Origin of the sequence: Kitasatospora cinereorecta, assembly GCF_024172095.1 — a bacterium.
GTDB classification, from domain to species: domain Bacteria; phylum Actinomycetota; class Actinomycetes; order Streptomycetales; family Streptomycetaceae; genus Kitasatospora; species Kitasatospora cinereorecta.
In genome coordinates, this window is record NZ_JAMZDX010000003.1 from 394,428 (window position 1) to 449,292 (window position 54,865).

Here is a 54,865-nt window from a genome sequence, read left to right on the forward strand (position 1 = left end):
GTCGGCGGCGCCCGCGCCCCCCGCGCGGTCCTGGCGGTCGGGGCAGTCGGGGTCTTCGGCGGTGGGCGGGGTGAGCGGCAGGGTGAGGGTGAACACCGCGCCGCCCGCCGCGCCGTTGGCGGCGGTGATGGCGCCGCCGTGGATCTGCGCGTTGGCCATCGCGATGGACAGGCCCAGGCCGCTGCCCTCGGACCGGGCACGGCCCTTGTCGGCCTTGTAGAAGCGGTCGAAGACGTGCGGCAGCACGTCCTCGGGGATGCCGGGGCCGCTGTCGGAGACCTCGACCACGACGGTGTCGTCCGTCTGCCGGACCTTCACCCGCACCGGCGAGCCGCCGTGCTTGAGGGCGTTGCCGATCAGGTTGGCGAACACCACGTCGAGGCGGCGCGGGTCGACCACGGCGCGGATGCCGCGCGGGGCGTCCACCTCGACCGCGTCGTACCAGGCACGGCCGTCGATGCAGGACATGATCAGGTCGGCGATGTCCACCTCGTCGGCGACCAGCCGGGCCGTGCCGGCGTCGAAGCGGGTCACCTCCATCAGGTTCTCCACCAGGTCCGACAGTCGCCGGGTCTCGCTGACCACGATCCGCACCGCGGGCTCGATCATCGGGTCGAGCGAGTCCGCCTCGTCCTCCAGGATGTCGGTGACGGCGGTCATCGCGGTGAGCGGGGTGCGCAGCTCGTGCGACATGTCGGCGACGAACCGCCGGGACTGCGCCTCCCGCGCGGAGAGTTCGGTGACCTGCGCGGAGAGCGACTCGGCGGCCATGTTGAAGGTCCGTGCTAGGTCGGCGAGTTCGTCGCCGCCCTCGACCTCCAGCCGGGTGTCCAGCTTGCCCTCGCCGAGCTGCCGGGCGGCCTCGCCCAGCCGCTTGACCGGGCGCAGCACGGTGGCCGACGCGGCCTGCGCGAGCAGCGCCGAGCCGATCAGGGCGAGCAGGGTGGCGATCGCCAGCGACCAGGCGAGGGTGTTGAGATCGGCGCGCTCGTTCTGCAGCGACTTGAACATGTAGGCGGTCGGCCCGGTCGGCACCACCCGGGTGCCGCCGACCACGTACGGGCCGTCCAGGTTCACCCGCTGCCAGTACAGGTGGTACGGGTACGGATTGCCGGGGCCGGTCTCCCGCGGCCTGGCGACCGCGGCGCGCAGCGAGGCCGGCACCTGCGCGGTGGAGAACCGGGCCGGGTCGGACGAGGCGACGCAACCGGGCAGCGCGTCGTCGACCACCACCACGTCGTAGTTCAGACCCGAACTGGCCACCTGCACGGCCAGATTGGTGAGGTCCGGGCAGCTCGCGCCGAGCGGGAGCGCGGAGACGTTGCGGGTCAGCGAGACCCGGAAGTCGTTCAGCGCGGTGTCCTGGGCACGCTTGAGCACCGCGTCCCGGTTCAGCCAGTAGGCGATTCCGGACGCGGACACCGCGGTGACCAGCGCGACGGCGGCGAACACCGCGATCAGGCGCACCCGCAGCGAGCGCAGGCGTCGCCAGGGCCCCGACCGGAACCGGCGCGGAGTCGATAGGTCAGTCAACAAGTTCTCGCAGAGCTCGGGGAGTCAGGCACTCACGCGGGCGGATCGAGTCGGTAGCCGACCCCGCGCACGGTGCGGATCAGCGTCGGGGCCGACGGCACGTCCTCGACCTTCGCCCGCAGCCGCTGCACGCAGGCGTCGACCAGCCGGGAGTCTCCCAGGTAGTCGTGCTCCCACACCAGACGCAGCAGTTGCTGCCGGGAGAGCGCCTGGCCCGGGCGCCGGCTGAGCTCCAGCAGCAGCCGCAGCTCCGTCGGGGTCAGCTGCAGGTCCTGGCCGTCCTTGGTGACGGTCATCGCCGAGCGGTCGATCACCAGGCTGCCGTACGCGGCCGAGTCGGAGTTCTCCCGCTCGCCGCGGCGCAGCACCGCCCGGATCCGGGCGTCCAGCACCCGGGCCTGGACCGGCTTGACCACGTAGTCGTCGGCGCCGGACTCCAGCCCCACCACCACGTCGATGTCGTCCGAGCGCGCGGTCAGCAGGATGATCGGCAGCTGGTCGCTGCGCCGGATCCGACGGCAGACCTCGAATCCGTCGATGCCCGGGAGCATCACGTCCAGCACGATCAGGTCCGGACGCTGCTCCTTGAAGAGCTTCAGGCCGTCCTCGCCCGAGGCGGCGGTGGCCACACGGTGGCCCTGGCGGGTGAGGGCGAGTTCGAGACCGGTCCGGATGGCGTCGTCGTCCTCGATCAGAAGCAGGAAAGGCACGGGCTCATTCTGGCCCAAGCGGAGCAGCGAAGCACCCACCCGGGGGATCCGGATAACCATCTGGCGCCTCCCGGGAACCGGAGCCGCCGATTCTGACGTCCGCCCGGATGATCCCCTGTGGACCGAGGCCCCGGAGCTTGTGACACCGCTGTGACAGTCGGCGGACACCGCCATGACGAGCAGCGGGCAGGATTTTCCTTGTCGCCAGGACGACGCACCAGGTCACCACCGGTGCGGAGGCGGCGAACAGATCCGCTCGTACCGAACATGGGGGTGCACGATGACCGCAACGCTGATGACCCGTACCGGGGCACGGTCAGCCACCGGCTCGCTGCACGTGCGGTACGAGGCGCGGACGGACCGGACTTCCGGCGCCGTGGTCGTACGGGGGTGCGCACACAGCGTCGGAGCCCGCCGTCAGGCGGGTGGGGGCAAGGGTGGGGAGCTGTACGGAGTCGGTCGCATGGGGAGTGCGACCGAATCCGGCCCCTCCAGCACCAGCGAGGCCGAGTTCACCGCCTACGTGCAGGAGCGCCGGGCCTCCCTCTACGCGACCGCCTACCACCTGACGGGCGACCGCTACGAGGCCGAGGACCTGCTGCAGAGCGCGCTGTTCTCCACCTACCGCGCCTGGGACCGGATCACCGACAAGGCCGCGGTCGGCGGGTACCTCCGCCGCACCATGACCAACCTGCACATCTCCGCCTGGCGGCGCCGCAAGGTCAACGAGTACCCGACCGAGGAGCTGCCGGAGACGGCCGGCGACACCGACGCCATGGGCGGCACCGAGCTGCGCGCCGTGCTCTGGCAGGCGCTCGCCAAGCTCCCGGAGAACCAGCGCACCATGCTGGTGCTGCGCTACTACGAGGGCCGGACCGATCCGGAGATCGCCGACATCCTCGGCATCAGCGTCGGCACCGTGAAGAGCTCCATCTGGCGCGCACTGCGCCGGCTGCGCGACGACGACCAGCTGAACCGCACCGGCGACACCGTGCACGCCTTCGGCGAGCTGGTGGCCTGAGGCGGCAGCCGCCGAGAATATCTGAGAACTCCCGTCGGGGGACGGGTGAATGAGGCCGGGACACCGGCCGTCGGCTCGGGGGAGCGACGGCCTGGGGGGTAGTCCCGGCCACTGAGGACGGGCCCGGTGCAGGGGGGAGAAGCACCGGGTCCGTCCGCTTTTCCCGTTCGCCTTGCTGGCCCGTCCGGATCCCGTCCGGATCCCGTCCGGATCCCGTCCGGATCCCGTCCGGATCCCGTCCGGATCCCGTCCGGATCCCGTCCGGATCCCGTCCGGATCCCGTCCGGTTTCCGTCCGGTTTCCTCGGTCCGGCCTGCGCGGTGCTGGCCGAGCGGGGGCCGCGACGCCCACCATGGGTGGTCGGATGCCGCACGCCGGCCGACCGCGAAAGGCACGGGCCCCATGCGCGACGACCTGATCGGACTCTTCCCACCCGGCACCCGGCTCGACGGGGACGGCACCCTGCTGATCGGCGGCTGCCCGGTGACCGACCTGGCCGAGCGGTACGGCACCCCCGCCCTGCTGGTCGACGAGGGCGCGCTGCGGGCCCGGGCCCGCGCGTACGCCGACGGGCTGGCCGCCCGGTGGCCGAACTCGCGGGTCGTCTTCGCCTCCAAGGCGTTCCCCTGCACCGCGGTCTACCGGCTGATGGCCGAGGAGGGCCTCGGCGCGGACGTGGCCGGCGGCGGCGAGCTGGCCCTCGCCCTGGCCGCCGGCACCGACCCGGCCGCCCTGGTGGTGCACGGCAACGCCAGGACCACGGCCGAGCTTCGGGCGGCCGTCGAGGCCGGGGCCGGACTGATCGTCGTCGACGGCTTCGACGACATCGACCGGCTGGAGCGGATCCTCGCCGACGACCGCTGCGTCCCGGCCAGCGGGGAGCAGGGCGTACTGGTCCGGGTCACCCCGGACATCCGGCCCGCCACCCACGCGGCCGTCTCCACCGGCCAGGCCGACTCCAAGTTCGGCCTGCTGCCGGCGCCGGCGAAGGAGGCGATCGCCCGGCTGCGCGGAAGCGACCGGCTGCGCCTGGACGGCGTGCACGTCCACATCGGCTCGCAGATCCTCGACACCGAACCGTTCCGCCGGGCCGTCGAGGCGGTCGCCGCCCTCGGCGACTTCGCCGTCTACGACCTCGGCGGAGGCCTCGGCGCCCGCTACAGCTACGACGACCACCCGCCGAGCGTCGCCGCCTACCTGGACGCCCTCATCGGCGCCGCGCGCGGCGTCCTGCCCGCCACCGCCCGGATCCTGATCGAGCCGGGCCGGTCGATGGTGGCCGAGGCCGGCGTCTCCCTCTACCGGGCGGTCACCGTCAAGCGCGGCGCCGGCGCGACCTTCGTCGCGGTCGACGGCGGCATGGGCGACAACCTGGAGGTCTCCCTCTACCGGCAGCGCTTCGAGGCCACCGTGGCCACCCGGGTCGGCGGCGGCGAGACCTGCCGTCTGGTCGGCCGGCACTGCGAGTCCGGCGACGAACTCGTCACCGGCGTCCCGCTGCGCGACCCGCGCCCCGGCGACCTGATCGCCGTCCCGGCCACCGGCGCCTACACGTACGCGCTCAGCAACAACTACAACGGCGCGCTCCGGCCACCGGTGGTGTTCTGCCGCGACGGACGGCACCGGGCGGTGGTGCGCCGGGAGACGTACGCGGACCTGCTGCGCCGCGATCTGTGAGCGGCCGCGGACCGCGAGCGGGTGACCGCGCGGGCGGCGGGGGCGGGTACTGGTACGGCTCGGGGGCGGGGTGGGTACAGGTACGGCCAGGGGGCGGGTCAGGCGCGCAGCGCGAGCGACTCCTGGCGGGCGACGGCGTGGACACGGCGCTCGGCCTCCAGCCCGTCGCAGGCGTACGCGCCGAGCTCGACCTGGCGGGCCACGATGCCGCGTTCGGCCCGCATCAGGCGCCAGCCGCGCCGCACCAGGTACGGCAGGGACTTGCGGCCCTCGCGGACGTCCCGGCCGAAGCGGCGCCAGGCGGTGGTCAGCGGCCCGTTGCGCAGGCACAGCGCGTCGCCCAGCAAGCCCTCGGCCCGGCACTGCTCGACTATCTCCGCGGCGAAGATGCCCTCGGCGATGAAGGCGGGCGCCTCGCCGAGCTCCAGCGCGTGGGTGCCGATCCGGCCGTTGTCCGGGATCGAGTACACGGGCACCTCGGCCCGGCCGGTATCGGCCAGCTGCCGGATCGCGGCCAGCGCCTCCTCGCGGTGCCAGGAGAGCGGGGAGTCCCAGTCGGTGCCGCCGTCCGCGAACTGCGGCAGCGTCGGGTCGTCGCCGTCCTTGTAGAAGTCGTCGAGCTGGAGCACCGGCAGGCCGCTGCGCTCGGCCAGTGAGGACTTCCCCGATCCCGACGGTCCCGAGAGCAGGATCACGCGGGCACGGGAGGTCGCACGACGATTCAGCGGGGAGTCACTCACGAGACACCAGTCTGACGCATCGGAACCCCCAGCCGAAACCCGCCGGTCAGCGGACGCCGGCCAGCCCGAGTCTCAGCGCCGGCAGGTACTGGCTGTGAACCTGCAGGTAGACCGGTGTTTCCCCGGCCGACGGGTGGTAGACGACGGCCGACCGGTCCTGGTCGTACCAGGCTTTCGGCTCCGGGTCGTGACGTTCGCCACCGACCGCGAACCGCAGGCACGGGTACGCCCGGGAGCCGAACGCGGCGGTCGGTCGGCCCGGCGTGAGCAGCACGCTGCCGTCGGTGTACCGGGCGGGCCAGCCGGGCCGCTCAGACCGGGCGGAGCACGGTATCCGGGCCGGCAGGCCCGTCTGCAGGCGGCGCCTTGCCCGGCGGGCGCGCACCGCCCGGAACGGTCCGTCCCCCACCAGTACCGCCACGTCGGCCAGGATCTCCCACACGGCCCCTCCCACGGTTGTCGTCGAGGGCTCCAGGATGGCCGCCGGCACCCCGTCCGCGCGTCCACCGATCGGCTGGACCCGCGACGACGAAAGTCGGACCCCGAGGCGTCCGAGCGGGCCCGGTACCCCGGACGATCGGCAGACCCGGTGGCAGCCGGTCGACGGACCCGACGGCGGCCGCTCGATCGGTCCGGGGGCAGACAGTCGACGGGCCCGCACCAGGGGGGGGAGAGTGCGGGCCCGTCACGGCCGTCCGGGCCCCCGGGGGGGGTTGGGGCACGGGGGACGGCCGGTCTGTGTGGAGTTGTCCCGGTCGGCGCCGCTCCGGGTCGACCGCGGAGGCTCAGATGCCCATCGGGTGCCAGACCGTCTTGGTCTCCAGGAACGAGAGCAGACGCTCGGTTCCGGGCGCATCGGTCCAGTCCAGTGCGGACTGGTCCTCGGCGGGCCGGAGCACTCGCTTCAATGTATCCGCGGCGGACGCCTCCAGGGCCGCCGCCGCGCCGGGACCCTCGACGGCGATCGCACCGGCCAGGTCGAGCGCGTTGATGTCCTGGTGCGAGGCCAGCGTCGGGGCGATGTCGGCGGTCCGGCCGGAGATAATGTTGACCACGCCGCCCGGCACGTCGGAGGTGGCCAGTACCTCGCCGAGCGAGAGCGCCGGCAGCGGCGCGTCGGCGGCCGCGGCCACCACGACGGTGTTGCCGGTGGCGATCGCCGGGGCGATCACCGACACCAGGCCGAGGAAGGAGAAGCCGGTGCCGCGCTGCGGCGCCACCACGCCGACCACACCGGTCGGCTCCGGGGTGGACAGGTTGAAGTACGGCCCGGCGACCGGGTTGGCGCCGCCCGCGATCTGGGCCACCTTGTCGGTCCAGCCCGCGTACCAGACCCAGCGGTCGATGGCGGCGTCCACCAGGGCGGCCGCCTTCTTGGCGCTCAGGCCCTCGGCCGTCGCCACCTCGGCGGTGAACTGCTCGCGGCGGCCCTGCAGCATCTCGGCGACCCGGTAGAGCACCTGGCCGCGGTTGTACGCGGTGGTGCCGGCCCAGCCCTTGACCGCCGCGCGAGCGGCGAGCACCGCGTCGCGGGTGTCCTTGCGGGTGCCGAGCGGGGCGTTGGCGAGCCACTGACCCTTGGAGTCCGTCACCTCGTACACCCGCCCGCTCTCGGACCGCGGGAACTTCCCGCCGACGTACAGCTTGTAGGTCTTGAGGACCTCAAGACGCGCGATGACATCAGACATCGAGGTAGGCCTCCAGACCGTGGCGGCCACCCTCGCGGCCGTAGCCCGACTCCTTGTAACCGCCGAACGGCGAGGTCGGGTCGAACTTGTTGAAGGTGTTCGCCCAGACGACGCCGGCCTTGAGCCGGTTCGCCATCCAGAGGATCCGCGAGCCCTTCTCGGTCCAGATGCCGGCCGACAGGCCGTACGGGGTGTTGTTGGCCTTCTCGACCGCCTCGGCGGGGGTGCGGAAGGTCAGCACCGACAGGACCGGCCCGAAGATCTCCTCCTGGGCGATCCGGTGGGCCTGGGACACGCCGGTGAACAGGGTCGGCCGGAACCAGAAGCCGTTGCCCGGCAGCTCGCACGCCGGCGACCAGCGCTCGGCGCCCTCGGCCTCGCCGGCCGCGGTCAGCGCGGTGATCCGGGCCAGCTGCTCGGCCGAGTTGATCGCGCCGATGTCGGTGTTCTTGTCCAGCGGGTCGCCGACCCGCAGGGTGCCCATCCGGCGCTTGAGCGCGTCCAGCAGCTCGTCCTGGATCGACTCCTGGACCAGCAGCCGGCTGCCCGCGCAGCACACGTGGCCCTGGTTGAAGAAGATGCCGTTGACGATGCCCTCGACCGCCTGGTCGATCGGCGCGTCGTCGAAGACGATGTTGGCGGCCTTGCCGCCGAGCTCCAGCGAGAGCTTCTTGCGGGTGCCGGCCAGCTGCTTGGCGATCGCCCGGCCGACCGGGGTGGAGCCGGTGAAGGCCACCTTGTTGACGTCCGGGTGCGCGGTCAGCGCCGCGCCGGTCCGCCCGTCACCGGTGACGATGTTGACCACGCCCTTGGGCAGGCCCGCCTGGCGGCAGATCTCGGCGAAGCGCAGCGCGGTCAGCGGGGTGGTCTCGGCCGGCTTCAGCACCACCGTGTTGCCGGTGGCCAGCGCCGGGGCGATCTTCCACGCCAGCATCAGCAGCGGGAAGTTCCACGGGATGACCTGGCCGGCCACGCCGAGCGGCTTCGGGTTGGCCCCGTAACCGGCGTAGTCCAGCTTGTCGGCCCAGCCCGCGTAGTAGAAGAAGTGCGCGGCGACCAGCGGCAGGTCGACGTCACGGGTCTCGCGGATCGGCTTGCCGTTGTCGATCGACTCCAGCACGGCCAGCTCGCGGGAGCGCTCCTGGACGATCCGGGCGATCCGGAACAGGTACTTGGCGCGCTCGCTGCCCGGCAGCGCCGACCAGTCGGCGAAGGCCTTGCGGGCGGCGGTGACCGCGCGGTCCACATCCTCGTCGGTGCCCTGCGCGAACTCCGCCAGCACCTGCTCGGTGGCCGGGTTGACGGTCTTCAGCGCCTCGCTGCCGGAGGAGTCGACGAACTCGCCGCCGATGAAGTGACCGTACGAGCTCGCGATGTCGCCGGCCGCGGCGGGCGACTCGGGAGCGGGGGCGTACTCGAAGAGGCCGGACTTCTTCACCGGCTCCTCGACGTTCTTGTTCTTGGCCATGTTCCTCAGTCCACCGTCACGTAGTCGGGACCGGAGTACCGTCCGGTGGTCAGCTTCTGGCGCTGCATCAGCAGGTCGTTGAGCAGGCTGGAGGCACCGAAGCGGAACCAGTGCGGGGTCAGCCAGTCGTCGCCCAGGGTCTCGTTCACCATCACCAGGTACTTCATCGCGTCCTTGGTGGTGCGGATGCCGCCGGCCGGCTTCACGCCCACCTGGACTCCAGTCTGCGCCTTGAAGTCGCGGACGGCCTCGAGCATCAGCAGGGTCACCGGGGGAGTCGCGTTGACCGCGACCTTGCCGGTGGAGGTCTTGATGAAGTCGGCGCCGGCCAGCATCGCCAGCCAGGAGGCGCGGCGCACGTTGTCGTACGTCTGCAGCTCGCCGGTCTCGAAGATCACCTTCAGGTGGGCGGCGGTGCCGTCGGGACGCCTGCACGCCTCCTTGACGGCGACGATCTCGTTGAAGACGTCCAGGTAGCGGCCGGAGAGGAAGGCCCCCCGGTCGATCACCATGTCGATCTCGTCGGCGCCGGCGGCGACCGCGTCGGCGGTGTCGGCCAGCTTCACCGGGAGGGCGGCCCGGCCGGCCGGGAAGGCGGTGGCGACCGAGGCGACCTGGATCGCCGTGCCGCGCAGCGCGTCCTTGGCGGTGGCGACCATGTCCGGATAGACGCAGATCGCGGCCACCCGCGGGGTGCCCGGGTCGGACGGGTCGGGGGTGCGGCCCTTGGCGCAGAGCGCCCGGACCTTGCCGACCGTGTCCGCGCCTTCGAGCGTGGTCAGGTCGATCATCGAGATGGCCAGGTCGATGGCGTACGCCTTGGCCGTGGTCTTGATCGAACGGGTGCCGAGCGTGGCGGCGCGGGCCTCCAGGCCGACCTGGTCGACGCCGGGCAGGCCGTGCAGGAAGCGGCGGAGCGAGGCCTCGGACGCCGCAACGTCCGCGAGACCGCTGCCCGCAGCACCGGGGGCATTGGCTGCAAGAGTGGACATAGTCACCAGAGCAGCATATCTACGCGCGTAGGAGGGCGGTAGGGGAGGGCGGTTTCGATGCGGGACCGAGATATCCGGGCGCAACCTGAGGTTGACAGTCGGAGGGTGTCAACCTACGGTTGACACATGGCGAACTCCGCGGGCAAGAACCCGCAGATCCGGCTCGACGACCTCATCGACGGCATCAAGAACACCCACCCCGAGGCGCTCGACCAGCTCACCAACGCGGTCCTCGTCGCCGAACACCTCGGCGACGTCGCGGACCACCTCATCGGCCACTTCGTCGACCAGGCCCGCCGCTCCGGCGCCTCCTGGACCGACATCGGCCGCAGCATGGGCGTCACCCGGCAGGCCGCCCAGAAGCGCTTCGTCCCCAAGGACCCGGCCGGCGGCGGCAACGACCTCGACCCCAGCCAGGGCTTCAACCGCTTCACCACCCGCGCCCGCCAGGTCGTCGTCGCCTCCCAGGAGGAGGCCCGGGCCGGTGGCCACCCCGAGATCCGCACCGAACACCTCGTCCTCGGCCTGCTCGCCGAACCGGAGGCGCTCGCCGCCGCCACCCTCGTCGGCCAGGGCGTCAGCCTCGACGCCGTCCGCGCCGCCGCCACCGAGCGGCTCCCCGAGCCCCAGGACGACCTCCCCGCCCTCATCCCCTTCGACGCCGGCGCCAAGAAGGTCCTCGAACTCACCTTCCGCGAGGCCCTCCGCCTCGGCCACAACTACGTCGGCACCGAGCACATCCTGCTCGCCCTCCTCGAACAGGAGGACGAGAACGGCGTCCTGGCCGGCCTCGGCCTCGACAAGGACACCGTCGGCCCCGCGGTCGAAACCGCCGTCGCCGCCGTCCTGGAGGCCCGCGAAGCCGGTGACGCCTGAGCGGGCTCAGCGCTCGTCGGCGTGCCTGACCAGCACCTCGTGCGCGACCCGCGACAGCTGCTCCGGACTGGGCAGCAGCGGCCGCATCTCGGCGGGGAGCGTCTGGTACGTCGTCACCGCGAGCGGCTGGGCGGTGCCACCTCCTCGTCCCGGTGCGCGGCGATCAGGACGCCCAGCGTCCGGTCGTCGCGCTCGGGGTCGCGGACCTTGTCGTTGTTGAGTGCGAGGGCCTGCCGGAGGTGGAGCTCCGTCTGGATGTGATGGATCAGGACGTTGCGCGACCAGCCGTGCTGGACTGCCTGCTGGGCGTAGAAATCCCTGGTCGGACGGTCGTCCAGGGAGTCGAGAAGGGTCCGGATGTGGCCCCACGGCAATTGGGCCACAGCTTGTGGCCTAATTTCCTCGGGCCAGACAGCAGCCATGTGCTGCATGTACCGGAGCGACCGGGGAGAGTAGCCCCGTTGGCCGGGAAAGCTGGTGCGGAGATCCAGCGAGAGTCGGTCGACGACTTTGGTGCCCCACCGCTCCTGGGCCTGCCGCTCGAGAATGATGCGGCCGATCCGCCAGTAGTGGGTGATGAGTTCGGTGTCCACCACCCGGTGCACCCGGACGTGGGCCGGCCGCTTCGATCTCGGCCAAAGCGGTACCTACTCGCCGGTAATAATTTGCGCCGCAGGCTGCGGCGCAAATTGTCACCGGCAGGTAGCTGGAGACAATGGGCGCGTGAGTGGTGAGGAGAAGCAGCCCGTAGCGAAGAAGCGGACCGGTCGGCGGCCCGGGGGTGAGGACACCCGGGGGGCCGTGTTGGCGGCGGCGCGGGCGGAGTTCGGGGCGCGCGGGTACCAGAAGGCCAGCATGCGGGCGATCGCCCGGGCGGCGGGGGTGGATGCGGCGCTGTTGCACCACTACTTCGGCAGCAAGGACCGCCTGTTCATGGCGGCGCTGGAGTTCCCGATCGATCCGCGGGTGGTGGTGGAGCGGGTGCTGGCGGGGGACCGGGCGACGGTCGGGGAGCGGGTGGCGGCGTTCGTGCTGGGGCTGTGGGAGCAGCCGGCGGTGCGGGACCGGCTGCTGGCGCTGTTGCGGACGGCGGCGGCGAGCGAGGAGGTCGCGGCGCTGGTCCGCGGCTTCATGGTGACCGAGCTGGTGGGCCGGTTGGCGGCCGAACTCGATGTCGATCAACCGGAGTTGCGGGTCGAGTTGGTGATGTCGCAGATCGTCGGCCTGGCGATGGCCCGGTACGTGATCGGGGCGGAGCCGCTGGCGTCGGCCGCGCCGGAGGAGATCCTCCCGCTGCTGGGCCGGACGGTGCAGCTCTATCTGGCGGCCCCCTGAGCGGACGTACCGTCAGGACTCGGCCCGCAGGTCTCTTGTCACAATCGGTTTGCAATGCAAAGCTGACTGCATGACAGATGCCTCGGTGCCGTCGTTCGGCACTCCTCGTGAAGTCCTGTCCGGGCTCGGCGACTTGACCCGCAAGGTCCGGGCCGCGCAGCGCGCCACCTGGTTCCCCCTGCTGCTGCTCGGGGTGCTCACGCTGGGCGGGATCCTGGTCGGCCGCCTCACCTTCAGGATCGAGACCGTCCCCTGTCCGGCGGGCGACGCCGCGGCGGGCGGCTGCACCCAGGTGGCGCAGGGCTCGCCGCTCTACTGGCTGATCGGGCTCGCCCTCGCCTACGCCGCGACGGCGTACTTCTCCATCCGCCGTTCCCGCGAGCGCGGGGTCGGCAGTCCGGTCCGTCCGTACGTCGTCACCGGGATCGTCCTGGTCGGGGTGGTGAGCGCCACCACGTTCTGGGCCGTCCGCCACGGGATGCCGAAGCCCGGCGAACCGCTCGACTTCTGGGGCCTGCACCTCGACCCCGGCTCGGAGGCGGTCGCGATCCTCCAGCGGCTCATCGGGAACGCCGTGGCCGTCGGTCTGCCGCTGTTGGTGCTGGCCTGGGTGGAGCGCAGCCGCGCCCTGCTGCTGCTCGCTGCGGTGTACCTGGCCATCGAGCTGGTGCCGCTCACCACCGGCTGGTCAGGGATCCCGTCCACCTCGCCCTGGTCGGCCGTGCCCCGCTACGGCGTCCCCGGTGTGCTCCTCCTGCTGGGTGCCCTCGGCTTCGCGCTGGCCGAGCTGCCCCGCCGGCGTACCGCGTCATGACCGATCAGCTCGACCCGCACCCCGCCATCGGCCTGGACGACGTCGTCCACCAGCGCGTCCGACTCGGCATCCTCACCGTCGCCCACCAGGCGCGCAGGGTCGAGTTCGGCTTCCTGCGCACGGCGCTGGGCCTCACGGCCGGAAATCTCAGCCAGCACCTGACCGTCCTGGAGAAGGCCGGGCTGGTGGAGATCGAGAAGGGCTACGAGGGCAAGCGCGCCCGGACCTGGCTCTCCCTGACCCCGGCGGGCCGCCGCGCCCTCCAGGAGGAGGTCGCCCAGCTGAAGCGCCTCATCCAGCAGATCGAGCAGGGCGGTCCGGCCTCCGACGTGTAGGGCCTGCCCGCAGTCGGCGTCCCCCGATCCGCCGGTGAAACGCCGCGCACGCCCCTTGACCGGCACCCGTGCGTCGCGCAAAACTCATCACATGATGAATTCCTCACCGGCGGGTCCCGGGCCCGCCGCCCCCGCCGCCACCGCGACCGCCGCACCCGCGGTCCGGGTCGAGGGGCTGACCGTCGTCCGCGGCGGCCGTACCGTCCTGCACGGGCTCGACCTGGAGGTCGCGCGCGGTTCGATCACCGGCCTGCTCGGGCCGAGCGGATGCGGCAAGAGCACGCTGCTGCGCGCGATCGTCGGCGTGCAGCGGACCGCCGGCGGCCGGGTGGAGGTGCTCGGCGAGCCGGCCGGCGGCGCGGGGCTGCGGCACCGGGTCGGGTACGTGACCCAGGCGCCGTCGGTGTACGGCGACCTCTCGGTGATCGAGAACCTGGACTACTTCGCAGCCGTGCTCGGCGCCCCCCGCACCGACCCGGCCCGGGTGATCGCCCAGGTCGGACTGGCGGGCCACGAGCGGGACACGGCGGACCGGCTGTCCGGCGGGCAGCGAGCCCGGGTGTCACTGGCGGCGGCGCTGCTCGGCACCCCCGAACTGCTGGTCCTGGACGAGCCCACGGTCGGGCTCGACCCGGTGCTGCGCCAGGACCTGTGGCGGCTCTTCCGCAGCCTCGCCGACCAGGGCGCCACCCTGCTGGTCTCCAGCCACGTGATGGACGAGGCCACCCGCTGCGACCGGCTGCTGCTGATGCGCGAGGGCCGGCTGCTGGCCGACGACACCCCGGCCGAACTGCTCCGGTCGACCGGCACCGCCGACATCGACAGCGCCTTCCTCGACCTGGTGGAGAGCACCCGATGAACCTCACCCGCACCCTGGCCACCGCCCGCCGCGTCCTCGCCCAGCTGCGCCACGACCCGCGCACGGTCGCCCTGCTGCTGGTCGTCCCCTGCGTGCTGCTGGTGCTGCTGAAGTACATGTTCGACGCACAGCCGGGCACCTTCGACCGGATCGGCCCCGAACTGCTCGGCGTCTTCCCGCTGATGGTGATGTTCCTGGTCACCTCGGTGGCGATGCTGCGCGAGCGCACCAGCGGCACCCTGGAGCGGCTGCTGACCATGCCGATCGGCAAGCTGGACCTGCTGCTCGGCTACGCGATCGCCTTCGGCGTGGTCGCCCTGGTGCAGGCGGCCCTGGCCTCGGCGCTGACCATCGGGGTGCTCGGACTCGACCTCGCCGGTCCGACCTGGGCGGTGTTCGCCGTGGCGGTGGCCGACGGGCTGCTCGGCATGGCGCTGGGCCTGCTGGTCTCGGCGTTCGCCTCGACCGAGTTCCAGGCGGTGCAGTTCCTGCCCGCCGTCCTGCTGCCCCAACTGCTGCTGTGCGGACTGTTCGGACCGCGCGAGGACATGGCGACGGTGCTGCGCTGGATCTCCGACGTCCTGCCGCTGTCCTACGCGGTGGACGCGATGAGCCGGCTCACCACCACCACCGGCGTGGCCGGCCGCACCGTGCTGGACCTCGCCGTGGTCGGGGCCTGCGCCTTCGCCGCCCTCGCCCTCGGCGCGGCCACCCTGCGCCGCCGCACCCCCTGATCCCTTGGCCGGGATTTGACCAACTCTTGGGCGAGGGAGGGCGATCGGACCATTGAGCGGCACACGGACCGCTCTCTACACTCGCCGCCGTCCGGGGCTCTCGAGCCCCGGGCGTACCCCTCGTACCCGGTGCGGCACCTCCGCGCCGGGTTTTGGGGCCAGCAAGTCCCCTGACCACCCTCAAGGAGGACTCTTGAAGGCTCCCATCGTGCGTCGGCTGCTGCTCGCGGGGGTGAGCACCCTGGCCCTCGCCGCCACCGGTGTGCTCGCCTCGCCCACCGGCCGTGCGAACGCCACGAGTTACCCGCTGCTCAGACCGACGGTGGCCGAGTACGCCCAGGTCTCCACCGGTGAGACCCCGCCGAGCCAGGCGCAGTGCGCCGCGGCCGGCCGCCGCTGCTTCGCCCCGCAGGCGGTCCGCGCCGCCTACAACCTCGGCCCGCTGTACGCCGGCGGGTTCGACGGGTCGGGCCAGACCATCGCCATCGTCGACGCCTACGGCAGCGACACCATGGCCCACGACCTGCACGTCTTCGACCAGGCCTTCGGGCTGCAGCCGATGTGCGGTGAGGAGGGCGTGACCTGCGCGCCCGGCCTGCCGACCTTCAGCGAGCTGCACGTCCAGGGCTCGCCCGACACCAAGGCCCCGCCGGAGAAGGCCAAGAGCCCCGGCCAGGAGGACAAGAGCGCCTGGGCCCTGGAGGTCGCGCTGGACGTGGAGACCGCCCACGCCATCGCGCCGAAGGCCAACATCCTGCTGGTCTCCACCCCGACCGCCGAGACCCTCGGCGTCCAGGGCTTCCCGCAGATGATGAACGCCGAGCAGTACGTGGTCGACCACCACCTGGCGACCGTGATCTCCCAGTCCTTCGCCTCCGCGGAGGGCGCGTTCGGCAGCGCCCAGTCGATCGAGAACCTCCGGCACGCGTACAAGTCGGCGGCGGCGGGCGGCGTCACCGTCCTCGGCTCGTCCGGTGACGACGGCTCCATGGGCTCCAAGAAGACCCCGGTCGGCGGCAAGGGCGGCACCACGCTGCCCGACCCGGCCGTCGAGTGGCCCGCCTCCGACCCGCTGGTCACCGGCGTCGGCGGCACCTACCTGTGCACCGACCCGAACGCCACCTCCGGCCGGACCGCCGACTCCGCCTCCCAGCCCGCCAAGTGCCAGGCCAACCCCGGTGCGGCCGAGGTCGGTTGGACGTTCTCCGGCGGCGGCTTCAGCCAGGTCTTCGACCGTCCCGCCTACCAGTCCCAGCTGCCCGCCGGCTCCACCCCGATCGGTACCAAGCGCGGCGTCCCGGACATTGCCCTGCAGGCCAGCTCCGGCACCGGCGCCCTGGTCTACGTCTCCCTGCCGCGCGACGGCCAGGGCGGACTCGACTGCGGCGGCACCCCGTGCAGCGCCGGCTGGTACGACATCGGCGGCACCTCGCTCGCCTGCCCCGAGTGGGCCGGCCTGGTCGCCATCGCCGACCAGATCAACGGCGGCGGACTCGGTCCGATCAACCCGGCGCTCTACCGGCTGGCCGCCGACCCGGCGAGCTACGCGGCCGACTTCTACGACATCACCCTCGGCAACAACACCGCCGACCCGTCGGTGCCCGGCTACCCGGCGACCACCGGCTGGGACCCGGTGACCGGCCTCGGCACCCCGAACGCGGCCAAGCTCCTGCCCGACCTGGTTGCCGCCGCCCACGCCGGCTGACCCCGACCCCTGCCGAGCCGCCCGCCACCTCCGCGTGGCGGGCGGCTTTGCGTCGGCTGCCGCCCGAACCCTGCCGTCCGATCGCTGCCGCCCGATCCGGGCCACATCGCCCGTTGGCCCGCGGGGCGGCGGGTCGGCTCGCTATGTTGTGGCCATGATGAGGCGCCTGGCGGCTTTGGCGGTGTCCGCGCTCGGGGGAGGGCTGTTCGGCTGGGCCGTCTCGCTGCTCCCCTCGCCGACCCGGCCGCACGTCTTCTGGGTGGGCAACTACGCGGCGCCGTGGCTGGCGCTGGCCTTCGCCGCGGGCTGGGCGCAGGGCGGCGGACGCCGCCGATGGGCGGTGCCGGCCGGAGTGGTCACCGACGTGGTCTGCGTGACCGCCTTCTACGGGCACTTCCTCTTCGTGGACCAGCACCCCGGCCCGCTCGGCCGGGGCAGCGCACTCGGCAGCCGGGTGGCCGAGAACCTCCCCGGCTGGCTGCTCCTCGCCGCCCCCTGGCTGGCGCTCGCGGTCGCCGCCGGCACGCTGTACGGCCTGCTCGGCCACTGGTGGGCGCGGCGCCGGGCACTGCCGGCCGGCGCCGCGCTCGCCGCCGCCTGCCTGCTGGAACCCTGGGCCTGGCGCGCCGCCGGCTACACGGCCGGACCGTGGCTGCCCTGGCTGGCCGAACTCGCCGCCGGCGCCGTCCTGTTGGCCGCCTTCGCACTGACGGCGCGCCGGAGTGGTACGGCCGACCGCGCCGATTCGGACCGCACCGGCCCCGGCCGTACCGCCGCCGCGCTGGACTGAGTCGCCGCCCGGAGGACTCCGACGGCAGGTCAGTCCCGTAGCGCCTGCGCCATGTCCACCCGGGCGGCCGCGAGGGCGGGGGCGGCGCCGCCGGCCAGTGCGGCGGCGAGGGCGGCGGCCAGGCCGACCAGGGCGGCCTCGGCCGGGAAGGCGGGCGCCCGGACCGCGCTGCCCCGGGCCAGCAGGTGCGGTACGACCAGGTCCACGGCGCCCAGCGCGAGCAGGACGGCGGCGAGTGCGGTGAGCAGTCCGACCAGCACCGAGGCCAGCAGCACCAGCAGGAAGACGTGGCCGCGGGTGGCGCCGGTGGCCCGCCGCAGGGTCAGCTCCCGGGTGCGGTCCCGGACGGTGGCGAAGCCGATGTTGAGCAGGCCGACCACCGCGACCAGCAGGGTCAGCGCCGCGACCGCGAGGAAGCCGCTGCGGGTGCTGCGCAGGCTGGCCAGCAGTCCGCCGACGGTGTCGGCACGGCGTACGTCCAGCCCGGTGGGCGGCGCGCCGAGGTCGGCGGCCGCGGCGAGCACGGCGGAGCGCAGCACGCTCTCGCCCGCGCCGTCGGCGTGGACGTGGAGTTCGGGCGACCAGTCGGCGGGCAGCACCCCGGGCTGCAGGGTGAGGGCGCCGAGCAGCGACTGGTAGACCACCGGAGCGTCCACCCCGTCGGCGATCACCCCCACCACCGGCTGCGTGTACGCCGGGAACGCCCGGCCGAGCTGGACCGAGAGCTCCGTGCCGACTCCCCCGTACTGCGCCTCGGCCGCCTGGTTGAGCACGAGTCCGCCGGGGTACGTCTGCGGGTCCGGCGCCGGCCAGCCGCCGTGCAGGACGGGCAGCCGCCGGACGGCGCCCGGCGTGCCGGAGTACAGCGTCACCACCTGCGGCTGCGCCCCGCCCTCCGCGCCGACCTGGGCGTTGTCCTGGTACATCAGCAGGTAGGAGCCGCCGGCGCGGGTGATGTTCGTGTCGAGCGCGGTCAGGACGGCCGGCAGCCCGCGGGCCACCACCGGGTGCGGGAGGCGGGTGGCGACGGTGACGGCGCGGCCGTGCTGCTGCTCGGCGTTGGCGACGAAGACGTCCTGGACCACCGAGCCGACGGTGGAGACGCCGACCACCGCGATCACGGCGACGAAGAGGCTGACCGCGCTGAGCAGGGTCCGGCCGCGGTGGGCCCGCAGATCGCGCAGGGCTTCCAGGATCAGACGCATGCCGACCGCCGTTCCCCGACCGCCGGCGCGGCCGGTTGCCGTTCCTCCACCAGGACGCCGTCCTCCAGCCGCAGCACCCGGTCCATCCGCATCGCGACCTCGCGGTCGTGGGTGACCACCACCAGGGCGGCGCCCCGGCGGGCGGTGACCCCGGTCAGGGTCGCCAGGACCCGGTCGGCGGTCGCGGTGTCCAGGGCGCCGGTCGGCTCGTCGGCCAGGACCAGCGAGGGGTCGCGGACCAGCGCGCGGGCGATCGCCACCCGTTGCTGCTCGCCGCCGGAGAGCTGGCGCGGGCGGCTGCGGGCGCGCTCGGCGAGCCCGACCGCGGCCAGCGCGTCCGCGGTCCGCGCGCGGACTTCCCGTCCGGGGACGCGCGGACCGTGGTTGAGCGGCAGGGCGACGTTCTCGGCCGCGTCCAGGTGGGCGAGCAGCGAGTAGTTCTGGAAGACGAAGCCGATCGCGCCGTTGCGCAGCGCCGACAGCGGGCGGTCGCCGAGCGTGGCGGTGTCCCGGCCGGCCACCGTGATCCGGCCCCGGTCGGGTCGTGAGAGCAGGCCGAGCACGGTCAGCAGGGTGGACTTGCCGCTGCCGGAGCGGCCGACCACGGCCACCGACTCGCCGGCCGCCACGGTCAGGTTCACCGCCCGCACCAGGTCGAGCCGGCGCCCGGAGGCCAGCTGCACACCCTTGTGCACGTCCTCCGCCACCAGGACGGCCGTCATGGCAGCCTCGCCGTCAGCGCGGGGGCGGTGGCGGCGACCCGGTCGTGCTCGGCGAGCCCGGAGGTGATCTCCACCCGGGAGCCGTCGGAGATGCCGAGCCCGACCTCGCGCACCTGCCGGGCGCCGTCCGGGGCGACCACGGTGACCTCGCCGCGCTGGGCGGAGCCGGCCACCGCCGCCTTGGGCAGCAGCAGGACGCCGGTGGCCTCGGCGCTGCGCACCGCGACGGTGCCGGTCAGGCCGTCGAAGACGCGGACGTCCGCGGGCACGGCGCAGACGACCGCGGCGCCGCCGGGGGCGCCCGCGGGCTGGGCCTGGTCGCCGCCGGCGCGGGCCGGGGCCTGGACGATCGGGCAGTCGAACGGCCCGGGGCCGGAGGTGATCAGGGCCCGGGCGGTCAGGGTGCCGCCGAGGATCCGGTAGGCGGCCTCCGGCGGCAGGACGGCGGTGGCGCCGAAGCCGGGGTAGGAGAGTTCGGCGACCGGGACGCCCGCGGCGACCTCGGCGCCGTCCGGCACCAGCCACCGGGTCAGGGTCGCCCCGACCGGTGCGGTCGCGGCCGCGGAGCCGGTGCGGAACAGCTCCTGCCCGGCGCGGACCGCGGTCCCGGCGGCCAGGTCGGCGTGCCGGACCGGGCCGCTGCCGGCCGCGCCGACGGTGAGCAGCGGCAGCGGGGCGATCGTCGCGTCCAGGGTGACGATCTGCGTGACGTCGCCGCGGACGACCTCGGTGGTGTCCCCGCCGGCGGCGGCCCGGGCCGGACGGCCCGCGGCGGCCTGCGGGCCCGCCGCGGGCGCCCAGGCGGTGGCGGCCGCACCGGCGGCCACCGCGGCGGCCGCCAGCAGCAGCCGGGTCCGGCGGGAGACGGCGTTCACTGCTCGCCCTTGCCGGGGCAGTTCACGTCCACGTTGTTCTGCATGTCGGTGGTGTCGCCGAGGCCGGCGTGGGAGAGCTCCTCGTCGAGGATCTTCTGGTCGGCCGGCAGCAGGTCGGCCTGGTAGAAGTGGGTGTCCCGGACCTTCTTGAGCTGGGACAGCGCGGCGTCGCGGTCGGTCGGCGCGACCGCCGGGTCGAGGTACCGGCGCTGCCAGGAGCAGTACCAGAAGGTGTCGGCCCGGGTGGTGCCCCAGCCGCGCTGGTACAGCTGCGGGGCGCCGTCGGGGCCCTTGGCCGTCGGGGTCGGGTCAGCGGGCCAGGACCAGCCCGGCGACAGGACGAGGCGGGCGGCCTCGGCCTTGTACTCGACCGCCGTCTGGTCCGCCGTGATGGCGTCGGGCTGCTGGGCGGGGTGGCCGGAGGAGGAGCAGGACGTGCACAGGACGGCGGCGGCGAAGAGCACCGCCGCCATCCCGTGACGCTGCCGTGCGGTGAAAGGCAAGAGGAGTCCTAGTAGGTCTCGGAGCCGGAGAAGCTGTAGTTGTCCTGGTGGCCGGCGGTCTGCAGGCGGAAGTTGTTCTGGAACTGGGTGCCGGCGCGCAGGCCGCTGGCCAGGGTCTGGGTGCCGGTCGGCGGGGCGAAGATCGTCGCGTAGCCGGCGCCGGTGTTGTAGTTGTTGATGTAGAAGGCCAGGCCCTTGCTGGGCGTGGTGGAGAAGGAGACCCGGACCGAGGTGCTGCCGCTGCTCAGGGTCCGCACGTTGCTGGAGCGGAACCAGGAGCCGCTCTCGTAGCAGGTGCCGTCGATCGGGTGGCCGGTGGCCGCGGCGAGCGCCGGGGACTGCATGGCGAGGACGGCGGTGCCGGCGACCAGGGCGACGCCGGCGAGCTTCAGGCGAGCGTTCATGTATGCCATTCCTTTTTCTCTTCAGGCCCCCCGGTTTTTCCGGGGCGTTGCCTTCTGGTGAAAAGAATGGCCGGTCCTGACGGGTCGGCACTATTGGACCTTCGGCGAATGCCGAAAGGGCAGAGCCTTTTCGGCAGTGCCGGGAGAGGGGCCGGGATCAGCCGGTTGCCTCACTCGCCCGGCAGGCCGGGCAGCGGTGCAGGAAGGCGAACCCGGCGACCGCGGCGGCCGTCCGGCTCTCCAGGTCGAGCTTCATCAGGATCCGCCCGACGTGGGCTTTCACGGTGCCCTCGGTGACGTGCAGGGTACGGGCGATCGCGTGGTTGGTGGCGCCGGTGGCGAGCTGTTCGAGGACCTGGCGCTCGCGTTCGGAGAGCCGGTCCATCCGGTCGAAACGGTGTCTGGCACTCTCGCCGCCGGCCGCCGCGGCCGGCCGCTCCGAGGTCTGCTGCATTTTCCCCCGATTCTGTGGAATGTCGCTGGATTCCCGTCCGGGCCGACCGCGGTGGCCGCCGGGCGGCCCGGGGATTTCCTGCAGGATCACTGCCAGATGTAATCGCCGGGCAGGCCGGGCACGGACGGGTGGACCATCGCGGACGCGGGTGCGGTGCGGGGTGCGTCGACAGCGGCCGGAGCGGCGGTGCGGGCGGTGGTGCGGGCGGCGGCCTGGGCTGTGGACTGGGCGGCGCCGGCGAGCGCGAGACCGGCGAGGACCGCGGCGGCGGCCCGGACGAGGCGGGAGCGAGACATGGCGTACTCCTCACTGCGCGGGGCGGGGAAGCGGAGGACCACTCGGGCCCGGTGCCGGCGGCTGCCCCGCCGACGGCCAACAGCTTCCCGGGGCCCCGCCGCCGGTGGAACCCCGGCGGATTGGACGGATCGGTCCCTGGCCTGTTCCGTCCACCGCCGCCCGGCGCGCCCGCTCACCCGCCGTCCCACAGGTACTCGGTGATCAGCGGCGCGCCGACGAGAGCGACCTCCGCGCCGGCCAGCCCGGGGAGCTCCGCCACCGTCCGCAGGCACAGCGTCCGGGCCCGCGCCTCCGCGTCGTGCAGCGAATCGGCGACCAGGTACAGCCCGACCACCGGGTCGGGGCGGGCCCCCGCGTGCACGCTGACGTGCTCCAACCGGTCCTGCGGAGCGGCCAGCGCGCGCATCCGCGGGCCCAGGTCGTCCGGGACGCCGGTGCCCGGCGCGAGGCGCAGGGTCGCGTGGATGAGATACATCCGACCACTGTGCCCAGCAGGCGAATTGACGGACCAGACGGATCCCGGGCCGCTTTGTCCCAAGGACGCTTCCGGCCACGGCGGGACGGAGAGCGCGAAACCCGCTCCCGGCACCCGACGGAGCTGCAATGCTCATGTCCGCCGTCAGGAACCGGGGCTCGGGAGGGGACGCAACGTGCTCGCCATGCTCGGCGTGGACGCCGCCGCAGAACAGGTCTACCGCGCGATGCTGGCGCACCCCGACGCCGGGGTCGCGGAACTGGCCGGCCACCTGGCCGTCCCCGAGGACGAGGTCCGGGCCGGACTCGACCGGCTGAGCGCGCTCGCCCTGGTCACCCCGTCCCACGAGCACGTCGGCCGGCTGCGCGCCGTCTCGCCCGAGGTCGGCCTGGAACTCCTGATGGCCCGCCAGCAGGCCGAACTCGCCGCCCACCAGGAGCGGATCGCCGCCTCGCGGGCCGCCGCGGCCCGGCTGATCGCCGAGTTCGCCGACCTGCGCCCGACCACCGAGCACCCGGGCGTGGAACACCTGGTCGGCATCGACCGGATCCGCGAACGGCTCGGCGCGCTCTCCCGCCAGGTCCGCGACGAGGTGATGACCTTCGCCCCCGACGGCGCGCACACCGCCGAGAGCATCAGCGCGGCCCGCCCGCTGAACGAGGCGCTGCTCGCCCGCGGGGTGCGGATGCGCACCGTCTACCTCGACAGCGTCCGCAACAGCCCGCGGACCGCCGAGTACGTCGGCTGGCTCGGCGAGCGCGGCGCCCAGGTCCGCACCGCCGCCACCCTGCCGACCCGGATCATCATCCAGGACCGCGCCATCGCCGTGATACCCGTGAACAGCGACGACAGCGCGGCCGGCGCCGTCGTCCTCAGCGGCCAGGGCACCCTCGCCGCGCTCTGCGCGCTGTTCGAGAGCGTCTGGGAGCTGGCCCGGCCGTTCGGCGCGCCCGACCACCGCGCCTGCCACGAACTCACCTCGCAGCAGGCCACCGCCGTCCGCCTGCTCGCCGACGGCCTCACCGACGAGGCGATCGCCAAACGCCTCGGCGTCTCCCCGCGCACCGCCCGCCGGCTGGCCGGCGACCTGATGGAGCGCCTCGGCGCCCGCAGCCGCTTCGAGGCCGGTGTCCGTGCCGTCCAGCAGGGCTGGCTCCCCGCGCAGCCGTGAGGCCCGTGCGGCGGACGCGGCGGATGTGACGCAGGTCAGCAGCCCCGAGGCCCCTGTGATCCCAGGGGCCGATGATGCAGAATCGTCGGCATGACCGAATCCGACGGCACGCCCGACCCCGGCACCGCCGCCCCCGAGCCGAAGTACGCCGACCGGGTGTACCGCTCCGCCCCCGGCATCATCTCCGGCGTACTGCTGCTGGCCGTGGCCGGCTGGCTGATCGTGGACGCCCTGTTCAGCGGGACCGGCCGTACCCCGTGGGTCGCCCTCGCGGCCGCCCCGGTGTTCGCCTTCCCGGTGATCGCGTACACGCTGCGCCCGGCCGTGCTCGCCAACGACCGGCGGCTGCTGATCCGCAACCCGCTGCGGACCGTCAAGGCGCCGTGGGCGACGGTCGAGGGCATGCGGGCCGGGTACTCGGTCGAGCTGTTCGCCGGCGGCAAGAAGTACCAGGTGTGGGCGCTGCCGGTGTCCCTGCGCCAGCGCAAGAAGGCCCACCGGCAGGCGGCCCGCGCGGCCGCGGCCGGCGAGCGCACCAGCAGCCGCTGGGCCGTGCCGACCACCCCGCAGAAGACCCGTCCGGGCGACCTGGACCCGACCCGGGCCTGGGCCGACCAGATCGTGGAGTCGCTGCAGGAGCAGGCCGAGCGACTCTCCCGCAGCCCGGAGGCGGCCGGCGAGGTCACCGTCAGCTGGTGCTGGTGGGTCATCGCGCCGACCCTGGCCGGCCTGGCCGCGCTGGTCACCGTGATCCTGGCGACCTGATCCTGGCGACCTGATCCGGGCCGCCGAACCCCGGGGGCCGGACCGGGGCCTCAGCGGCCGTCGTCCGGCCGCATCCGGAAGTCGTACCGGCGCGGCAGCGGCCACTCGGCCCTGACCCGCTCGCGGACCGCGTCGGTGACCGGTCCGCCGGCGGCGAGCCGGGCCTCGTGCACCGCGTACCAGAGCGTGTCCAGCGCGTCCTCGCCCTCCCGCAGGTCGGCCGGCTCGATGCCGTCCGCGAGCAGCCGCTCGGCCCGGCCGAGCAGCCCGGCAGCCAGGGCGGCCCGGGCCTCCAGCAGCCGGATCCGGCCGGCTGCGCGCTGCGCCCCGGGCAGCCGGTCGACCAGGGCGAGCGCGTCCGCGGGCTGGTCGGCGGCGAGCAGGGCGTCGAGGGTCTCGACGGTCAGCTCGGGCAGTGCGGGCAGCAGGGTGTGCGCCTCGGCGAGCAGGTCGGCGGCGTCGGCGGTGCGGCCCGCCAGGCGTTCGAGCGCGGCGAGGTTGCGCAGCGCCCAGGGGGTGCGTTCGGCCGCGAGCGACCGCTGCCAGGCGGCGCGGGCGTCCGCGGGCCGGCCGTCGGCGAGGTGGAGCAGGCCGAGCTGGAGCAGTGCGTGCCAGTCCTCGGCGCCGGCGAGTCGCTCGGCCCAGTGCGCGCCGGTGACCGGCGCGGCCGGGGGGTCGCTGATCGGGAGCTTCCCGGTCTCCAGCAGCTCCAGCCAGGGCCGCTGTTCCTCGCCGGGGGCGGGGAAGGGCAGCCCCGGCAGCTGCGGCAGGGCGCCGGCCCGCTGCTCCAGCGCGCCCCAGCCGGAGGCTTCGAACAGTGGCTCCACCGGGCAGTCGTCGGGGGTCGGCGCGGGGTCGAAGGGCAGCTCCCGGACGGTCCGGTCGATCCGGGCCACCGCCTCGGACCAGGCGCCGTCGACCGCGGCCCGGTCGGTGAGCGGGCCGTACGCCTCGGTCCAGCTCCAGGTGGTGCGGCCGGGCAGCGGCAGGTGCTCCAGCTGCGTGGCGGCCAGGCCCGCCTGGATCTCCAGATAGCGGGCGTCGGGGCCGCTGAGCCACTCCTGCCAGCGCCGCCCGCCCGTCCCGCCGCCCCAGTGGAAGACCTTGCGTCCGCGCAGCCGGGCGGTGGAGAACTGGACCAGCCCGGTGCCGTCGTCCGCCAGCGCGGCGATCCACGGCCGCTCGGTGCCGGCCGGCAGGTCGAGGAAGTAGTCGGCGGCGTACGGCACGCCGGCCGGTCGGCTGCGGTCGGTGCCGTCGACCACCGGGAACGGGACGCGGCGCAGCCGGGCCGAGTAGTCGTAGTGGAACGCCTCCGAGGCCGGGGCGAACACCCGGGTGCCGGGGGTCTCCGGGACGGCGGTGTTGGACCACCAGTACGCCGGCACGGTCTCCTCGCCGGGGTTGTGCAGTGCCACCTGGACGTGCAGCAGCGCCGAGCCGGGCGGCAGCCAGACGTCGAGGCGGAACACCAGCCGGCGCATCCGCTCCACCTCGTACATCCGCAGCACGGGTGTGCCGTCGGCCCGTTCGGTGCGGACGGTGTGCAGCGGGGCGCAGGTCAGCGGGTGGTGGCCGGTGCCGGCGGCGTTCCACTCCACGCCGCCGGCGAACCAGGCGCCGCGCAGCGCGAGGTCGGCCGGCTGGAACACCGGGTTGCGGTGCAGCAGTTCGCGGCCGGTGGGGCGGTGGCGCAGCGACTGGAGCCGGCCGCCCAGGGTGGGCAGGAAGAAGGCGGTCAGCTGCTCGTTCTCCAGCACCACCGCGGGCAGTTCGCGGTCGGTGCGGACGCGGTCGTAGCGGCCCTGCGCGGTGTACGGCAGCAGGGTGGCGGGTTGGCCCTCCCCGGGCACCCCGGTGCCGTGCAGGATCGGCAGCGGTCCGGCGGTGGGCAGGGCGGCGGCGGGCAGCCGGACGGTGGCGGTGCGCAGCGTGCTGGTCATTCCAGGACGCTAGGCACGGCCGCCGCCGCGCGGAAGGGACTTTGCTGCGGCCGCGCTTGGACGAATGGGAAGGGGTACCGCCCCCGGCGGGGGAAGCGGGTGGGTCCCGCCGGGGGCAGGTGGGCAGCCGGGATTCAGGCGCCGATGCCTGCGGCTGCGGCCAGGTCGCGCTTGATCGCGGCGAGCACCTGGGCGGCGCGGTCGCGGGTGGGCGCGAGGTCTGCGGCGGTGCCGACCGGGAGGACGACCTCCAGGTAGCACTTGAGCTTGGGCTCGGTGCCGGACGGCCGGACCACGATCCGTGCCGAGCGGACGCCGTCGCCGGCCAGGTGGTAGCGCAGGCCGTCGGTGGGCGGCAGGTCGGCCGAGCCGGCGGTCAGGTCGTCCGCCCCGGTGACCCGCAGGCCGGCCAGGACAGTCGGCGGCCGGTCGCGCAGCCGCTGCATGGCGTCGGCGATCACCGACAGGTCGTCGACCCGGACCGACAGCTGGTCGGTGGCGTGCAGGCCGTGGGCGAGCGCCAGGTCGTCCAGCAGGTCGGGCAGGGTGCGGCCGGTGCGCTTCAGGCCGGCGGCCAGTTCGGCGACCAGCAGGGCGGCGGTGATGCCGTCCTTGTCGCGGACGCCCTCGGGGTCGACGCAGTAGCCGAGCGCCTCCTCGTAGCCGTACCGCAGGCCCTCGGCCCGGGAGATCCACTTGAAGCCGGTGAGCGTCTCGGCGTAGTCCAGGCCCGCGGACTCGGCGATCCGGCCGAGCAGGGTGGAGGAGACGATGGTGGTGGCGAAGGTGCCGCCGGCGTGCTTGGCGACCAGGGCGGAGCCGAGCAGCGCGCCGACCTCGTCGCCGCGCAGCATCCGCCAGCCGCCGTCGGCCCGGACGGCCACCGCGCAGCGGTCGGCGTCCGGGTCGTTGGCGATCACCAGGTCCGGGCCGACCGAGGCGGCGGTCCGGAACGCGAGGTCCATCGCGCCGGGCTCCTCCGGGTTGGGGAAGGCCACGGTCGGGAAGTCGGGGTCGGGTTCGGCCTGCTCGGCGACCACGGTCGGGGCGGGGAAGCCGGCGTGCTTGAAGGCGGCCAGCAGGACGTCCCGGCCGACGCCGTGCAGCGGCGTGTAGACCACGTCCAGGTCGCGGGCGCCGCCCGGCTCGACCACCGAGACGGCGCGCTGCAGGTAGGCCTCGACCACGTCGTCGCCGAGCACCTCCCAGCCGCTCTCGGCGCGCGGGACGTCGGCCAGCGAGCCGATCGCGTCGATCTCGGCCGCGATGTCGGCGTCGGCGGGCGGGACGATCTGCGACCCGTCGCCGAGGTAGACCTTGTAGCCGTTGTCCTGCGGCGGGTTGTGGCTGGCGGTCACCGTGACACCGGCGGCCGCGCCCAGGTGGCGGATGGCGAAGGCCAGCACCGGGGTGGGCAGCGGGCGGGGCAGCAGCGCGGCGCGCAGGCCGGCCCCGACCACCACGGCGGCGGTGTCGCGGGCGAAGTCGTACGACTTGTGCCGGGCGTCGTAGCCGATCACGACCAGGTCGCCGAGCTCCGGGTGGCGGCGGACGTACGCGGCGAGGCCGGCGGCGGCGCGGATCACCACGGCGCGGTTCATCCGCATCGGGCCGGCGCCCAGCTCGCCGCGCAGCCCGGCGGTGCCGAACTGGAGGCGGTCGGCGAACCGCTCGGCCAGCCGGGACCAGGCGATCCGCTCCTCGGACTCGGCGTCGGGGCCCTCGGCGGCGGCCAGCAGTGCGGTCAGTTCATCGCGGGTCTGCGGGTCCGGGTCCTCGGCGAGCCAGGCCCGGACGCGGTCGAGGAGATCGGTGGTGGGTGCCTGCGGCATGGGTGCCTTGCTCCCTCGTGAGAAGTCGTCGCGAAAAAACGGGCGCCAACGGGAGGGGCCGCCGACCGGCGCGTGGGGGCGAGCCCACACCCCGGCCGACGGCCCTTCCGTCATTGATTCTGCGTCAGAGCGGGGTCAGATCCGCTCAAGGACCTTCGCGAGCAGCGTGCCCATCCGCTCGGCCGAGGCCTTGCCGGCCTCCAGGACCTCTTCGTGGTTGAGCGGCTCGCCGGTCATGCCCGCGGCCAGGTTGGTGACCAGCGAGATGCCCAGCACCTCGGCGCCGGCCTCGCGGGCGGCGATGGCCTCCAGAGTGGTCGACATGCCGACCAACTCGCCGCCGATCACCCGGGCCATGTTGACCTCGGCCGGGGTCTCGTAGTGCGGGCCGCGGAACTGCACGTACACGGCCTCGTCGAGGCTGGGGTCGATCTCCCGGCACAGCTCGCGCAGGCGCTTGGAGTACAGGTCGGTGAGGTCGACGAAGTTCGCGCCGACGATCGGGGAGTCGGCGGTCAGGTTGATGTGGTCGCTGATCAGCACCGGCTGGCCGGGCACCCAGCCCTGGCGCAGGCCGCCGCAGCCGTTGGTCAGCACGACGGTCCGGCAGCCGGCCTCGGCGGCGGTGCGCACGCCGTGCACCACGGTGGCCACGCCGTGGCCCTCGTAGTAGTGGTTGCGGCCGAGGAAGACCAGCGCGCGGCGGTCGCCCTCACCGGGGAGGCGGACCGAGCGGATCTTGCCCGCGTGGCCGGCCACGGCCGGGGCCGGGAAGCCCGGGAGGTCGGTGACCGGGAACTCGGCCAGCGTCTCGCCGAGGGCGTCGGCGGCCGGCACCCAGCCGGAGCCCATCACCAGGGCGACGTCGTGGCGCTCGGCACCGGTGATCTCGCGGACGCGATCGGCGGCGGCGCGGGCGGCGGCGTAGGGGTCGGTGGAGACGACCGACTGAGGAGAAGCGTTCACGGGACCGAGGATAGACAAGATTCGCCTACGCGCGTAGACAGATCGCCGAAGCCATGCCGGATCGTTACCCGGATTGCGTAGAACGACAGCTTTTGGGTGGTAGGTCCGCCCCTCTCCTGTCGATTCCTCTCAACAGGGGCGGCGCCGCAGGTCCAGCACGTAGTCGTCGGGCGCGCCGGCGCTCTCCGCGGCGTCCGCGATCAGCCCGAGGTAGCGCGCCGCGGGCAGCCCGCCCTCGTAGTCGTTCAGCACGTACGTCCAGACCGGGACCTCGCCGTCCAGGGTCTGTGCCCGCAGCCGCACCTTGCGGTAGATGCCGAGCTGCACGCCCTCCCAGCGGTCCAGGCCGTCCGCGTCCATCGGCGCCACGTCGTAGAGCGAGACGAACACCTCGGCCTTCTCGTCCTCCACCACCGTGGCCAGCGAGCCCTCCCAGCCCAGCTGCTCGCCGCCGAACGTCAGCCGCCAGCCGGACAGCCAGCCGGTGCCGCGCAGTGGCGAGTGCGGGGCGCGCCGACTCATCTGCCGGGCGTCGAGGTTGGTGGCGTAGGCGGCGTAGAGCGACATGGGCGCCAGCCTACGCCCCGACGCGCCGACCGCCCTGCGGGCCCCGGACGGGCCCCGGCGGTGGAATCACATCCGGCGTGCGGGACAATGGAGCACGTGACTCGGATCGTGATCATCGGTGGCGGACCCGGCGGATACGAGGCGGCCCTGGTGGCAGCCCAGCTCGGCGCGGAGGTGACCGTCGTCGACCGCGACGGTCTGGGTGGATCGGCGGTGCTGACCGACTGCGTCCCGTCCAAGACGCTGATCGCCACGGCCGAGGTGATGACCACCTTCGACTCCTCCTACGAGGAACTCGGCATCATCGTCGCCGACGACACCCCGCCGCTGGAGCAGCAGGCCCGGGTGGTCGGCGTCGACCTGGGCAAGGTCAACCGCCGCGTGAAGCGCCTGGCGATCGCCCAGTCCCACGACATCACCCAGGCGGTCACCCGCGCCGGGGTCACCGTCCTGCGCGGCAAGGGCCGGCTCGGCCCCGGCGGCCAGGGCGTGGACGGCTCCCGCGAGGTCCTGGTCGACCACGAGGACGGCAGCACCGAGTCGCTGCGCGCCGACGCCGTGCTGATCGCCACCGGCGTCCACCCCCGCGAGCTGCCCGACGCCGCCCCGGACGGCGAGCGCATCCTCACCTGGACCCAGGTGTACGACCTGGAGGAGCTGCCCCGCGACCTGATCGTGGTCGGCTCCGGCGTCACCGGCGCCGAGTTCGCCGGCGCCTACCAGGCGCTCGGCTCCAACGTCACCCTGGTCTCCTCCCGCGACCGGGTGCTGCCCGGCGAGGACCCGGACGCCGCCGAGGTGCTGGAAGAGGTCTTCCGCCGCCGCGGCATGAACGTGATGAGCCGCTCGCGCGCCGAGAGCGCCAAGCGCATCGGCGACAAGGTCGAGGTGACCCTGTCCGACGGCACGGTCATCGAGGGCACCCACTGCCTGATGGCGGTCGGCTCGATCCCCAACACCGCCGGGATGGGCCTGGAGGAGGCCGGCGTCCACCTCAACGACTGGGGCCAGATCAAGGTCGACCGGGTCTCCCGCACCACCGCCCCCGGCGTGTACGCCGCCGGCGACTGCACCGGCGTCTTCATGCTCGCCTCGGTCGCCGCCATGCAGGGCCGGATCGCGATGTACCACGCGCTCGGCGACGCGGTGCAGCCGCTCAACCTCAAGACCGTCGCCTCCAACGTCTTCACCGACCCGGAGATCGCCACCGTCGGCTACACCGCCGCCGACGTGCAGCGCGGCAAGATGGACGCGGTCGAGATCAAGCTCCCGCTGCGCGGCAACCCGCGCGCCAAGATGCAGGGCATCAGGGACGGCTTCGTGAAGCTCTTCTGCCGCCCCGGCACCGGCATCGTGGTCGGCGGCGTGGTCGTCGCCCCGCGCGCCAGCGAGCTGATCCACTCCATCTCGCTCGCCGTCGACAACAACCTGACCGTCGAGCAGGTGGCCGGCGCCTTCACCGTCTACCCCTCGCTCTCCGGCTCCACCGCCGAAGCCGCCCGCCAGCTGCACATCCGCAAGCGCGACGAGGGCGACGCCTGACCCACCGGCACCACGGATCCCACGGGGCTCACCCGGACAGCGGAGCGCGCATTGTAGGGTCGCACGCTGCTCCGAGGTGAGCATTTCCCGCTACCAGCTGCAAACGCCTGAAAGCAGACGGTCACTCAGGTTACCGTCGGTGCTGTGTTTGCAGCAGAACGTCGCCAGTTGATCCTCGAAATGGTGCGCGCCAACGGAGCCGTGTCGCTCCGTGAGCTGGCCCGCGTCGTCCAGACCTCCGAAGTCACCGTACGCAGAGACGTCCGGGCGCTGGAGGCCGAAGGGCTGCTCGACCGCCGGCACGGCGGCGCGGTGCTCCCCGGCGGCTTCAGCCGGGAACCGGGGTACCCGCAGAAGACCCATCTCGCCGCCGCCGAGAAGAGCGCCATCGCCGACCTGGCGGCAGGCCTGGTGGAGGAGGGTGACGCCGTCGTGGTCGGCGCGGGCACCACCACCCAGGAGCTGGCCCGCCGGCTCGCCCGGGTGCCCGGGCTGACCGTGGTCACCAACTCCCTCCTGGTGGCCCAGGCCCTCGCCCACGCCAACCGGGTCGAGGTGGTGATGACCGGCGGCACCCTGCGCGGCTCCAACTACGCGCTGGTGGGCAGCGGGGCCGAGCAGTCGCTGCACGGGCTGCGGGTCTCCAAGGCCTTCGTCTCCGGCAGCGGCCTGACCGCCGAGCGCGGCCTGTCCACCACCAACATGCTCTCCGCCAGCGTGGACCGGGCCCTGGTGCAGGCGGCGGGCGAGGTGATCGTGCTCGCCGACCACACCAAGCTCGGCACGGACACCATGTTCCAGACCGTGCCGACCGACGCGATCACCCGGCTGGTGACCGACGAGACCTCCGCCGCGGACGACCCGACCGCCCGGGAGCTGGACGCGCTCGCCGACTGCGGCGTACAGATCTCGGTGGCGCCGCTCGGTTCCGCCGTGGAGGCGCCCGTCCACCCGGCCCAGGGCGCCCAGGCCGCCGCTCCGCGGCGCGGCGCCCCGCCGCCGCCCGGGGGCTCCCCGCTGCCCGGCCAGCGCCGTCCCGGCGCGCCGGGGCAGCTGCCCACCCGCCTCGCGAGCATTCGGTAGGGCACACGACAGGGGCGCGTGGGGGTACCTCCAATGCCGTCAAGTTATGGCGGGTTGGGGGTATGGGCTGGTGTTTCGCCGGTTTTGGGGACAACGAGGGCAGGGCCCCGCTACGGATTTGGGTGTCGAGTCCGTTTCCGTGGAGGAGCCCTGCCGGTGTCCAAGTCTGTCATCACGCGCACGCTGTCCGCAGCTGTTGGGTGTTTCGCGCCGGGGCACCTGGGCCCGCTGACCTGGTTGCTGCCGTTCTCGGCGGTGGATGACGCGCTCGCGCGGACCGGCACGGTGCAGCGTCGGGTGCGTGACCTGCCGGCCCGGGTGGTGGTCTACCTGCTGGTCGTCCAGGGGTTGTGCGGGTCGGCACCCTTGAGTGCGGCCTACCGGATGCTGTGTGCCGCGTTGGTCGGGCCGGGGCTGCCCGACCCGACTCGGCAGGGCCTGCACGCCGCACGGGCCCGGCTGGGAACAAGACCGCTGCGACTGCTGCTCGGCGAGTTGTGCCGCCACCCCGACACGGTGCCGGGCCTGTGGCGCGGCCTTGAGGTCTGCGCGATCGACGGCACGGTCCTCGACGTCCCCGACTCCGGGGCGAACCGGGCCTGGCTGGGTAAGCACGCGCACCGCCACGGCACGGCCGGCTATCCGCAGGTGCAGGTGATCGTCCTGGTCTACTGCACCACCCGAGCCCTGATCGACGCCGTGTTCGGTCCGGTGGCCGGCCGCGAGTTCGTCCCGGCCAGGCGTCTGCTGCGCAGCCTGCACACGGGGATGCTGGTCCTGCTGGACGCGGGCTTCGACGCGGCCGGGTTCCTGTCGGACGTGGCCGCCACCGGCGCCGACTTCGTCGTCCGGCTGCCTCGCACCGCCCGTCTGGTCGCCCTGGAGCGCTACCCGGACGGCTCATGGCTCACCGTCCGGGCCGGACGCAAGGTCCGCGCGATCGCCGTCACCGTGCAGATCACCACCGGTGAAGGCACCCGCACCAGCACCTGGCTGTTCGCCACCACTCTTCTCAACTGGCGCACCCACCCCGCCGACCAGGTCGTGGCCTGCTACCACGACCGCTGGGAAGTCGAGGAAGCGTTCTGCTCGATCAAGTCCACGATGCTCGACGGGAAGGTCCTGCACTGCACCGGCCCCGCCGGCCTGGCTCAGGAACTGCACGCCCTGCTCATCGCCTACCAACTGCTGCGACTGGTCATGGCCCGCGCCGGGGCCGCAGCCGGACTGCGCTGCACCGCCATGGGCTTCACCCTCGCCCTGCGCGAAGCTGTCAACGGCATCACCGCCGCGGTACAGATCGAGGGCCCCACCGATGCCCACCTGCTGGGGGCGGTCGGCACCTATCTGCGCGACCACCCCCTACCCGAACGCCGCCTACGGATCTACAACCGCCTGGTCAAACGACCCCTGTCCAAATACGCGGCCGGAAAGATCGGGAACGGCAGGAAGCGACAGATCATCCCCGCCGGCAGAGCCACCCTGACCGCCACCATCGACCACAACAGCCCGAACTCCCACCCCTACCAGCCCCAACACCAAACTTGACGGCATTGGGGGTACCTCCCGGCCGAAGGCTGGGGGAGAACTGCGCGACCAGCCGACAGCTCGGGTAGAGCGATGGTTGGTCGCGCAGTTCCCCGCGCCCCTGGTGGTTGGCCGCCCGACCAGCCACCGCTCCACGTGAGTGGATGGCTGGTCGGGCAGTGAGCCCCTTACTGGTCCTTGATCTCGCAGAGGGCGGCGCCGCTGCTGACCGACTGGCCGACCTCGGCCTTGAGGCCGACGACGGTGCCGGCCTTGTGCGCGTTCAGCGGCTGCTCCATCTTCATCGCCTCGAGGACGACGATCAGCTCGCCCTCGGCGACGACCTGGCCCTCCTCGACGGCGACCTTGACGATGGTGCCCTGCATCGGCGAGGCGAGGGTGTCACCGGAGACGGCGGACCCGGCCTTCTTGGCGCCGACGCGACGCTTGGCGACCTTGTTGCCGCCCGTCGCGGGGGCGGCGGCGGAGACGCCGAGCGAGGAGGGCAGCGAGACCTCGATCCGCTTGCCGCCGACCTCGACCACGACGGTCTCGCGGCCCTCGGCCTCCTCGCCCTCACCGCCGGCGCCGGTGAACGCCGGGATGGTGTTGTCGAACTCGGTCTCGATCCAGCGGGTGTAGACCGTGAACGGGCCCTCGCCGCCGTGCACCTCGGGCGCGAACGCCGGGTCGGTGACGACCGTCTGGTGGAACGGGATGGCGGTGGCCATGCCCTCGACCTTGAACTCCTCCAGCGCGCGCTTGGCCCGCTGCAGGGCCTGCTTGCGGGTGGCGCCGGTGACGATGAGCTTGGCCAGCAGGGAGTCCCAGGCGGGGCCGATGACCGAGCCGCTCTCGACGCCGGCGTCCAGGCGGACGCCCGGGCCGGACGGCGGGGCGAACAGGGTCACCGTGCCGGGCGCGGGGAGGAAGCCGCGGCCCGGGTCCTCGCCGTTGATGCGGAACTCGATCGAGTGACCCCGCACCTCCGGGTCGTCGTAGCCGAGCTCCTCGCCGTCGGCGATCCGGAACATCTCGCGGACCAGGTCGAGGCCGGTGACCTCCTCGGAGACCGGGTGCTCGACCTGCAGGCGGGTGTTGACCTCCAGGAAGGAGATCAGGCCGTCCTGGGAGACCAGGAACTCGCAGGTGCCGGCGCCGACGTAGCCCGCCTCGCGCAGGATCGCCTTGGAGGCGCGGTACAGCTCGGCGTTCTGCTCGGCGGTGAGGAACGGCGCGGGGGCCTCCTCGACCAGCTTCTGGTGGCGGCGCTGCAGCGAGCAGTCGCGGGTGGAGACGACCACCACGTTGCCGTGGCTGTCGGCCAGGCACTGGGTCTCCACGTGCCGCGGCTTGTCGAGGTACTGCTCGACGAAGCACTCGCCGCGGCCGAAGGCGGCGACCGCCTCGCGGACCGCCGACTCGTACAGCTCGGGGATCTCCTCGAGCGTGCGGGCGACCTTGAGACCGCGACCGCCGCCGCCGTACGCCGCCTTGATGGCGACCGGCAGGCCGTGCTCGGTGGCGAACGCGACGACCTCGTCGGCGCCGGAGACCGGCTCCGGGGTGCCGGCGACCAGCGGGGCGCCGGCGCGCTGGGCGACGTGCCGGGCGGTGACCTTGTCGCCGAGGTCGCGGATGGCCTGCGGCGGCGGGCCGATCCAGATCAGGCCGGCGTCGAGCACGGCCTGGGCGAAGTCCGCGTTCTCGGACAGGAAGCCGTAGCCGGGGTGGACGGCGTCCGCCCCGGAGTCGGCGGCCGCCTTCAGCACCTTGGCGATGTCCAGGTAGCTGGTGGCGGGGGTGTCGCCGCCGAGCGCGTAGGCCTCGTCGGCCGCGCGGACGTGCAGCGCGTCCCGGTCCGGCTCGGCGTACACGGCGACGCTGGCGATACCGGCGTCCCTGCAGGCCCGGGCGACGCGGACGGCGATTTCTCCGCGGTTGGCGATGAGCACCTTGCGCACTGTGGCTCCCTTCTTGAACCTCGTTGAGTCTAGGGATCGGATGGTCCTACCGGCGAGTAGTCCCTGGTGGTGAGCATGCTCACACGGAGCGTGACGCGTCTGAGTGATCGCTCGGGCACGGAGCGGGACGCTCCGCTGGTGGCGACGGTACGCCCGTCGCCCCGGCCGAGGCCCGGGCGGCGCGGCGGTCCGGCACCCGGAGGCGTGGCCTTCGCCACACGGTCGGCTCAGGCGGCCACCGGGACCGGCCGGGCTGTCGTGGCGGCGCCGGTGACGTCCGCCTCGAACTCGACCACGTCCGGCCCGTACGCCTCGGCGTTGACCACCTTCAGCACCAGGGCGAAGGTGGCGCCGGTGCCGTGACGCCGGGCCAGGCTCCGGTGGTGGGCGGCCAGGTAGCGGACCGCGGCGTGGTTCGAGGTCGCGGTCTGACCCGCGATCAGGAACACCGGCCGGGTGCCCGGCGAGGCGTGCAGCCTGGCCAGCAGCACGTACGTCGGACTCTCCGGCGAGGTGTACGGGAACTCCCGCTCGCCCACCACGAGGGTGAGCGGGGCCCGCGGCTCCCCGGCGGCGGTGAAGTCCACTCCTGGCAGCCAGGACGCCACGTGGGCCGCGGCCCGCGCGTTGCTGGACGGTCCGCCGATGCAGAACTCCGCCTTGGAGCCGAGCCCCTGGCGTATCTCGTCATGGGCCGCGATCTCCGCCCGGGCGCCGCACTCGCGGACCAGGGCGGCCAGCTCCATCAGCGCGTACGCGTCCCGGCGGGCCACCGCGTCGGTGTTGCCGCCGCCCGCCTTCCGGTTGACCACCAGCAGGCACTCGGCGCCCGCGGGCATGCCGAAGAAGTCCTGCATCCGGCCGAGCCTGCGGCGGCGGCGCACGGTCTGCGCCAGCCAGCCGAGCCCGGCGCTGATTCCGGTGGCGATCAGGCCGAGCACCACGTTGAGCACGTTGTCGGTCATCTCTGCCGGGCTCCCTCTTCGGCTGATCGGCTGGGTCAGCCTATCGTCGGGTCCGGGGTGCGAGGGGTGGATCGGTTGGACAGATGTGCGGCCCCGGTTCTGTTCGGATCCGCACCCACAACCGGAACCGAACCTGCCACTTCCGCGGTCGCCGTCCGGGTATTGGTTCAGACCATTGACGGGTGGTCGCCCCCTCCCTAGCGTGCTGCGGACGGCCGCGCCGGCCGTCCGAACGCCGATCCACGGGGGAGTACGTGAAGCGCTTCGCCCTGCCCGCGACCGCCGCCGCGACCGCCGCGCTGCTGCTCACCGCCTGCACCGGCGGCGCCGACGGCTCCTCCGGCAGCGCCGCGCCGCCCGCCCCGAGCGCCCGGACCCACGGCTGCCTCACCGCCGACCAGGCCGCCAAGGGCGCCTTCGGCCTGGAGGCCGGCACCGCCGCCGGCGGCACCCTGGACGCCTACTACCGCGACTCCGACGCGGGCGGCGCCAAGGTCGGCATTGTCCTCTCCCACCAACTCGGCGGTTCGCTCTGCGACTGGACGCCGTACCTCGCCGCCTTCACCGCGGCCGGGTACGCGGTGCTCCCGTTCGGCTCCGAGGGCGACGTCACCGACGGCATCCGGGCCGCCGCCGACTACCTGAAGGGCAAGGGCGTCACGAAACTCGCCCTGATCGGCGCCTCCAAGGGCGGCACCGCCTCCCTGGTGGCCGCTCGGCTGGCGAGCCCGCTGCCGATCGCCGCCGTCGTCACCCTCAGCGCGCCGGAGGCGAACGGTCAGTTCAACGGGGCGCTGGCGGTCCGGAACAGCACCGTCCCGACCCTCTTCGCCGCCGAGGAGGGCGACTCCCCGTTCAACGCCGCCGCCCGGACCCTCTACGACGAGTCCGCCAGCCCGCACAAGCAGCTCAAGCTCTACCCCGGCTCCAGCCACGGCGCACCCCTCCTCACCGAGGGCGCGATGCCGGACGTCCAGGCCTTCCTCGCCGCGTACGCCCCGCCGACCGGCTGAGCCCCCGGCGCTACGCCCAGAGGTCGGTGATGCGCACGTCCAGCTCGGCGAGCAGGCGGCGCAGCAGCGGCAGCGAGAGGCCGATGACGTTGCCGGGGTCGCCGTCGATGCCCTCGACGAACGGGGCCGAGCGGCCGTCCAGGGTGAACGCGCCCGCGACGTGCAGCGGTTCGCCGGACGCCACGTACGCGGCGACCTCCGCGTCGTCCGGGGTGCCGAAGCGGACCGTGGTCGACGCCGTCGCCGACGCCTGCCGCCCGGTCGCCGTGTCGATCACGCAGTGACCGGTCTGCAGCACGCCCGCGCGGCCGCGCATCGCCTGCCAGCGGGCCAGCGCCTCGGCGGCGTCGGCCGGCTTGCCGAGCGCCTGCCCGTCCAGCTCCAGCACCGAGTCGCAGCCGATCACCAGCTCCCCGCCGGCGAGTTCGGACGCCACCGCCTTCGCCTTCGCCTCGGCCAGCACCAGCGCCAACTCGCCCGGGGTGGCGGCGCTCAGCGCGTCCTCGTCCACCCCGCTGACCACGACCCGGGGGTCGAGTCCGGCCTGCCGGAGCAGTCCGAGCCGGGCGGGGGAGGCGGAGGCGAGTACGAGGGCGCGGCGATCGGTCATGCCGCCAAGCGTAGGGCCTCCCGCTCCCGGTCAGGGGCCCGTCAGACCATCAGCATGGCCGCCGCCAGGACGGCGAGGAGGGCCAGTACCAGGCCTGCGCGGCGCAGCATCTCCTGCACCCGCCGGGCTTCGGGGGACGGTTCGTCGCGGGGGTCGGACCAGAGCATTCCTCCACCCTGCGACGGCCTGCGCGGCCGGCGCCTGAGTACGGGTACTCAGATCGGCCCGGTCCTCGACCCAGGGCCGCTGCCAGTCGGAGATCCGGGGGAAGTAGTCGGCCTCGACGCCACGCATCCGGTCGGCGCTGACGGGGAACGCAAGGAGGGGCGCGGGGAACTGCGCGACCAGCCAACAGCTCAGGTAGAGCGATGGCTGGTCACGCAGTTCCCCGCGCCCCTGAAAATCAGGCCCAGGCGCTGGTGCGCCAGGCGTTCGGGCCCGGTCGCAGCGCCGGGCGGAGCCGCTTCGCGTGGTCGTTCCACGGGTCGGCCGGGCCGCCCGCCTGGCGGGCCGCCTCGGCGGCGGCCTGCGCGGCGGCGGCCCGGGCTTGGACCACCGCCAGGACGGTGGCCAGCTCCTCGGGGGTCGGCTGCCCGTGCAGCACCTGAATCGGGGACATCTCCACGAACCCTTCTGCTACAGCGGGATGTTGCCGTGCTTCTTGGGCGGCAGCACCTCGCGCTTGCCGCGCAGCGCACGCAGCCCGCGCACGATGTGCCGACGGGTCTCGCTCGGGGCGATGACCGCGTCCACGTAGCCGCGCTCGGCGGCCAGGTACGGGTTGAGCAGGGTGTCCTCGTAGGAGGCGAGCAGCTCGGCCCGCTTCTCTTCCAGGATGCCCTCCTGGTCGGCGGCGGCGAGCTCGCGCCGGTGCAGGATGTTGACCGCGCCCTGGGCGCCCATGACGGCGATCTGGGCGGTCGGCCAGGCCAGGTTGAGGTCGGCGCCGAGGTGCTTGGAGCCCATGACGTCGTACGCGCCGCCGAAGGCCTTGCGGGTGATGACGGTGATCAGCGGGACGGTGGCCTCGGCGTAGGCGTAGATCAGCTTGGCGCCGCGGCGGATGATGCCGTCCCACTCCTGGCCGGTGCCGGGCAGGAAGCCGGGGACGTCGACGAAGGTGAGCACCGGGATGTTGAAGGCGTCGCAGGTGCGGACGAAGCGGGCGGCCTTCTCGCTGGCGGCGATGTCGAGGCAGCCGGCCAGGTCCATCGGCTGGTTGCCGACGATGCCGACCGGGTGGCCCTCGACCCGGCCGAAGCCGGTGAGGATGTTGCCGGCGTAGAGCGGCTGCACCTCGAGGAACTCGCCGTCGTCGAGGATGTGCTCGATGACCTTGTGCATGTCGTACGGCTGGTTGGCGGAGTCGGGCACGATGGTGTCCAGCTCCAGGTCCTCGTCCGTGACGGAGAGGTCGGCCTGCTCGGGGTAGACCGGCGGGTCGGAGAGGTTGTTGGAGGGCAGGTACGAGAGCAGGCTCTTGACGTACTCGACGGCCTCCTTCTCGTCGGCGGCCAGGTAGTGCGCGTTGCCGGACTTGGTGTTGTGGGTCCGGGCGCCGCCCAGCTCCTCCATGCCGACGTCCTCGCCGGTGACGGTCTTGATGACGTCCGGGCCGGTGATGAACATGTGCGAGGTCTGGTCGGCCATCACGACGAAGTCGGTGACGGCGGGGGAGTAGACCGCGCCGCCGGCGCAGGGGCCCATGATCAGCGAGATCTGCGGGATCACGCCGGAGGCGTGCACGTTGCGGCGGAAGATCTCGCCGTACAGGCCGAGCGAGACCACGCCCTCCTGGATCCGGGCGCCGCCGGAGTCGTTGATGCCGATCATCGGGCAGCCGGTCTTCAGGGCAAAGTCCATCACCTTGACGATCTTCTCGCCGAAGACCTCGCCGAGCGAGCCGCCGAACACGGTGAAGTCCTGGGCGAACACGGCGACCTGCCGGCCGTCGACGGTGCCGTAGCCGGTGACCACGCCGTCGCCGTACGGGCGGTTCTTCTCCTGCCCGAAGTTGGTCGAGCGGTGCCGGGCGAACTCGTCGAACTCGACGAACGAGTCCTCGTCCAGCAGCTCCGCGATCCGCTCACGCGCCGTCAGCTTGCCCTTGGCGTGCTGCTTCTCGACCGCCGCGGCGGAGCCGGAGTGCACCGCCGCGTCCAGCCGTCGATGCAGCTCGGCGAGCTTGCCGGCGGTGGTGTGGGGGTCGTACGGGGCCTCGGTCATCCGGTGGCTCTCCTGGATCCTCGGGGCCGCGACCTGTCGCTGGACGGCTCCGGGCAGGGCGGCGCTGCGGTCTACCGTTGAGTAGCGTAGCCATCGCGGGGCGTTTCCGGTTATGGCCATCGACACATCGAGTTAACGCGCGTTCTGCGGGACGATGGAGCGGCGTGCGGCCGGATAGCCTGACCAGGTGACCGACGCCGACCACCCCCGTCCCCGCCGCTCCGGACTCCGTGGCTTCGGCCACGCCGGTCCGTCCCCGTGGACCGATCTGGACCGACCCCCGCTGGACGAGGCGGCGCTGCGCCGGGACCTGGTCCTGCCGGGCGCGCTGTGGACCGCGGTCGACGTGGTGGCCGAGACCGGCTCGACCAACTCCGACCTGGCCGCCCGGGCCCGCGACGGCGCGCCCGAGGGCGCGGTGCTGGTGGCCGAGTCGCAGAGCGCGGGCCGCGGCCGGCTCGACCGCCGCTGGAGCGCCCCGCCCCGCTCGGGCCTCTTCTTCTCCGTCCTGCTGCGCCCCGAGGGCGTGCCGGTCGAGCGGTACGGCTGGCTGCCGATCCTGGTCGGCACCGCCGCCGCGGCCACCCTCGGCCGGGTCGCCGAGATCGAGGTCGGCCTGAAGTGGCCGAACGACCTCCAGGTCACCGTGGACGGCGCGGAGCGCAAGCTCGGCGGCATCCTCACCGAGCTGAGCGGCGGCGCGGTGGTCGCCGGACTCGGCGTCAACGTCTCGCTGCGCGAGGCCGAGCTGCCGGTGCCGACCGCCGCCTCGCTCGCCCTGGCCGGGGCCGCGGTCACCGACCGGTCGACCCTGCTGCGGGCCGTGCTGCGGGAGTTCGCCGAGCTGTACGGCGAGTGGAAGGCGGCCGCCGGCGACCCGCACGCCAGCGGGCTGCTGCCCGCGTACACCGCCCGCTGCACCACGCTGGGCCGCCCGGTCCGGGTGCAGCTGCCGGGCGACCGGGAGCTGGTCGGCGAGGCGGTGGCGGTCGACGGGGACGGCCGGCTGGTGGTCCGCACCCCGGACGGCGTCCGGCACCCGGTCGCCGCCGGTGACGTGGTGCACGTCCGACCGCAGGGCTGATCCGACCGGATGCCCCGGATCGCGCGATTCCGTGCGAACATTCCACCTGGCAGGTGTGAGGCGCGCCACTGCTCCCTCCCGGGGGCTTGCGCGTCCGTGGACAGGCAGGACACGAGGCAAGTGCGGCGACCGCACGGGGACGGACCGGTGGCAGAGCAGGGCGGCAACGGCGACGACGGCAGGAACGGCGCGGGCGGCTCGACGGGCGACCGCACCGTCGCGCTGGACCTGGAGCGGTTGATCCTCGACGCACCGCGCAGATACACGCCGTACCAGGCCGCCCGCGCCGCCGACGTCCCGATGGAGATGGCCACCCGCTTCTGGCGGGCGATGGGCTTCCCGGACATCGGCCAGTCCCGCGCCCTCACCGACAACGACGTGATCGCGCTGCGCCGGCTCGCCGGCCTGGTGGAGTCCGGGCTGCTCAGCGAGTCGATGGCGATCCAGGTGGCCCGTTCCACCGGCCAGACCACCGCCCGGCTGGCCGGCTGGCAGATGGACACCTTCCTCGACAACCTCACCCAGTCCGTCGAGCCGGGCCTCACCCGCGCCGAGGTCGCCTACCCGCTGACCGAACTGCTGCTGCCCGAGCTGGAGCAGTTCCTGGTGTACGTCTGGCGCCGCCAGCTCGCCGCCGTCACCGGCCGGGTGGTGCAGGCCGCCGAGGACACCGAGATCACCAGCGGCAAGCTCGCCGTCGGCTTCGCCGACCTGGTCGGCTTCACCCGGCTGTCGCGCCGGCTGGAGGAGGAGGAGCTCGGCGAGCTGGTCGAGAGCTTCGAGAACTCCTGCTCCGACCTGATCGCCGGCCAGGGGGGACGGGTCATCAAGACCCTCGGCGACGAGATCCTCTACGTCTCCGAGGACCCGGCGACCGCCGCCGAGATCGCCCTCGGCCTGGTCGAGACGCTGGCCAAGGACGACTCGATGCCCGCGCTGCGGGTCGGCATGGCGTTCGGCACCGTCACCTCGCGGATGGGCGACGTCTTCGGCACCACCGTCAACCTGGCCAGCCGGCTCACCTCCATCGCGCCCAAGGACGCCGTCCTGGTCGACGGCGAGCTGGCCGCCGTCCTGGAGCAGAACGGCGTCGCCGTCTCCCCGGGCGAGCCGTCCGAGACCGACGCCAACCACCGCTTCCACCTCCAGCCGATGTGGCGCCGCCCGGTCCGCGGCCTCGGCCTGGTCGAGCCCTGGCTGCTCGGCCGCGCGCGGGCCGTCTGACCGCCACGGAAGAGCGGTGCGCGAGCCGTCCGGCCCGATCGCGGACAAATCGCCCTAATCTGGGTCCCGAGGACACTCGTACCCAGGGATGAGGCGATCGGTGAGCGAGGCGACCATGACCGAGGCGAGCCCGTCCGCGACCTCCACGCCCGACCTGCGGCTCCAGGCGGTGGTCGAACTCGCCCAGGACATGGCCGGCGCCCTCACCCCGCTGGAGGCGGTCCGGGCCGCCGCCGTCCGCGCCACCTCCGCGCTGTCCGCCACCATGGCCGCCGTCTCGGTCTGGGACCGCGAGTCCGGACGGCTGCGGGTCCTGGTCAACCACGGCGACCTCGCCGCCGGCGAGGAGGAACTCCCCGAGGACGAGTCCTACCCCGTCGCCGACTTCCCCGAGATCGTCACCTACCTGGAAGAGCACTGGACCACCGGCCGGCTGCCCCGCGCCTGGGTCCAGACCGCCGAGGACGGCTCCCCGCCCGCCGGACTCTCCCACCCCGGCGCCGGCGCCTTCTGCCGCCAGCGCGCCGCCGGACTGCGCCGCCGCGGCCGCGAGTGCTGCCTGGTCGCCCCGATCGTGCTGCACGGCCAGGCCTGGGGCGAGCTGTACCTCGCCCGCGGCGCCGGCCTGCCGGTCTTCAGCGAGGACGACGCCCAGTACGCCACCCTGCTGGCCGCCCAGGTCTCCGCCGGCCTCGCCCAGACCGAACGCGTCGCCGACCTGCGCCGGCTCGCCTTCACCGACCCGCTCACCGGCCTCGCCAACCGCCGCGCGGTCGACGCCCGGCTGGACAGCGCCCTCGGCGCCCACAACCGGGACGGCACCGTGGTCTCCCTGGTGGTCTGCGACGTCAACGGCCTCAAGCGGGTCAACGACGAACTCGGCCACGAGATGGGTGACCGGCTGCTCGAACGCTTCGCCCACCAGCTCTCGCTCTCCGCCGCCAAACTGCCCGGCTCGCTCGCCGCCCGGCTCGGCGGCGACGAGTTCTGCCTGCTCGCCGAGGGCCAGCGGGCCGACGAAGTGGTCGCCGTCGCCGAGGAACTCTGCGCCCGCGCCCTCGAACTCACCGACGGCGAGGGCGTGGCCTGCGGCATCGCCTCCACCGGCGACTCGATCGGCCCGGTCACCACCGCCGACCGCCTGTTCCGCCTCGCCGACGCCGCCCAGTACCGGGCCAAGGCCGCCCGCGCCGCCCACCCCGTGGTGGCCGGCCGCAACCACGGACCCGGCTTCGCCCCCGACCCCACCGTGCTGCTCGCCGACGCCGCCGACCCGCACCACCGCGCCGACGGCCGCCGCCCGGCCGGGCCCGGCGGCCGGGGCGGCACCGGCGACCGCCGCCGCTTCCGCGGCGCCGCCCACAGCGCGGACCCGGGCCAGCTGCTGGCCGCCGTCCTCACCGCCCTCGACCAGGGCGGCACCCAGCGCACCGCCCACCCCGCCGACACCCTCGCCCGGCTCGCCACCGTCGCCGAGACCGCCGCCCGACTGCTCAACGCCGTCGCCTGGTGGATCTCCTACGTGCCGCCCGGCTCCCGGCTGATGCGCACCACCGAGCACGCCGTCTACCGGATGACCGGCGGCCCCGGCTCCAGCCGCGCCGTCACCCAGCGCGCCCAGATCGAGGCCCCCGACGCCGTCTTCGACCTCGGCCACTACCCGCTCACCCGGCGCGCCGTACACGGCGGGGCCTTCGCCCTGCGAGCCGGCGGCACCGCCAACGACGCCGCCGAGGAAGCCGTCATGGTGGTCAGCGGCTACAAGGCCATGGTCGCCGCCGGCGGCACCAACCCGGCGGGCGGCTGGCTCCTCGAACTCTTCGCCGACGACTCCACCCTCCCGCTCGGCCAGATCGCCCCCGCCCTCCGCGCCCTCGTCGCCGTCGCCCTCTCCGGCCCCTCCTCCCCACCCCCGGCCTGACCCGTCGTCCGCGGTCGGCGGATTTTCGGCGTGCCACAGACGGGCAACAAGTCGGTACGACGGTGTCGTTCGGGCGGGTGGCCGTGGGATGGTGTGGGGCCAGTCCGGAAATTGGAGGGGTGAATGCGGACCAGACTCGCGGGGGCGCTGCTCTCGGTGGTGTTGGCGGTCGGCGGGGCGACGCTGGCCGGAGGGACGGCGCAGGCGGCGCCGCGGACGGCGGTGACGGCGGTTCAGCAGGCGCCGGCCGCAGCTCCCGCGGTGGCTCCGGCGGCCGCGCCGGCGGTGGCGCCGCAGGGCGACCACGCCAAGCAGTTGGCGGCGAAGGACAAGAAGAAGAAAAAGAAGAAGAGCGGCTTCTTCGGCAAGCTCATCGGCGGCGTGGTGGTCTTCGCGATCGTCGTGATCGTGCTCATTCTGGTGATCGTGCTGATCGTCCGTCGGAACCGGCGGAGCTGACCCGGTCGGCGCGGGCGTAGACGTTGGCGCTGCGCCCGCGCAGGAACCCGACCAGGGTGAGCCCGAGTTCGTCGGCGAGATCCACCGCGAGCGAGGACGGCGCGGACACGGCGGCGAGCAGCGGTATCCCCGCCAGCGCCGCCTTCTGCGTCAGTTCGAACGAGGCCCGCCCGCTGACCATGAGCAGATGGCCGGTCAGCGGCAGCAGGCCCTCCCGGAGCGCCCAGCCGACCACCTTGTCGACCGCGTTGTGCCGGCCGACGTCCTCGCGGGCGCAGAGCAGCCGCCCGTCCGCGTCGAACAGTCCGGCGGCGTGCAGTCCGCCGGTGCTGTCGAAGGTGCGCTGGGCCTCGCGCAGGGTGTCCGGGAGGCCGTAGAGCACCTCGGGGGCGACGGTGAGGGCGTCGTCGGCGACCTTCCAGCGGCTGTGGGTGCGGACCGCCTCGACGGTGTCCCGGCCGCACAGGCCGCAGGCGCTGGTCATCAACAGGTTGCGGTGGGCGGAGAGCGGTGTCCCGCCGCCGCGCACCATCGCGTCGACCACGTTGTACGTGTTGGCGCCGTCCGCGTCGGTGCCCGCGCAGTAGCGCAGGGCGGCGAGCTGTCCGTGCTCGGCGACCAGGCCCTCGCCGACCAGGAAGCCGGCCACCAGGTCGAAGTCGTGGCCGGGGGTGCGCATGGTGACGGCGAGCGCCTCGCCGCCGACCCGGATCTCCAACGGCTCCTCGGCGGCCAGCGAGTCCGGCCGTGCGCCGCGCTCGTCGCCCCGCAGCCGTACCACCCGTCGCCGCACCGTCGACCGTGCCATGTCCGCACACCTCCAGGACCCACCATAGGGGGCGACGCCCACCCGGTGGACCAACGGTTGTCAGATGTCCATTCACCTGATTCGATTGTGCATATGGATATGCACAGTGTCGTCCAGGTCGGCAAGGCCGACGTCAGCGCCGAGGATGTCCTCGCCGTCGCCCGCGGCCTCGCCCGGGTGGAGATCGGTCCCGACGCCCAGGCCGAGATGGCCGCCGCCCGGGCCACCATCGACGCCCTGGCCGCCGAGCCCCGGCCGGTCTACGGCGTCTCCACCGGCTTCGGCGCCCTCGCGGTCCGCCACATCAGCCCCGAGCTGCGCGCCCAGCTGCAGCGCTCGCTGGTCCGCTCGCACGCGGCCGGCATGGGCCCGGTGGTCGAGCGCGAGGTGGTCCGCGCGCTGATGTTCCTGCGGATGAAGACCCTCGCCTCGGGCCGCACCGGCGTACGCCCGGTGGTCGCCGAGACGATGGCCGCGATCCTCAACGCCGGCATCACCCCGGCCGTGCGCGAGTTCGGCTCGCTGGGCTGCTCCGGCGACCTGGCGCCGCTGTCGCACTGCGCGCTGGTCCTGATGGGCGAGGGCACCGCCTTCGGCCCGGACGGCGCCGAGAAGGACGCCGCCGAGCTGCTCGCCGCCGCCGGCATCGAGCCGATCGAGCTGCTGGAGAAGGAGGGCCTGGCCCTCATCAACGGCACCGACGGCATGCTCGGCATGCTGGTGATGGCGATCTCCGACCTGAGCCGCCTGTTCACCACCGCCGACATCACCGCCGCGATGAGCCTGGAGGCGCTGCTCGGCACCGACAAGGTGCTCGCCCCCGAGCTGCACGGCCCGATCCGCCCGCACCCGGGCCAGGCGCTGTCCGCCGCCAACATGCTGGCCGTGCTCAAGGGCTCCGGCCTCACCGGCCACCACCAGGACGACGCCCCGCGCGTCCAGGACGCCTACTCGATCCGCTGCGCCCCGCAGGTGGCCGGCGCCGGCCGGGACACCCTGGCGCACGCCCGTACGGTCGCCGACCGCGAGCTGGCCGCCTCGGTCGACAACCCGGTGGTGCTGCCGGACGGCCGGGTGGAGTCCAACGGCAACTTCCACGGCGCCCCGGTCGCGTACGTGCTGGACTTCCTCGCCATCGCCGCGGCCGACCTCGGCTCGATCTCCGAGCGCCGCACCGACCGGCTGCTCGACAAGGCCCGCTCGCACGGCCTGCCGGCCTTCCTGGCCGACGACCCGGGCGTGGACTCCGGTCTGATGATCGCCCAGTACACCCAGGCCGCCCTGGTCAGCGAGAACAAGCGGCTCGCCGTCCCGGCCTCGGTGGACTCCATCCCCTCCTCGGCGATGCAGGAGGACCACGTCTCGATGGGCTGGTCCGCCGCCCGCAAGCTGCGCCAGGCGGTCGACAACCTGACCCGCATCCTGGCCGTCGAGCTGGTCGCCTCGTCCCGTGCGCTGGAGATCCGCGCCGAGGGCGGCAGCGGTCCGCTCGCCCCGGCCACCGTCGCGGCGATCGAGGCCGCCCGGGCGGCCGGCGTCGGCGGCCCGGGCCGCGACCGCTTCCTGTCGCCCGACCTGGAGGCCGCGGCCGCCCTGGTCGCCTCCGGCGAGCTGCTGGGTGCGGTCGAGCGGGTCACCGGCCCGCTGGCCTGACCCGTCGCGGGGGCGGGTGGGCTCAGCCCCAGCCGCCCCCGCGCCGCTGCGGCAGCCGGTCGGCCAGCGCGCCGGCCACGTTGATGCCGACGATGCCGGCCCAGCAGACCACCAGGCCCGCGAGCTGGGCGGACTCGGCGGCGATGGCGGTCAGCGGGATGCCCATCACCAGCGAGAGGATCTGGACCGTGAACCGGCGGTTGCGGACCTTGTCCGCCGCGGGTGCCGGCGCCTGGGGCAGCGGGGCGTCCAGTCGGCTCTCCAGTCGGGCGATGAAGGAGTCGACCAGCTCGGCCTCGTACTCCTTGCCGAGGTCCTTGCGGGCCTGTAGCGCCGCGTTGAGGTCGTGCCGCAGGTCGTCCTTGCGAGTGTCCATGGCGACCATCGTGGCTCCCGCCAACCACCCGCAACCACTGTCCCGGCGCGATTTCGGGGGCGGGTCAGGGACGAATCAGGGTCACCCCGGGGCCGCGCGGCCCGTCCCGCTGTACGAAACGCCATTGCCCGCATGGCAGGACTGCGCCACAGTCGTCCCAGCCGCCGCAGCCACCGGCGGCCGCCCAACCCGAGCGTGGAGGTACCGCTGATGACAGCCCTGGACGAGACCGGCACGGTGGGGCCGTCCGCTCGACTGCTGCAGCTCTTCGAGGGCCACCGGCTGACCCCCACCCAGCGCCGGATCGCGCACTCCCTGGTCCGGCACGCCACCGAGGCGCCGTTCCTGTCGAGCGTCGAGGTCGCCGAACTGGCCGGCGTCAGCCAGCCCTCGGTCACCCGCTTCGCCGTCGCCCTCGGGTACGACGGCTACCCGGCGCTGCGCAAGCAGCTGCGCGAACTCGGCGCGGGGGAGGCCCCGGCGCCCGAGACCCCGGCCGACGCGGTGCGCAACGAGCACCAGCAGGCGGTGCTCGCCGAGATCGAGCACCTGCGCCACCTGGCCGAGCTGCTGGCCGACCCGGAGCCGATCGTGCGCGCCGCGCGGCTGCTCGCCGCCTCCCGGCCGCTGCCGGTGCTCGGCCTGCGGGCCGCCTCCGCGCAGGCCCGCGGCTTCGCCTACTTCGCGGCCAAGGTCCACCCGGACATCCGGCTGCTGGACGAGGGCGGCTCGATGCTCGCCGACCGGCTGGAGCAGGCCGCCGCGGCGGGCGCCACCGCGCTGCTCTGCTTCGCGCTGCCGCGCTACCCGCGCGAGCTGATGGAGGCGCTGGCGGTGGCCCGCGAGTGCGGGCTGACCGTCCTCACCGTCGCCGACTCCGCCTTCGCGCCGGTCGCCAAGCTCTCCGACCTGCTGCTGCCCGCCGCGGTCGGCCACGGCCTGGTGTTCGACACCGCGTGCGCGCCGATGATGCTCGGCCGGGTGCTGCTGCAGACCATGTGCGACGAACTGCCCGGCGCCGAGGCCAAGCTGGAGGCCATCGAGCAGTCGGCCGCGGCCCGCGGACTGTTCCTGGACTGACGCCCGCCCGCCGTTGCTACGACCGGCCCGGGCGTTCCAGGGCGGCCTTCAGGCGGGCCAGGGTGGTCCGCATGCCGGCCCGGTTGACCCGCGCCCGGTCGGCGGGGCGGGTGGCGGTGAAGACCAGTCCGAGCAGCTCGGCCGGACGCCGGCCCCGGCCGGTGCGCAGGTCGCGCCAGTACTCCGTGACCAGCGTGGAGCCGTCCCCGGTCGGCTCGAAGCGGTAGCCCCAGAGCGCCACCGGCAGGCCGAACGTCCCCACCCGGAACGCGAACTCCCGCCCCGGCGCGGCGACCGTCACCCGGCAGGTGGTGAACCACACCAGCGGCCCCTTGCGGTTGAAGCCGACGAACCGCGCCCCGGTCGGCAGCGGCCCCGACCGCGACCAGACCGCCCGGCACTCCGGGCTCCACTCGCCGGTCCGCCGCACCTCGGCCACCGCGCCGTACGCCGCGGCCGGTTCGACGGCCACCACGACGCTCTCCTCGACGGTCCACTCGCGTTCCACAGCGGTCCCTCCCACGTTCGACCGGGTTCCCCGGGAATCTACCGCCGAGTAGCCCGCGGCGGGCCGGATCGCGGTGACCGTATCGTCACGTTGCCGACCGGCCCGCAGCGGGCATCCCCTCCACAGGAGCTGAACGGCTGGACGGGGGGTCCGCGATGCGTCCGATCCATCAGATGAGACTGACCGGCAGACTCGGCTCGGGTGCGGACGAGTGGTCCTGCCCGGCGTGCGGGCGGCGGATCGCGCTGCGCCGGCCTCCGCACCCGGAGATCACCGTGCTCGACCCGGGCGACGAGGGCGCCGTCCACATCGGGGTGCTGGAGCCCGACTCCGCCGCCGCGGCCGCGGCCGCCGAGAAGTACGGCGTGGGCCCGATCCAGGAGATCCCGCGCCCGCCCCGCACCGCCGGCTCCCGGCGCCGCGACCGCGCGGCCGCGGCCGAGTCCGGCGCCGGGTCCAACTCCGATTCCGGCTCCGAGGCGACCGGGTCCGACTCCGAGCCCGATGCCGAGCCGGACGCCGCCGACCGCCGCTGGCTCGCCGAGATCGGCATCGACTGGGACGGCGACGAAGCCGCCTGACCGTCCGCCCGCGCCGTTTCTCATCCGCCATCGGCTGCGGTCCACCACCTGCCCGGCGCAGACTGGAAAGCGCTCGGTCGTGCGCTCCCTGGCAGGTGATCGAGGATGAGGCACTACTGGAACCACGGGCCCCACGGCGGTTGGTCGTGGGTGGTGCCCGGCATCACCGTTCTGCTGCTCTGGCTGGTGCTGGTCGCCGTGCTGGTGCTGCTGTGGCGGATCCTCTCGCGCCGTGGCGGCGCGGCCGCCGCGGCCCCGCCCTGGGGCCGTGCGCCGGCAGCGCCCGGTGCGGAGCAGACGCTGGCGGAGCGGCTCGCCCGCGGCGAGATCGACGTGGACGACTACCACGCGCGGCTGGCCGCCCTGCGCGCCACCGGCCCCCCGCCCCCAGCCGGGGCCGCCCCACCACCACCGGACCATCCCCCCGAGCCGCCACCCCCCGGCCCCCCACCCCCCGAGCCGCCACCCCCCGGCTCGTACCCCTAGCCAGCCCGATCCTGTTTGGATATATTCAGTCGCGTAGGCACTGAATGAAATCATCCGCAAGGAGGCTGGGCCATGGCAGAGCAGGTGAGCGGACCGCGCGAGGTGCGGGCGGCACGGGGCACGAAGCTGACGGCGCAGGGCTGGCAGCAGGAAGCCGCCATGCGGATGCTGATGAACAACCTCGACCCCGAGGTCGCCGAGCACCCCTCCAAGCTGGTGGTCTACGGCGGCACCGGCAAGGCGGCCCGCGACTGGCGCTCGTACGACGCCATGGTCCGCACCCTGCAGAACCTGAAGCAGGACGAGACCATGCTGGTCCAGTCCGGCCGCCCGGTCGGCGTGATGCAGACCCACGAGTGGGCGCCGCGGGTGCTGATCGCCAACTCCAACCTGGTCGGCGACTGGGCCAACTGGGAGGAGTTCCGCCGCCTGGAGTCGCTGGGCCTCACCATGTACGGCCAGATGACCGCCGGGTCCTGGATCTACATCGGCACCCAGGGCATCCTCCAGGGCACGTACGAGACCTTCGGCGCCGTCGCGGCGAAGAAGTTCAACAACACCCTCGAGGGCACCATCACCCTCACCGCCGGCCTCGGCGGCATGGGCGGCGCCCAGCCGCTGGCCGTCACCATGAACGGCGGCGTCGCGATCTGCATCGACTGCGACCCGTCCCGGATCGCCCGCCGGATCGAGCACCGCTACCTGGACGTCGAGGCGAAGAACCTGGACCACGCGCTCCAGCTCGCCACCGAGGCCCGGGACAAGAAGCAGCCGCTCTCGATCGGCCTGCTGGGCAACGCCGCCGAGCTGTTCCCGCAGCTGCTCGCGATGGACGCGCCGATCGACATCGTCACCGACCAGACCAGCGCCCACGACCCGCTGAGCTACCTGCCGATCGGTGTCGACTTCGACGACATGGCCTCCTACGCGGCCGAGAAGCCGGAGGAGTTCACCCAGCGCTCGCGCGAGTCGATGGCCCGCCACGTCGAGGCGATGGTCGGCTTCCAGGACCGCGGCGCCGAGGTCTTCGACTACGGCAACTCGATCCGCGGCGAGGCCCAGCTCGCGGGCTACGACCGGGCGTTCGCCTTCCCGGGCTTCGTCCCGGCGTACATCCGCCCGCTGTTCTGCGAGGGCAAGGGCCCGTTCCGCTGGGCCGCGCTGTCCGGTGACGCGCAGGACATCTACAAGACCGACAAGGCCGTGCTCGACCTCTTCCCGGAGAACGAGTCGCTGCACCGCTGGATCAAGATGGCCCAGGAGAAGGTCCACTTCCAGGGCCTCCCGGCGCGCATCTGCTGGCTCGGCTACGGCGAGCGCGACAAGGCGGGCGAGCGCTTCAACGACATGGTGGCGAGTGGCGAGCTGTCCGCCCCGATCGTGATCGGCCGCGACCACCTGGACTGCGGTTCGGTCGCCTCCCCGTACCGCGAGACCGAGGCGATGCTCGACGGCTCGGACGCCATCGCCGACTGGCCGCTGCTCAACGCCATGGTCAACGTGGCCTCCGGCGCCTCCTGGGTCTCCATCCACCACGGCGGCGGCGTCGGCATCGGCCGCTCGATCCACGCCGGTCAGGTCACCGTCGCCGACGGCACCGCGCTGGCCGGCGAGAAGATCCGCCGGGTGCTCACCAACGACCCGGGCATGGGCGTCATCCGCCACGTCGACGCCGGCTACGACCGGGCCGTCGAGGTCGCGGACGAGCGCGGCGTGCGCGTCCCCATGGGCGAGCTGTGACCGACACCTTCGAAGGGATGTGGGCGGAGCTGCTCCCGGTGGGCCGCTCCGCCTCCTCCGGCGGCTACCGGCGGTTCGCCTGGAACTCCGCCGACGCCGAGTGCCGCGCCTGGTTCGAGGAGCAGGCGCGGGCCCGCGGCCTGACGTACGAGCTGGACCGCAACGGCAACCAGTGGGCCTGGCTCGGCGACCCGCAGGCCGGCGGCGCCGTGGTGACCGGCTCGCACCTGGACTCCGTCCCGGACGGCGGCGCCTTCGACGGCCCGCTCGGCGTGGTCTCCTCCTTCGCCGCCCTGGACGAACTCCGCGCCCGCGGCGCCGAGTTCGCCAAGCCGCTGGCGATCGTCAACTTCGGCGACGAGGAGGGCGCCCGCTTCGGGGTGGCCTGCATCGGCTCCCGGTTGACGGCCGGCGTGCTCTCCCCGGAGCAGGCGTACGAGCTGCGCGACGCCGACGGCGTCCGGCTGCCCGACGCGATGGAGCGGGCCGGCTACGACCCGACCGCGATCGGTGCCGACACCGACCGGCTCGGCCGGATCGGCGCCTTCGTCGAGCTCCACGTCGAGCAGGGCCGCTACCTGGCCGAGGACCGACCGGTCGGGGTGGCCAGTGCGATCTGGCCGCACGGCCGCTGGCGCTTCGACTTCCACGGCGAGGCCAACCACGCCGGCACCACCCGGATCGAGGACCGCCGCGACCCGATGCTGACCTTCGCCAACACGGTGCTGTCCGCCCGGAAGAAGGCCGGCCTGGCCGGGGCGCTGGCCACCTTCGGCAAGGTCGCCGTCGAGCCGAACGGCACCAACGCGATCGCCTCGCTGGTCCGCGGCTGGCTGGACTCCCGGGCCGCCGACGAGGCCACCCTGACCGCGCTGGTCGCCGAGATCGAGCGCGCGGCGTCGGAACGTGGCGAGCGTGACGGCGTCCGGGTCGAGCTGACCCGCGAGTCCTACACCCCGGTGGTCGACTTCGACGGCCCGCTGCGCGACCGGCTGGCCAAGGTCCTCGGCGGCGTCCCGGTGCTGCCCACCGGTGCGGGACACGACGCCGGAATCCTCGCATCGGCCGTCCCGACCGCCATGCTGTTCGTACGTAACCCGAGCGGTGTCTCGCACTCCCCGGCCGAGCACGCCGAGGTCGCCGACTGCCTGGCCGGCGTCACCGCCCTCGCCGACGTACTGGAGGACCTCGCATGTCAGCCGTCGTGACGTACTGGGCCGAACACGCCTGGCTGCCGCACGTCAACGGCCCGGTCGTGGAACGGGACGTGCTGATCGCCGTCGGCCCGGGCGGCCGGATCGCCAAGGTGACCCCGGACAGCGGGCCCTGCCCGTCGGGCGCGATCCGGCTCGGCGGTCTGGTGCTGCCCGGCCACGCCAACGCCCACTCGCACGCCTTCCACCGCGCGCTGCGCGGCAACGTGCAGGTCGGCTCCGGCACCTTCTGGACCTGGCGCGACACCATGTACCGGTTCGCCGGCGCGCTCGACCCGGACAGCTACCTGGAGCTGGCCACCGCGGTGTACGCCGAGATGGCGCTGGCCGGCATCACCGCCGTCGGCGAGTTCCACTACCTCCACCACGCGCCGGGCGGCGTCCGCTACGACAACCCCAACGCGATGGGCGAGGCGCTGATCGAGGCCGCCCTGCGGGCCGGCATCCGGATCACCCTGCTCGACACCTGCTACCTCTCCTCCGGCTTCGGCGCCGAGCCGACCAAGCCGCAGCTGCGGTTCAGCGACGGCGACGCCGACAGCTGGGCCGAGCGGATCAGCGAGCTCAAGCCCGCCGAGCACGCCCGGATCGGCGCCGCCGTGCACTCGGTCCGCGCCGTCCCGGCCGAGCAGCTGGGCACCGTCGCGCACTGGGCCGTCATGCGCAAGGCCCCGCTGCACGTCCACCTCTCCGAGCAGACCGCCGAGAACGACGCCTGCCTCGCCGCGCACGGGGTCACCCCGACCCGGCTGCTCGGCGACCACGGCGTGCTCGGCCCCCGCACCTCGGTGGTGCACGCCACCCACCTGACCGACGAGGACATCCACCTGCTGTCGGACACCTCGACCGTCGTCTGCATGTGCCCGACCACCGAACGGGACCTCGCCGACGGCATCGGCCCGGCCCGCCGCCTGGCGAGCTCCGGCTGCCCGATCACCCTCGGCAGCGACAGCCACGCCGTCATCGACCCGTTCGAGGAGGCGCGGGCGCTGGAGCTCGACGAGCGGCTGCGCACCCGCACCCGCGGGCACTGGACCGCCAACGCGCTGCTCCGCGCCTCCACCGAGGACGGCCACGCCTCGCTCGGCTGGTCCGAGGCCGGCCGGATCGAGGCCGGCTCGCTCGCCGACTTCTGCGCCGTCGCCCTCGACACCGTCCGCACCGCCGGTCCCCGGCCCGCGCTCGGCGCCGAGATCGCCGTCTTCGCCGCCTCCGCCGCCGACGTCCGCCACGTGGTGGTCGGCGGCCGCCACATCGTCAAGGACGGCGTCCACCAGCTCGTCCCGGACGTACCGAAGGCACTCGCCGAAGCCATCGCCGCCCTGCAATAAACGTTCACCCCTGA

Annotated in this window: 55 protein-coding genes and 1 pseudogene (1 of these 56 running past the window's edge); 27 read left to right on the forward strand and 29 right to left on the reverse strand. The window is 73.7% G+C overall.

The window, feature by feature from the left end:
* Both FHR36_RS15375 and FHR36_RS15380 read right to left on the reverse strand, forming a co-directional pair.
* A protein-coding gene (locus tag FHR36_RS15375; protein ID WP_253797659.1) for an ATP-binding protein crosses the window boundary here: on the reverse strand, positions 1 to 1,533 show its 5' portion. 30 nt of this gene lie to the left of the window's left edge; only the first 1,533 of its 1,563 coding nucleotides appear in the window; the start codon lies at positions 1,531 to 1,533; its stop codon lies off the left edge, out of view.
* Positions 1,534 to 1,565: 32 nt separating this feature from the next.
* Complete coding sequence (locus FHR36_RS15380) at positions 1,566 to 2,243, reverse strand: response regulator (protein WP_253797661.1); 678 nt, start codon at positions 2,241 to 2,243, stop codon at positions 1,566 to 1,568.
* Between the two features lie 295 nt (positions 2,244 to 2,538).
* Here FHR36_RS15380 and FHR36_RS15385 point away from each other — a divergent pair, with 295 nt between their 5' ends.
* Positions 2,539 to 3,264, forward strand: coding sequence for a SigE family RNA polymerase sigma factor (locus FHR36_RS15385; protein WP_380232571.1), 726 nt, complete (start codon positions 2,539 to 2,541; stop codon positions 3,262 to 3,264).
* 402 nt (positions 3,265 to 3,666) lie between these two features.
* A complete protein-coding gene (gene lysA, locus FHR36_RS15390) occupies positions 3,667 to 4,941 on the forward strand; it encodes a diaminopimelate decarboxylase (protein ID WP_253797665.1) in 1,275 nt (424 codons plus the stop codon).
* 98 nt (positions 4,942 to 5,039) lie between these two features.
* On the opposite strand, the gene FHR36_RS15395 is transcribed toward lysA, so the two are convergent.
* From FHR36_RS15395 to deoC, 5 genes are all read right to left on the reverse strand, one after another.
* On the reverse strand, positions 5,040 to 5,681 hold the full coding sequence (locus FHR36_RS15395; RefSeq protein WP_253797675.1) for an ATP-binding protein: 642 nt from the start codon (positions 5,679 to 5,681) through the stop codon (positions 5,040 to 5,042).
* A 46-nt stretch (positions 5,682 to 5,727) separates the two neighbouring features.
* Positions 5,728 to 6,123 (reverse strand): hypothetical protein, encoded by a 396-nt coding sequence (locus tag FHR36_RS15400; protein WP_253797685.1) that lies wholly within the window; start codon positions 6,121 to 6,123, stop codon positions 5,728 to 5,730.
* Between the two features lie 343 nt (positions 6,124 to 6,466).
* Positions 6,467 to 7,369 (reverse strand): aldehyde dehydrogenase family protein, encoded by a 903-nt coding sequence (locus tag FHR36_RS15405; RefSeq protein ID WP_253797694.1) that lies wholly within the window; start codon positions 7,367 to 7,369, stop codon positions 6,467 to 6,469.
* Positions 7,362 to 8,837 carry an aldehyde dehydrogenase family protein gene (locus tag FHR36_RS15410; RefSeq protein WP_253797696.1) on the reverse strand — a complete coding sequence of 492 codons (1,476 nt, stop codon included), beginning with the start codon at positions 8,835 to 8,837 and terminating at the stop codon, positions 7,362 to 7,364. Before FHR36_RS15410 ends, FHR36_RS15405 begins: the two co-directional genes overlap by 8 nt.
* A gap of 5 nt (positions 8,838 to 8,842) precedes the next feature.
* The gene (deoC, locus tag FHR36_RS15415; protein WP_253799290.1) at positions 8,843 to 9,829 is read right to left on the reverse strand and encodes a deoxyribose-phosphate aldolase; all 987 of its coding nucleotides are present in this window, start codon (positions 9,827 to 9,829) and stop codon (positions 8,843 to 8,845) included.
* 126 nt (positions 9,830 to 9,955) lie between these two features.
* Here deoC and FHR36_RS15420 point away from each other — a divergent pair, with 126 nt between their 5' ends.
* Entirely contained in the window at positions 9,956 to 10,705 is a 750-nt protein-coding gene (locus FHR36_RS15420; RefSeq protein WP_253797698.1) for a Clp protease N-terminal domain-containing protein, read from the forward strand.
* Positions 10,706 to 10,818: 113 nt separating this feature from the next.
* Here the strand turns inward: FHR36_RS15420 and FHR36_RS15425 are convergent, their stop codons facing one another.
* A complete protein-coding gene (locus FHR36_RS15425) occupies positions 10,819 to 11,310 on the reverse strand; it encodes a DUF1016 N-terminal domain-containing protein (RefSeq protein ID WP_407660831.1) in 492 nt (163 codons plus the stop codon).
* 118 nt (positions 11,311 to 11,428) lie between these two features.
* Here FHR36_RS15425 and FHR36_RS15430 point away from each other — a divergent pair, with 118 nt between their 5' ends.
* From FHR36_RS15430 to FHR36_RS15460, 7 genes are all read left to right on the forward strand, one after another.
* A complete protein-coding gene (locus FHR36_RS15430; RefSeq protein WP_253797702.1) occupies positions 11,429 to 12,040 on the forward strand; it encodes a TetR/AcrR family transcriptional regulator in 612 nt (203 codons plus the stop codon).
* A 70-nt stretch (positions 12,041 to 12,110) separates the two neighbouring features.
* On the forward strand, positions 12,111 to 12,854 hold the full coding sequence (locus FHR36_RS15435) for a hypothetical protein (protein WP_253797710.1): 744 nt from the start codon (positions 12,111 to 12,113) through the stop codon (positions 12,852 to 12,854).
* A complete protein-coding gene (locus FHR36_RS15440) occupies positions 12,851 to 13,189 on the forward strand; it encodes a winged helix-turn-helix domain-containing protein (protein ID WP_253797712.1) in 339 nt (112 codons plus the stop codon). The genes FHR36_RS15435 and FHR36_RS15440 overlap by 4 nt, the downstream gene beginning before the upstream one ends.
* Before the next feature lie 91 nt (positions 13,190 to 13,280).
* Positions 13,281 to 14,048 (forward strand): ABC transporter ATP-binding protein, encoded by a 768-nt coding sequence (locus FHR36_RS15445; RefSeq protein WP_253797714.1) that lies wholly within the window; start codon positions 13,281 to 13,283, stop codon positions 14,046 to 14,048.
* Positions 14,045 to 14,782 carry an ABC transporter permease gene (locus FHR36_RS15450; protein ID WP_253797722.1) on the forward strand — a complete coding sequence of 246 codons (738 nt, stop codon included), beginning with the start codon at positions 14,045 to 14,047 and terminating at the stop codon, positions 14,780 to 14,782. The genes FHR36_RS15445 and FHR36_RS15450 overlap by 4 nt, the downstream gene beginning before the upstream one ends.
* A 193-nt stretch (positions 14,783 to 14,975) precedes the next feature.
* The gene (locus tag FHR36_RS15455; protein WP_253797724.1) at positions 14,976 to 16,487 is read left to right on the forward strand and encodes a S53 family peptidase; all 1,512 of its coding nucleotides are present in this window, start codon (positions 14,976 to 14,978) and stop codon (positions 16,485 to 16,487) included.
* 154 nt (positions 16,488 to 16,641) lie between these two features.
* Positions 16,642 to 17,277, forward strand: a complete 636-nt coding sequence (locus tag FHR36_RS15460; RefSeq protein WP_253797726.1) for a DUF6518 family protein — start codon at positions 16,642 to 16,644, stop codon at positions 17,275 to 17,277.
* 29 nt (positions 17,278 to 17,306) lie between these two features.
* Here the strand turns inward: FHR36_RS15460 and FHR36_RS15465 are convergent, their stop codons facing one another.
* The 8 genes from FHR36_RS15465 to FHR36_RS15500 all read right to left on the reverse strand — a co-directional run bounded on the left by FHR36_RS15465 (position 17,307) and on the right by FHR36_RS15500 (position 22,212).
* Entirely contained in the window at positions 17,307 to 18,482 is a 1,176-nt protein-coding gene (locus FHR36_RS15465) for an ABC transporter permease (RefSeq protein WP_253797728.1), read from the reverse strand.
* Positions 18,473 to 19,204, reverse strand: a complete 732-nt coding sequence (locus FHR36_RS15470; protein WP_253797730.1) for an ABC transporter ATP-binding protein — start codon at positions 19,202 to 19,204, stop codon at positions 18,473 to 18,475. Before FHR36_RS15470 ends, FHR36_RS15465 begins: the two co-directional genes overlap by 10 nt.
* Positions 19,201 to 20,079 (reverse strand): permuted SH3 domain-containing protein, encoded by an 879-nt coding sequence (locus FHR36_RS15475; protein WP_253797731.1) that lies wholly within the window; start codon positions 20,077 to 20,079, stop codon positions 19,201 to 19,203. The genes FHR36_RS15470 and FHR36_RS15475 overlap by 4 nt, the downstream gene beginning before the upstream one ends.
* A complete protein-coding gene (locus tag FHR36_RS15480) occupies positions 20,076 to 20,552 on the reverse strand; it encodes a hypothetical protein (RefSeq protein ID WP_253797734.1) in 477 nt (158 codons plus the stop codon). The genes FHR36_RS15475 and FHR36_RS15480 overlap by 4 nt, the downstream gene beginning before the upstream one ends.
* 38 nt (positions 20,553 to 20,590) lie before the next feature.
* A complete protein-coding gene (locus tag FHR36_RS15485; RefSeq protein ID WP_253797741.1) occupies positions 20,591 to 20,986 on the reverse strand; it encodes a hypothetical protein in 396 nt (131 codons plus the stop codon).
* Positions 20,987 to 21,143: 157 nt separating this feature from the next.
* Entirely contained in the window at positions 21,144 to 21,440 is a 297-nt protein-coding gene (locus FHR36_RS15490; RefSeq protein ID WP_253797743.1) for a response regulator transcription factor, read from the reverse strand.
* Between the two features lie 86 nt (positions 21,441 to 21,526).
* The gene (locus FHR36_RS15495; RefSeq protein WP_253797745.1) at positions 21,527 to 21,736 is read right to left on the reverse strand and encodes a hypothetical protein; all 210 of its coding nucleotides are present in this window, start codon (positions 21,734 to 21,736) and stop codon (positions 21,527 to 21,529) included.
* Between the two features lie 173 nt (positions 21,737 to 21,909).
* On the reverse strand, positions 21,910 to 22,212 hold the full coding sequence (locus FHR36_RS15500; RefSeq protein ID WP_253797747.1) for a hypothetical protein: 303 nt from the start codon (positions 22,210 to 22,212) through the stop codon (positions 21,910 to 21,912).
* A 175-nt stretch (positions 22,213 to 22,387) separates the two neighbouring features.
* Between FHR36_RS15500 and FHR36_RS15505 the strand changes: the two genes are divergently transcribed.
* Together FHR36_RS15505 and FHR36_RS15510 are read left to right on the forward strand one after the other, a co-directional pair.
* Positions 22,388 to 23,383, forward strand: coding sequence for a LuxR C-terminal-related transcriptional regulator (locus tag FHR36_RS15505; protein WP_253797757.1), 996 nt, complete (start codon positions 22,388 to 22,390; stop codon positions 23,381 to 23,383).
* Between the two features lie 90 nt (positions 23,384 to 23,473).
* Positions 23,474 to 24,148, forward strand: a complete 675-nt coding sequence (locus FHR36_RS15510) for a PH domain-containing protein (protein WP_253797759.1) — start codon at positions 23,474 to 23,476, stop codon at positions 24,146 to 24,148.
* 50 nt (positions 24,149 to 24,198) lie between these two features.
* On the opposite strand, the gene FHR36_RS15515 is transcribed toward FHR36_RS15510, so the two are convergent.
* The 4 genes from FHR36_RS15515 to FHR36_RS15530 all read right to left on the reverse strand — a co-directional run bounded on the left by FHR36_RS15515 (position 24,199) and on the right by FHR36_RS15530 (position 29,456).
* Positions 24,199 to 26,091 carry a DUF5107 domain-containing protein gene (locus FHR36_RS15515; RefSeq protein ID WP_253797767.1) on the reverse strand — a complete coding sequence of 631 codons (1,893 nt, stop codon included), beginning with the start codon at positions 26,089 to 26,091 and terminating at the stop codon, positions 24,199 to 24,201.
* Between the two features lie 134 nt (positions 26,092 to 26,225).
* Positions 26,226 to 27,923 carry a phospho-sugar mutase gene (locus FHR36_RS15520; RefSeq protein ID WP_253797770.1) on the reverse strand — a complete coding sequence of 566 codons (1,698 nt, stop codon included), beginning with the start codon at positions 27,921 to 27,923 and terminating at the stop codon, positions 26,226 to 26,228.
* A 135-nt stretch (positions 27,924 to 28,058) separates the two neighbouring features.
* Positions 28,059 to 28,889, reverse strand: a complete 831-nt coding sequence (locus FHR36_RS15525) for a purine-nucleoside phosphorylase (RefSeq protein WP_253797775.1) — start codon at positions 28,887 to 28,889, stop codon at positions 28,059 to 28,061.
* Between the two features lie 129 nt (positions 28,890 to 29,018).
* Positions 29,019 to 29,456 (reverse strand): gamma-glutamylcyclotransferase family protein, encoded by a 438-nt coding sequence (locus FHR36_RS15530; RefSeq protein ID WP_253797777.1) that lies wholly within the window; start codon positions 29,454 to 29,456, stop codon positions 29,019 to 29,021.
* Positions 29,457 to 29,543: 87 nt separating this feature from the next.
* On the opposite strand from FHR36_RS15530, the gene FHR36_RS15535 reads away from it, so the two are divergent.
* From FHR36_RS15535 to FHR36_RS15545, 3 genes are all read left to right on the forward strand, one after another.
* Positions 29,544 to 30,998 (forward strand): NAD(P)H-quinone dehydrogenase, encoded by a 1,455-nt coding sequence (locus tag FHR36_RS15535; RefSeq protein WP_253797779.1) that lies wholly within the window; start codon positions 29,544 to 29,546, stop codon positions 30,996 to 30,998.
* 144 nt (positions 30,999 to 31,142) lie between these two features.
* Positions 31,143 to 32,081: a DeoR/GlpR family DNA-binding transcription regulator gene (locus tag FHR36_RS15540; protein ID WP_308199361.1), complete on the forward strand. Its 939-nt coding sequence runs from the start codon at positions 31,143 to 31,145 to the stop codon at positions 32,079 to 32,081.
* Between the two features lie 156 nt (positions 32,082 to 32,237).
* Positions 32,238 to 33,629, forward strand: coding sequence for an IS4 family transposase (locus FHR36_RS15545; RefSeq protein WP_253793560.1), 1,392 nt, complete (start codon positions 32,238 to 32,240; stop codon positions 33,627 to 33,629).
* A gap of 167 nt (positions 33,630 to 33,796) precedes the next feature.
* Here the strand turns inward: FHR36_RS15545 and FHR36_RS15550 are convergent, their stop codons facing one another.
* Both FHR36_RS15550 and FHR36_RS15555 read right to left on the reverse strand, forming a co-directional pair.
* Complete coding sequence (locus tag FHR36_RS15550) at positions 33,797 to 35,572, reverse strand: acetyl/propionyl/methylcrotonyl-CoA carboxylase subunit alpha (protein ID WP_253797780.1); 1,776 nt, start codon at positions 35,570 to 35,572, stop codon at positions 33,797 to 33,799.
* Between the two features lie 227 nt (positions 35,573 to 35,799).
* Positions 35,800 to 36,537: a hypothetical protein gene (locus FHR36_RS15555; RefSeq protein WP_253797783.1), complete on the reverse strand. Its 738-nt coding sequence runs from the start codon at positions 36,535 to 36,537 to the stop codon at positions 35,800 to 35,802.
* Between the two features lie 254 nt (positions 36,538 to 36,791).
* Between FHR36_RS15555 and FHR36_RS15560 the strand changes: the two genes are divergently transcribed.
* Positions 36,792 to 37,550 carry an alpha/beta hydrolase family protein gene (locus tag FHR36_RS15560; protein WP_253797792.1) on the forward strand — a complete coding sequence of 253 codons (759 nt, stop codon included), beginning with the start codon at positions 36,792 to 36,794 and terminating at the stop codon, positions 37,548 to 37,550.
* A 10-nt stretch (positions 37,551 to 37,560) separates the two neighbouring features.
* On the opposite strand, the gene FHR36_RS15565 is transcribed toward FHR36_RS15560, so the two are convergent.
* The 4 genes from FHR36_RS15565 to FHR36_RS15575 all read right to left on the reverse strand — a co-directional run bounded on the left by FHR36_RS15565 (position 37,561) and on the right by FHR36_RS15575 (position 40,386).
* Entirely contained in the window at positions 37,561 to 38,160 is a 600-nt protein-coding gene (locus FHR36_RS15565; protein ID WP_253797794.1) for a Maf family protein, read from the reverse strand.
* Between the two features lie 41 nt (positions 38,161 to 38,201).
* Positions 38,202 to 38,327, reverse strand: a complete 126-nt coding sequence (gene mmpB / locus FHR36_RS39340; RefSeq protein WP_301330255.1) for a morphogenic membrane protein MmpB — start codon at positions 38,325 to 38,327, stop codon at positions 38,202 to 38,204.
* A gap of 236 nt (positions 38,328 to 38,563) precedes the next feature.
* A complete protein-coding gene (locus FHR36_RS15570) occupies positions 38,564 to 38,779 on the reverse strand; it encodes an acyl-CoA carboxylase subunit epsilon (protein WP_253797796.1) in 216 nt (71 codons plus the stop codon).
* A 17-nt stretch (positions 38,780 to 38,796) separates the two neighbouring features.
* On the reverse strand, positions 38,797 to 40,386 hold the full coding sequence (locus FHR36_RS15575; protein ID WP_253797800.1) for an acyl-CoA carboxylase subunit beta: 1,590 nt from the start codon (positions 40,384 to 40,386) through the stop codon (positions 38,797 to 38,799).
* A gap of 187 nt (positions 40,387 to 40,573) precedes the next feature.
* Between FHR36_RS15575 and FHR36_RS15580 the strand changes: the two genes are divergently transcribed.
* The 4 genes and pseudogenes from FHR36_RS15580 (at position 40,574) to FHR36_RS15595 (ending at position 45,074) form a co-directional block, all read left to right on the forward strand.
* Positions 40,574 to 41,470: a biotin--[acetyl-CoA-carboxylase] ligase gene (locus FHR36_RS15580; RefSeq protein WP_253797816.1), complete on the forward strand. Its 897-nt coding sequence runs from the start codon at positions 40,574 to 40,576 to the stop codon at positions 41,468 to 41,470.
* A 147-nt stretch (positions 41,471 to 41,617) separates the two neighbouring features.
* Positions 41,618 to 42,694 carry an adenylate/guanylate cyclase domain-containing protein gene (locus tag FHR36_RS15585; protein WP_253797818.1) on the forward strand — a complete coding sequence of 359 codons (1,077 nt, stop codon included), beginning with the start codon at positions 41,618 to 41,620 and terminating at the stop codon, positions 42,692 to 42,694.
* A 115-nt stretch (positions 42,695 to 42,809) separates the two neighbouring features.
* Positions 42,810 to 44,027: pseudogene (locus tag FHR36_RS39920) on the forward strand (diguanylate cyclase domain-containing protein); the annotation flags it as partial.
* Between the two features lie 711 nt (positions 44,028 to 44,738).
* Positions 44,739 to 45,074: a hypothetical protein gene (locus tag FHR36_RS15595; RefSeq protein ID WP_253797829.1), complete on the forward strand. Its 336-nt coding sequence runs from the start codon at positions 44,739 to 44,741 to the stop codon at positions 45,072 to 45,074.
* Here FHR36_RS15595 and fdhD read toward each other — a convergent pair.
* Complete coding sequence (gene fdhD / locus FHR36_RS15600; protein ID WP_253797831.1) at positions 45,028 to 45,882, reverse strand: formate dehydrogenase accessory sulfurtransferase FdhD; 855 nt, start codon at positions 45,880 to 45,882, stop codon at positions 45,028 to 45,030. The genes FHR36_RS15595 and fdhD overlap by 47 nt on opposite strands.
* Before the next feature lie 99 nt (positions 45,883 to 45,981).
* Here fdhD and hutH point away from each other — a divergent pair, with 99 nt between their 5' ends.
* Complete coding sequence (gene hutH, locus FHR36_RS15605) at positions 45,982 to 47,535, forward strand: histidine ammonia-lyase (RefSeq protein WP_253799292.1); 1,554 nt, start codon at positions 45,982 to 45,984, stop codon at positions 47,533 to 47,535.
* Positions 47,536 to 47,557: 22 nt separating this feature from the next.
* Here the strand turns inward: hutH and FHR36_RS15610 are convergent, their stop codons facing one another.
* Entirely contained in the window at positions 47,558 to 47,911 is a 354-nt protein-coding gene (locus FHR36_RS15610; RefSeq protein WP_253797832.1) for a hypothetical protein, read from the reverse strand.
* A gap of 210 nt (positions 47,912 to 48,121) precedes the next feature.
* Here FHR36_RS15610 and FHR36_RS15615 point away from each other — a divergent pair, with 210 nt between their 5' ends.
* Positions 48,122 to 48,991 (forward strand): MurR/RpiR family transcriptional regulator, encoded by an 870-nt coding sequence (locus tag FHR36_RS15615; protein ID WP_253797833.1) that lies wholly within the window; start codon positions 48,122 to 48,124, stop codon positions 48,989 to 48,991.
* A gap of 16 nt (positions 48,992 to 49,007) precedes the next feature.
* Here the strand turns inward: FHR36_RS15615 and FHR36_RS15620 are convergent, their stop codons facing one another.
* A complete protein-coding gene (locus FHR36_RS15620; RefSeq protein ID WP_253797834.1) occupies positions 49,008 to 49,499 on the reverse strand; it encodes an SRPBCC family protein in 492 nt (163 codons plus the stop codon).
* 173 nt (positions 49,500 to 49,672) lie between these two features.
* On the opposite strand from FHR36_RS15620, the gene FHR36_RS15625 reads away from it, so the two are divergent.
* From FHR36_RS15625 to FHR36_RS15645, 5 genes are all read left to right on the forward strand, one after another.
* A complete protein-coding gene (locus FHR36_RS15625) occupies positions 49,673 to 50,080 on the forward strand; it encodes a hypothetical protein (RefSeq protein WP_253799467.1) in 408 nt (135 codons plus the stop codon).
* A gap of 105 nt (positions 50,081 to 50,185) precedes the next feature.
* Positions 50,186 to 50,566 carry an SHOCT domain-containing protein gene (locus FHR36_RS15630; RefSeq protein WP_253799469.1) on the forward strand — a complete coding sequence of 127 codons (381 nt, stop codon included), beginning with the start codon at positions 50,186 to 50,188 and terminating at the stop codon, positions 50,564 to 50,566.
* A gap of 84 nt (positions 50,567 to 50,650) precedes the next feature.
* Positions 50,651 to 52,306, forward strand: a complete 1,656-nt coding sequence (gene hutU / locus FHR36_RS15635; RefSeq protein WP_253799294.1) for a urocanate hydratase — start codon at positions 50,651 to 50,653, stop codon at positions 52,304 to 52,306.
* Positions 52,307 to 52,323: 17 nt separating this feature from the next.
* Positions 52,324 to 53,514, forward strand: a complete 1,191-nt coding sequence (locus tag FHR36_RS15640) for an allantoate amidohydrolase (RefSeq protein WP_253799296.1) — start codon at positions 52,324 to 52,326, stop codon at positions 53,512 to 53,514.
* Positions 53,499 to 54,851, forward strand: a complete 1,353-nt coding sequence (locus FHR36_RS15645; RefSeq protein WP_253797835.1) for a formimidoylglutamate deiminase — start codon at positions 53,499 to 53,501, stop codon at positions 54,849 to 54,851. The genes FHR36_RS15640 and FHR36_RS15645 overlap by 16 nt, the downstream gene beginning before the upstream one ends.
* Positions 54,852 to 54,865 lie beyond the last annotated feature (14 nt).

What these genes read in the sequence shown, in the direction of transcription:
- FHR36_RS15385 (WP_380232571.1), top strand. Translation starts at nt 2,539, where the DNA reads ATGACCCGTACCGGGGCACGGTCAGCCACCGGCTCGCTGCACGTGCGG.
- lysA (WP_253797665.1), top strand. Translation starts at nt 3,667, where the DNA reads ATGCGCGACGACCTGATCGGACTCTTCCCACCCGGCACCCGGCTCGAC.
- FHR36_RS15405 (WP_253797694.1), bottom strand. Translation starts at nt 7,369, where the DNA reads ATGTCTGATGTCATCGCGCGTCTTGAGGTCCTCAAGACCTACAAGCTG.
- FHR36_RS15410 (WP_253797696.1), bottom strand. Translation starts at nt 8,837, where the DNA reads ATGGCCAAGAACAAGAACGTCGAGGAGCCGGTGAAGAAGTCCGGCCTC.
- deoC (WP_253799290.1), bottom strand. Translation starts at nt 9,829, where the DNA reads ATGTCCACTCTTGCAGCCAATGCCCCCGGTGCTGCGGGCAGCGGTCTC.
- FHR36_RS15420 (WP_253797698.1), top strand. Translation starts at nt 9,956, where the DNA reads ATGGCGAACTCCGCGGGCAAGAACCCGCAGATCCGGCTCGACGACCTC.
- FHR36_RS15435 (WP_253797710.1), top strand. Translation starts at nt 12,111, where the DNA reads ATGACAGATGCCTCGGTGCCGTCGTTCGGCACTCCTCGTGAAGTCCTG.
- FHR36_RS15440 (WP_253797712.1), top strand. Translation starts at nt 12,851, where the DNA reads ATGACCGATCAGCTCGACCCGCACCCCGCCATCGGCCTGGACGACGTC.
- FHR36_RS15445 (WP_253797714.1), top strand. Translation starts at nt 13,281, where the DNA reads ATGATGAATTCCTCACCGGCGGGTCCCGGGCCCGCCGCCCCCGCCGCC.
- FHR36_RS15450 (WP_253797722.1), top strand. Translation starts at nt 14,045, where the DNA reads ATGAACCTCACCCGCACCCTGGCCACCGCCCGCCGCGTCCTCGCCCAG.
- FHR36_RS15460 (WP_253797726.1), top strand. Translation starts at nt 16,642, where the DNA reads ATGATGAGGCGCCTGGCGGCTTTGGCGGTGTCCGCGCTCGGGGGAGGG.
- FHR36_RS15465 (WP_253797728.1), bottom strand. Translation starts at nt 18,482, where the DNA reads ATGCGTCTGATCCTGGAAGCCCTGCGCGATCTGCGGGCCCACCGCGGC.
- FHR36_RS15470 (WP_253797730.1), bottom strand. Translation starts at nt 19,204, where the DNA reads ATGACGGCCGTCCTGGTGGCGGAGGACGTGCACAAGGGTGTGCAGCTG.
- FHR36_RS15480 (WP_253797734.1), bottom strand. Translation starts at nt 20,552, where the DNA reads ATGGCGGCGGTGCTCTTCGCCGCCGCCGTCCTGTGCACGTCCTGCTCC.
- FHR36_RS15485 (WP_253797741.1), bottom strand. Translation starts at nt 20,986, where the DNA reads ATGAACGCTCGCCTGAAGCTCGCCGGCGTCGCCCTGGTCGCCGGCACC.
- FHR36_RS15490 (WP_253797743.1), bottom strand. Translation starts at nt 21,440, where the DNA reads ATGCAGCAGACCTCGGAGCGGCCGGCCGCGGCGGCCGGCGGCGAGAGT.
- FHR36_RS15495 (WP_253797745.1), bottom strand. Translation starts at nt 21,736, where the DNA reads ATGTCTCGCTCCCGCCTCGTCCGGGCCGCCGCCGCGGTCCTCGCCGGT.
- FHR36_RS15500 (WP_253797747.1), bottom strand. Translation starts at nt 22,212, where the DNA reads ATGTATCTCATCCACGCGACCCTGCGCCTCGCGCCGGGCACCGGCGTC.
- FHR36_RS15510 (WP_253797759.1), top strand. Translation starts at nt 23,474, where the DNA reads ATGACCGAATCCGACGGCACGCCCGACCCCGGCACCGCCGCCCCCGAG.
- FHR36_RS15515 (WP_253797767.1), bottom strand. Translation starts at nt 26,091, where the DNA reads ATGACCAGCACGCTGCGCACCGCCACCGTCCGGCTGCCCGCCGCCGCC.
- FHR36_RS15520 (WP_253797770.1), bottom strand. Translation starts at nt 27,923, where the DNA reads ATGCCGCAGGCACCCACCACCGATCTCCTCGACCGCGTCCGGGCCTGG.
- FHR36_RS15530 (WP_253797777.1), bottom strand. Translation starts at nt 29,456, where the DNA reads ATGTCGCTCTACGCCGCCTACGCCACCAACCTCGACGCCCGGCAGATG.
- FHR36_RS15535 (WP_253797779.1), top strand. Translation starts at nt 29,544, where the DNA reads ATGGAGCACGTGACTCGGATCGTGATCATCGGTGGCGGACCCGGCGGA.
- FHR36_RS15555 (WP_253797783.1), bottom strand. Translation starts at nt 36,537, where the DNA reads ATGACCGACAACGTGCTCAACGTGGTGCTCGGCCTGATCGCCACCGGA.
- FHR36_RS15565 (WP_253797794.1), bottom strand. Translation starts at nt 38,160, where the DNA reads ATGACCGATCGCCGCGCCCTCGTACTCGCCTCCGCCTCCCCCGCCCGG.
- mmpB (WP_301330255.1), bottom strand. Translation starts at nt 38,327, where the DNA reads ATGCTCTGGTCCGACCCCCGCGACGAACCGTCCCCCGAAGCCCGGCGG.
- FHR36_RS15570 (WP_253797796.1), bottom strand. Translation starts at nt 38,779, where the DNA reads ATGTCCCCGATTCAGGTGCTGCACGGGCAGCCGACCCCCGAGGAGCTG.
- FHR36_RS15575 (WP_253797800.1), bottom strand. Translation starts at nt 40,386, where the DNA reads ATGACCGAGGCCCCGTACGACCCCCACACCACCGCCGGCAAGCTCGCC.
- FHR36_RS15595 (WP_253797829.1), top strand. Translation starts at nt 44,739, where the DNA reads ATGCGGACCAGACTCGCGGGGGCGCTGCTCTCGGTGGTGTTGGCGGTC.
- fdhD (WP_253797831.1), bottom strand. Translation starts at nt 45,882, where the DNA reads ATGGCACGGTCGACGGTGCGGCGACGGGTGGTACGGCTGCGGGGCGAC.
- hutH (WP_253799292.1), top strand. Translation starts at nt 45,982, where the DNA reads ATGCACAGTGTCGTCCAGGTCGGCAAGGCCGACGTCAGCGCCGAGGAT.
- FHR36_RS15610 (WP_253797832.1), bottom strand. Translation starts at nt 47,911, where the DNA reads ATGGACACTCGCAAGGACGACCTGCGGCACGACCTCAACGCGGCGCTA.
- FHR36_RS15615 (WP_253797833.1), top strand. Translation starts at nt 48,122, where the DNA reads ATGACAGCCCTGGACGAGACCGGCACGGTGGGGCCGTCCGCTCGACTG.
- FHR36_RS15625 (WP_253799467.1), top strand. Translation starts at nt 49,673, where the DNA reads ATGAGACTGACCGGCAGACTCGGCTCGGGTGCGGACGAGTGGTCCTGC.
- FHR36_RS15630 (WP_253799469.1), top strand. Translation starts at nt 50,186, where the DNA reads ATGAGGCACTACTGGAACCACGGGCCCCACGGCGGTTGGTCGTGGGTG.
- FHR36_RS15640 (WP_253799296.1), top strand. Translation starts at nt 52,324, where the DNA reads ATGTGGGCGGAGCTGCTCCCGGTGGGCCGCTCCGCCTCCTCCGGCGGC.
- FHR36_RS15645 (WP_253797835.1), top strand. Translation starts at nt 53,499, where the DNA reads ATGTCAGCCGTCGTGACGTACTGGGCCGAACACGCCTGGCTGCCGCAC.